The organism is Halomonas sp. MMSF_3323 (genome assembly GCF_030733595.1).
GTDB lineage: Bacteria > Pseudomonadota > Gammaproteobacteria > Pseudomonadales > Halomonadaceae > Halomonas > Halomonas litopenaei.
This window is the reverse complement of record NZ_JASHIT010000008.1, coordinates 1-57,671: the sequence shown is the minus strand read 5'-3', so window position 1 is coordinate 57,671 and position 57,671 is coordinate 1. Positions and strand designations below refer to the sequence as shown.

At 64.8% G+C, this 57,671-nt stretch carries 46 protein-coding genes (1 of these 46 running past the window's edge); 25 read left to right on the top strand and 21 right to left on the bottom strand.

What is annotated here, in order from left to right; translation table 11 throughout:
• The 3 genes from scpB to RBB39_RS05525 form a co-directional block, all read right to left on the bottom strand.
• Positions 1–201, bottom strand: partial view of an SMC-Scp complex subunit ScpB gene (gene scpB, locus RBB39_RS05535; RefSeq protein ID WP_306168892.1) — the start only. Its footprint begins 879 nt before the window's first position; 201 of the gene's 1,080 nt are visible here — the first part of the coding sequence; the start codon lies at positions 199–201; its stop codon lies off the left edge, out of view.
• Positions 198–1,277: a ScpA family protein gene (locus tag RBB39_RS05530; RefSeq protein WP_306168921.1), complete on the bottom strand. Its 1,080-nt coding sequence runs from the start codon at positions 1,275–1,277 to the stop codon at positions 198–200. The genes scpB and RBB39_RS05530 overlap by 4 nt, the downstream gene beginning before the upstream one ends.
• Positions 1,278–1,536: 259 nt before the next feature.
• On the bottom strand, positions 1,537–3,378 hold the full coding sequence (locus RBB39_RS05525; protein WP_306168891.1) for a DEAD/DEAH box helicase: 1,842 nt from the start codon (positions 3,376–3,378) through the stop codon (positions 1,537–1,539).
• A 229-nt stretch (positions 3,379–3,607) separates the two neighbouring features.
• Between RBB39_RS05525 and RBB39_RS05520 the strand changes: the two genes are divergently transcribed.
• Positions 3,608–4,729, top strand: a complete 1,122-nt coding sequence (locus RBB39_RS05520) for an efflux RND transporter periplasmic adaptor subunit (protein ID WP_213229929.1) — start codon at positions 3,608–3,610, stop codon at positions 4,727–4,729.
• A gap of 3 nt (positions 4,730–4,732) precedes the next feature.
• Positions 4,733–7,804, top strand: coding sequence for an efflux RND transporter permease subunit (locus tag RBB39_RS05515; protein WP_306168890.1), 3,072 nt, complete (start codon positions 4,733–4,735; stop codon positions 7,802–7,804).
• A 90-nt stretch (positions 7,805–7,894) separates the two neighbouring features.
• Here the strand turns inward: RBB39_RS05515 and RBB39_RS05510 are convergent, their stop codons facing one another.
• Entirely contained in the window at positions 7,895–8,698 is an 804-nt protein-coding gene (locus RBB39_RS05510; protein ID WP_306168889.1) for a crotonase/enoyl-CoA hydratase family protein, read from the bottom strand.
• 172 nt (positions 8,699–8,870) lie between these two features.
• The gene (gene purL / locus RBB39_RS05505) at positions 8,871–12,788 is read right to left on the bottom strand and encodes a phosphoribosylformylglycinamidine synthase (protein WP_306168888.1); all 3,918 of its coding nucleotides are present in this window, start codon (positions 12,786–12,788) and stop codon (positions 8,871–8,873) included.
• Positions 12,789–12,928: 140 nt separating this feature from the next.
• On the opposite strand from purL, the gene mltF reads away from it, so the two are divergent.
• The 4 genes from mltF to RBB39_RS05485 all read left to right on the top strand — a co-directional run bounded on the left by mltF (position 12,929) and on the right by RBB39_RS05485 (position 20,824).
• On the top strand, positions 12,929–14,404 hold the full coding sequence (gene mltF, locus RBB39_RS05500; protein WP_045991989.1) for a membrane-bound lytic murein transglycosylase MltF: 1,476 nt from the start codon (positions 12,929–12,931) through the stop codon (positions 14,402–14,404).
• Positions 14,405–14,418: 14 nt separating this feature from the next.
• The gene (locus RBB39_RS05495) at positions 14,419–16,389 is read left to right on the top strand and encodes a diguanylate cyclase (protein ID WP_306168887.1); all 1,971 of its coding nucleotides are present in this window, start codon (positions 14,419–14,421) and stop codon (positions 16,387–16,389) included.
• Positions 16,390–16,624: 235 nt separating this feature from the next.
• Positions 16,625–18,649 (top strand): diguanylate cyclase, encoded by a 2,025-nt coding sequence (locus tag RBB39_RS05490; RefSeq protein WP_306168886.1) that lies wholly within the window; start codon positions 16,625–16,627, stop codon positions 18,647–18,649.
• Positions 18,650–18,769: 120 nt separating this feature from the next.
• The gene (locus tag RBB39_RS05485) at positions 18,770–20,824 is read left to right on the top strand and encodes a GGDEF domain-containing protein (RefSeq protein ID WP_306168885.1); all 2,055 of its coding nucleotides are present in this window, start codon (positions 18,770–18,772) and stop codon (positions 20,822–20,824) included.
• 86 nt (positions 20,825–20,910) lie between these two features.
• Here the strand turns inward: RBB39_RS05485 and tadA are convergent, their stop codons facing one another.
• Entirely contained in the window at positions 20,911–21,363 is a 453-nt protein-coding gene (gene tadA, locus RBB39_RS05480) for a tRNA adenosine(34) deaminase TadA (RefSeq protein ID WP_045991988.1), read from the bottom strand.
• 122 nt (positions 21,364–21,485) lie between these two features.
• On the opposite strand from tadA, the gene RBB39_RS05475 reads away from it, so the two are divergent.
• Positions 21,486–22,301, top strand: coding sequence for an acyl-CoA thioesterase II (locus RBB39_RS05475; protein ID WP_108132364.1), 816 nt, complete (start codon positions 21,486–21,488; stop codon positions 22,299–22,301).
• 160 nt (positions 22,302–22,461) lie between these two features.
• On the opposite strand, the gene RBB39_RS05470 is transcribed toward RBB39_RS05475, so the two are convergent.
• The gene (locus tag RBB39_RS05470) at positions 22,462–22,746 is read right to left on the bottom strand and encodes a DNA-binding protein (protein ID WP_306168884.1); all 285 of its coding nucleotides are present in this window, start codon (positions 22,744–22,746) and stop codon (positions 22,462–22,464) included.
• Between the two features lie 345 nt (positions 22,747–23,091).
• Between RBB39_RS05470 and RBB39_RS05465 the strand changes: the two genes are divergently transcribed.
• The 4 genes from RBB39_RS05465 to RBB39_RS22735 all read left to right on the top strand — a co-directional run bounded on the left by RBB39_RS05465 (position 23,092) and on the right by RBB39_RS22735 (position 24,470).
• Positions 23,092–23,325 (top strand): hypothetical protein, encoded by a 234-nt coding sequence (locus RBB39_RS05465; protein WP_306168883.1) that lies wholly within the window; start codon positions 23,092–23,094, stop codon positions 23,323–23,325.
• Positions 23,326–23,651: 326 nt separating this feature from the next.
• Entirely contained in the window at positions 23,652–23,948 is a 297-nt protein-coding gene (locus RBB39_RS05460) for a type II toxin-antitoxin system RelB/DinJ family antitoxin (protein WP_045991985.1), read from the top strand.
• Positions 23,935–24,210: a type II toxin-antitoxin system RelE/ParE family toxin gene (locus RBB39_RS05455; protein ID WP_306168882.1), complete on the top strand. Its 276-nt coding sequence runs from the start codon at positions 23,935–23,937 to the stop codon at positions 24,208–24,210. The genes RBB39_RS05460 and RBB39_RS05455 overlap by 14 nt, the downstream gene beginning before the upstream one ends.
• Positions 24,211–24,266: 56 nt before the next feature.
• Positions 24,267–24,470, top strand: a complete 204-nt coding sequence (locus tag RBB39_RS22735; RefSeq protein WP_371931859.1) for a Rha family transcriptional regulator — start codon at positions 24,267–24,269, stop codon at positions 24,468–24,470.
• Positions 24,471–24,583: 113 nt separating this feature from the next.
• Here RBB39_RS22735 and RBB39_RS05450 read toward each other — a convergent pair whose 3' ends face one another.
• The 3 genes from RBB39_RS05450 to thpD all read right to left on the bottom strand — a co-directional run bounded on the left by RBB39_RS05450 (position 24,584) and on the right by thpD (position 26,302).
• Positions 24,584–24,937 (bottom strand): DUF488 domain-containing protein, encoded by a 354-nt coding sequence (locus RBB39_RS05450; RefSeq protein ID WP_306168881.1) that lies wholly within the window; start codon positions 24,935–24,937, stop codon positions 24,584–24,586.
• A 142-nt stretch (positions 24,938–25,079) separates the two neighbouring features.
• Positions 25,080–25,289, bottom strand: a complete 210-nt coding sequence (locus tag RBB39_RS05445; protein ID WP_306168880.1) for a hypothetical protein — start codon at positions 25,287–25,289, stop codon at positions 25,080–25,082.
• Positions 25,290–25,378: 89 nt separating this feature from the next.
• A complete protein-coding gene (gene thpD / locus RBB39_RS05440; protein WP_108449962.1) occupies positions 25,379–26,302 on the bottom strand; it encodes an ectoine hydroxylase in 924 nt (307 codons plus the stop codon).
• Between the two features lie 178 nt (positions 26,303–26,480).
• Here thpD and RBB39_RS05435 point away from each other — a divergent pair, with 178 nt between their 5' ends.
• From RBB39_RS05435 to RBB39_RS05400, 8 genes are all read left to right on the top strand, one after another.
• Positions 26,481–27,227: a Crp/Fnr family transcriptional regulator gene (locus RBB39_RS05435; RefSeq protein ID WP_045991981.1), complete on the top strand. Its 747-nt coding sequence runs from the start codon at positions 26,481–26,483 to the stop codon at positions 27,225–27,227.
• Positions 27,228–27,489: 262 nt separating this feature from the next.
• A complete protein-coding gene (locus RBB39_RS05430) occupies positions 27,490–28,191 on the top strand; it encodes a GntR family transcriptional regulator (protein WP_124803372.1) in 702 nt (233 codons plus the stop codon).
• A 73-nt stretch (positions 28,192–28,264) separates the two neighbouring features.
• Positions 28,265–29,473, top strand: coding sequence for a CaiB/BaiF CoA-transferase family protein (locus tag RBB39_RS05425; protein ID WP_045991075.1), 1,209 nt, complete (start codon positions 28,265–28,267; stop codon positions 29,471–29,473).
• Positions 29,474–29,525: 52 nt separating this feature from the next.
• Positions 29,526–30,818, top strand: coding sequence for a TRAP transporter large permease (locus tag RBB39_RS05420; RefSeq protein WP_045991076.1), 1,293 nt, complete (start codon positions 29,526–29,528; stop codon positions 30,816–30,818).
• Positions 30,819–30,886: 68 nt separating this feature from the next.
• Positions 30,887–31,933, top strand: coding sequence for a TRAP transporter substrate-binding protein (locus RBB39_RS05415; RefSeq protein WP_045991077.1), 1,047 nt, complete (start codon positions 30,887–30,889; stop codon positions 31,931–31,933).
• A gap of 7 nt (positions 31,934–31,940) precedes the next feature.
• The gene (locus RBB39_RS05410; RefSeq protein ID WP_108132356.1) at positions 31,941–32,489 is read left to right on the top strand and encodes a TRAP transporter small permease; all 549 of its coding nucleotides are present in this window, start codon (positions 31,941–31,943) and stop codon (positions 32,487–32,489) included.
• Positions 32,490–32,508: 19 nt separating this feature from the next.
• Positions 32,509–33,456: a hydroxymethylglutaryl-CoA lyase gene (locus RBB39_RS05405; protein WP_306168879.1), complete on the top strand. Its 948-nt coding sequence runs from the start codon at positions 32,509–32,511 to the stop codon at positions 33,454–33,456.
• Entirely contained in the window at positions 33,453–34,694 is a 1,242-nt protein-coding gene (locus tag RBB39_RS05400) for an MFS transporter (protein WP_222570051.1), read from the top strand. Before RBB39_RS05405 ends, RBB39_RS05400 begins: the two co-directional genes overlap by 4 nt.
• 112 nt (positions 34,695–34,806) lie before the next feature.
• Here the strand turns inward: RBB39_RS05400 and RBB39_RS05395 are convergent, their stop codons facing one another.
• The 4 genes from RBB39_RS05395 to RBB39_RS05380 all read right to left on the bottom strand — a co-directional run bounded on the left by RBB39_RS05395 (position 34,807) and on the right by RBB39_RS05380 (position 42,095).
• Positions 34,807–35,745, bottom strand: a complete 939-nt coding sequence (locus RBB39_RS05395; protein ID WP_052704205.1) for a CorA family divalent cation transporter — start codon at positions 35,743–35,745, stop codon at positions 34,807–34,809.
• Between the two features lie 43 nt (positions 35,746–35,788).
• Positions 35,789–38,818 carry an EAL domain-containing protein gene (locus RBB39_RS05390; RefSeq protein WP_306168878.1) on the bottom strand — a complete coding sequence of 1,010 codons (3,030 nt, stop codon included), beginning with the start codon at positions 38,816–38,818 and terminating at the stop codon, positions 35,789–35,791.
• A 181-nt stretch (positions 38,819–38,999) separates the two neighbouring features.
• Entirely contained in the window at positions 39,000–40,838 is a 1,839-nt protein-coding gene (locus RBB39_RS05385; protein ID WP_306168877.1) for an ABC transporter ATP-binding protein, read from the bottom strand.
• Between the two features lie 69 nt (positions 40,839–40,907).
• Positions 40,908–42,095 carry a Xaa-Pro peptidase family protein gene (locus tag RBB39_RS05380; RefSeq protein ID WP_213231571.1) on the bottom strand — a complete coding sequence of 396 codons (1,188 nt, stop codon included), beginning with the start codon at positions 42,093–42,095 and terminating at the stop codon, positions 40,908–40,910.
• A gap of 156 nt (positions 42,096–42,251) precedes the next feature.
• On the opposite strand from RBB39_RS05380, the gene RBB39_RS05375 reads away from it, so the two are divergent.
• Positions 42,252–42,971, top strand: coding sequence for a YebC/PmpR family DNA-binding transcriptional regulator (locus RBB39_RS05375; RefSeq protein WP_108132350.1), 720 nt, complete (start codon positions 42,252–42,254; stop codon positions 42,969–42,971).
• A gap of 191 nt (positions 42,972–43,162) precedes the next feature.
• A complete protein-coding gene (locus tag RBB39_RS05370) occupies positions 43,163–44,263 on the top strand; it encodes a GGDEF domain-containing protein (RefSeq protein WP_287164288.1) in 1,101 nt (366 codons plus the stop codon).
• Positions 44,264–44,356: 93 nt separating this feature from the next.
• Here the strand turns inward: RBB39_RS05370 and RBB39_RS05365 are convergent, their stop codons facing one another.
• Positions 44,357–45,148 (bottom strand): META domain-containing protein, encoded by a 792-nt coding sequence (locus RBB39_RS05365; RefSeq protein ID WP_162197818.1) that lies wholly within the window; start codon positions 45,146–45,148, stop codon positions 44,357–44,359.
• 149 nt (positions 45,149–45,297) lie between these two features.
• Complete coding sequence (locus RBB39_RS05360; protein ID WP_045991085.1) at positions 45,298–47,019, bottom strand: GGDEF domain-containing protein; 1,722 nt, start codon at positions 47,017–47,019, stop codon at positions 45,298–45,300.
• Positions 47,020–47,216: 197 nt separating this feature from the next.
• Between RBB39_RS05360 and RBB39_RS05355 the strand changes: the two genes are divergently transcribed.
• Positions 47,217–47,591 carry a hypothetical protein gene (locus RBB39_RS05355; RefSeq protein ID WP_342586421.1) on the top strand — a complete coding sequence of 125 codons (375 nt, stop codon included), beginning with the start codon at positions 47,217–47,219 and terminating at the stop codon, positions 47,589–47,591.
• 144 nt (positions 47,592–47,735) lie between these two features.
• Here RBB39_RS05355 and guaA read toward each other — a convergent pair whose 3' ends face one another.
• The 5 genes from guaA to RBB39_RS05330 form a co-directional block, all read right to left on the bottom strand.
• Entirely contained in the window at positions 47,736–49,313 is a 1,578-nt protein-coding gene (gene guaA, locus RBB39_RS05350) for a glutamine-hydrolyzing GMP synthase (RefSeq protein ID WP_045991086.1), read from the bottom strand.
• A 166-nt stretch (positions 49,314–49,479) separates the two neighbouring features.
• The gene (gene guaB / locus RBB39_RS05345; protein WP_045991087.1) at positions 49,480–50,949 is read right to left on the bottom strand and encodes an IMP dehydrogenase; all 1,470 of its coding nucleotides are present in this window, start codon (positions 50,947–50,949) and stop codon (positions 49,480–49,482) included.
• 126 nt (positions 50,950–51,075) lie between these two features.
• Positions 51,076–52,293 (bottom strand): ABC transporter substrate-binding protein, encoded by a 1,218-nt coding sequence (locus tag RBB39_RS05340; protein ID WP_071211077.1) that lies wholly within the window; start codon positions 52,291–52,293, stop codon positions 51,076–51,078.
• Entirely contained in the window at positions 52,293–53,738 is a 1,446-nt protein-coding gene (locus tag RBB39_RS05335; RefSeq protein ID WP_306168876.1) for a sensor histidine kinase, read from the bottom strand. The genes RBB39_RS05340 and RBB39_RS05335 overlap by 1 nt, the downstream gene beginning before the upstream one ends.
• The gene (locus RBB39_RS05330; protein WP_045991089.1) at positions 53,735–54,403 is read right to left on the bottom strand and encodes a response regulator; all 669 of its coding nucleotides are present in this window, start codon (positions 54,401–54,403) and stop codon (positions 53,735–53,737) included. The genes RBB39_RS05335 and RBB39_RS05330 overlap by 4 nt, the downstream gene beginning before the upstream one ends.
• A 124-nt stretch (positions 54,404–54,527) precedes the next feature.
• Here RBB39_RS05330 and RBB39_RS05325 point away from each other — a divergent pair, with 124 nt between their 5' ends.
• The 3 genes from RBB39_RS05325 (at position 54,528) to RBB39_RS05315 (ending at position 57,534) form a co-directional block, all read left to right on the top strand.
• Entirely contained in the window at positions 54,528–55,502 is a 975-nt protein-coding gene (locus tag RBB39_RS05325) for a tripartite tricarboxylate transporter substrate binding protein (protein ID WP_052704208.1), read from the top strand.
• Positions 55,499–55,933: a tripartite tricarboxylate transporter TctB family protein gene (locus RBB39_RS05320; protein ID WP_045991090.1), complete on the top strand. Its 435-nt coding sequence runs from the start codon at positions 55,499–55,501 to the stop codon at positions 55,931–55,933. Before RBB39_RS05325 ends, RBB39_RS05320 begins: the two co-directional genes overlap by 4 nt.
• Positions 55,934–56,028: 95 nt before the next feature.
• Positions 56,029–57,534, top strand: a complete 1,506-nt coding sequence (locus RBB39_RS05315; protein ID WP_045991091.1) for a tripartite tricarboxylate transporter permease — start codon at positions 56,029–56,031, stop codon at positions 57,532–57,534.
• Positions 57,535–57,671: the final 137 nt, after the last annotated feature.

Here is a 57,671-nt window from a genome sequence, read left to right as displayed (position 1 = left end):
GGCGGTCTCGATCAGCTCCATGGCGCCTCTGAGGTGACGCTCGGACAATCGCTCCAGCGCTTCCTTGAGCGCCCGTCGCGGCGGGCGCTCGTGTTCATCGAACAGCTGTTCGAGGCGGTCCAGCGCCAGCGGTTGGCCGGCGGCCAGCAGCGCCGCCTCGACGATGTCGTCCAACGCATCGGGCGTCTCCATCACGCTCATGCGGGCTCATCTCCCTGTGTCTTGTCAACCGACTGACCGATACGCCTATCCGGTTCACCGGTATCATCGAAGGCGCTGTCGTCGCCCGCCTCGTCGTCAACAGCGCTGTCCTCGGCGGCACTATCATCCAAGGCATCATCCAAGGCATCACCGAAGGTATCGCCGAAGGTTTCGTCGTCGAAGGTTTCGTCGTCGAAGGCGCTCTCGCCCTCGTCCTCGAGCCCTTCGTACGGATCTTCGTCGCCGTCCTCGGCCAACCGCGCCCTGACGTGGATCGGGGACATCGGCGCATTCTGGACGATCTCGATCATCGCCTCCTTGGCCAGTTCCAGGATCGCCATGAAGGTCACCACCACCCCTGCCCTGCCCTCATCAAGCGAGAACAACGCCTCGAAGGGGGTGTAGTGCTCGTGAGTCAGGCGCTCCATGATCGCCAGCATGCGCTCCCGGGTCGACAGTACTTCACTTTCGATCTGGTGGGCCTGGTTGAGTTCGGCCCGGCGCAGAATGCCGGCCAGTGCGCCAAGCAATTCATCGAGCTCGACGTCCGGGTGGATGACCCGGGCCTCCACCGGGGGCAGCGCCGCCCGGGCAGGAAACCAGTCACGTCCAACCCGGGGCAACTCCGCCAGGGCCTCGGCGGCGAGCTTGAGCCGCTCGTACTCCTGCAGGCGGCGAATCAGCTCGGCGCGGGGGTCTTCGTCCTCGTCACCGTCCTCGCTCCTGGGCGGGCGCGGCAGCAGGGTGCGCGACTTGATCTCGGCCAGCATCGCCGCCATCAGCAGGTACTCGCCGGCCAGTTCGATTTCCATGGCCTTCATCAGTTCCACGTACTCGATGTACTGGTGGGTGATGGCGGCCACATTGATCGACAGGATATCCAGATTCTGCCGGCGAATCAGATAGAGCAGCAGGTCAAGCGGTCCCTCGAAGGTCTCGAGAAAGACCCTGAGAGCCTCCGGGGGAATGTACAGATCCTCGGGCAGCTCGGTGATCGGCTCATCGAACAGGCGTCCCAGCACCTGGGCGTGGGCTTCGACCTCGGCGTGAGGGGCAGCACCGGCCTGGGCCTGCAAATCGCCCTCGGTGTCAGGCCGAGTCGCTGCACCTTCCTCGTCAGTCCCACCCTGGGGTTGTTGTGTCGTCGGCGAGTCGCTCACGCGTGGGGGACCTGGGTTGCCATGGTAGTGGTTACGATGAACAAGGGAGGATGCGGCCGCTTGGACCGAGGCGCCACCAATCCCCCAGTCTATCAAGCTCCGCGCGATCTGGCTAAATCAGCGAGGCCCGGTCGGTGCTTCAGTCGGCACTTCAGGCGGCACTTCAGGCGGCGCTTCAGTCGGCGCTGTCGGCGGTGCGATAGCGGCCGCGATAGTCGAACAGCTTTTCACGCACCTGCCAGTGACGCCCCACCTTGCGCCCGACCACGAAATCCGGGGCCCTGAGCCTTTGCTGCTCGCGACATACCTGATCGGGTGACGTCGGCGACCAGGGCACACCGGGCGCCCGGGCGTGATCACGCAGAAACACCGCCTCGAAGGCCCGCCGCTGGGCGGGCGTCTCCAGTGCGAACCACTCGGCCAGGGTGGCGCCATCCTCATCATGGTAGGTGACCTTGAGCCGCGGCAGCCCCCGCCCATTGACGGTGGGCTCGAGCAGCATGCCGCTGACCCGCAGTACCCTGGCGTCCTTGAGCTTCAAGGCCTCGCGCAGCTTGTCATCGGCGTCCACCAGCAGCGTCTGGCACCCATGGCAGCGTCGGGCGGCGATATCGTTCTCGGCGCCGCAGTCACCGCAGGTCTTGAAGCGAAAACGAAAGTCGCACTGGCGCGCCCCTGGCTCGGCGGCGGCCAGCGCCCTGCCTTCGGCGTCGACCAGGCCCTGGCAGCGACGGCCGAAGTGTTCGATCACCAGCTCGCCGTCGCGCTTGCCCCAGAACAGGTTGGCGTGGCCACACAGCGGACAGGGCACCTGCACCGGCTCGCTGTCGCTGTCCGGCCGCGGACTGCCCACCTCCGGCGCATACAGGTCCCAGGGATTGCCGGCGTAGTCGAGGATCAGACAGTCGCGCTTGCCGGGCGAGAGCCTGAGCCCTCGCCCGACGATCTGCTGGTACAGGCCGACGGACTCGGTGGGCCTGAGGATCGCGATCAGGTCCACATGGGGCGCATCGAAGCCGGTGGTCAGCACCGAGACGTTGACCAGGTACTTGAGCCGTTTCGCCTTGAAGTCCTCGATCAGCCGGGTGCGCTCGTCACTGTCGGTATCGCCAGTGATCAGTGCCGAGGCTTGTGCCGGGAGATAGCCGAGGATCTCCTCGGCGTGGGCCACGCTTGCCGCAAACAGCATGACACCCTCACGCTCCCGCGCCCGCTCGATCACCTCGGCGATGATGCCTGGCGTGGCCCGGTGCCCGGCCACCACGCGATTGAGCTCTTCCTCGCGATATAGCCCGCCGGTTCCCGGCGCCAGTTGCGAGAAGTCGTAGCGGGCCACCGCCGCATCCACCTTGAGCGGGCTTGCCAGGTAGCCCTGGCGCACCATCAGCCGCAGCGGCTGCTCGAACACGCAGTCGCCAAAGAAGCTGTCCGCGTCACCGCGCACCATGCCGTGGTGGTGGCGGTGGTAGATGAAGCCCTGGCCCAGCCGATAGGGGGTCGCGGTCAATCCCAGTACCTTGAGCGAAGGATTGCGAGAACGCAGATGGTCGATGACCCGCCGATAGGAGGAGTCCGCGTCCAGCGATACCCGGTGGCACTCGTCGATCACCAGCAGGGTGAAGGGGCCGTGGGCGTTCTGCTCGTCGCTCACCGCGTCCAGGTGGCGGACCACCGACTGCACCGAGCCGAACACCACCTGGCGGGCGCTCTCCTTGCGCCCGAGTCCGGCGCTGAAGATGTCCGCCTCGAGGCCGTAGGCCAGGTACTTGGCATGATTCTGCTCGACCAGCTCACGCACGTGGGCCAGCACCAGCACCCGCCCTCGGGCCAGGCGGGCCAGTTCGGCGATGACCAGCGACTTGCCGCTGCCGGTGGGCAACACCACCACCGCGGGCTCATCGGACTGACGAAAGTGACCAATGACGCGTTTCACCGCATCACGCTGATAGGGCCGCAGCTCTGGCCTGACGGAGGCGGGAGGCGACGATGGCGGGAGCCGGGACTCGGTCTGGGGCATGACGACGCCTTTCCTCTGCAGGGTTCGGCAAACATTGATCCACGACACATCAGCGTGTACTCGGCGCCAGTAGCATAGGCGCCTGCGCGTCGAACCGACGCACTCTACGCCAAGCGCTCGATGCTCCACAACAGGGCCTGCCCCTCCCCCACCCTCCGGGCAGCCCTGAGGCACCGGCCTCGGCGAGTCACGCCGCACGTCAAGCGGCTCCGTCTTCAAGGACTCAGCCATGTCGCTTCGCCAACTCTGTCAGATGGCCTCCCTGCTCGTCTTTGCCGGTCTGCCCCTGCTGCAGGGCTGCTCCGAGGGAGATCCGCCCCTGGCCAAGCAGGTCACCCGCCCGGTCAAGCTGCTCACCCTGGACGAGATGGGCAATCGGTCCCTGACTCGCTACCCCGGTGTGGTCGAGGCCTCCGAACGCACCGACCTGGCCTTTCGCATCGGCGGGGAACTCAAGGAGTTGAACGTCCAGGCCGGCCAGGCGGTCACCAGTGGCGAGCGTATCGCCCTGCTCGACGACCGCGACGCCCGCAACGCCTTGTCCAACGCCCAGTCAAGCTACGACCTGGCGCTGGCGACCTACCGCCGCATGCAGATATCGCTGGAAAAAGGCGCCATCAGCCGCGCCGCCTTCGATGAAGCCCGGGCGGCCTTCCTGTCGGCCCAGGCCCAGTTCGACCTGGCCAAGGACCAGCTCGGCTACACCGAGCTGAAGGCGCCCTTCGACGGCGTCATCGCCAGCGTGCCGGTGGACAACTTCCAGGTGGTGGCCCCCCAGCAGACCATCGCGGTGCTGCAGCAGCCCGGCAATATCGACGTGACCTTCGACCTGCCCGAACAGCAGATCCGCCAGCTCGATCTGGAACGCGTGCGTGCCGCCCTCGAGAAGGCCGACAGCGTCGCCTGGGTGCGCTTCGGCGATGACGAGCGTCGTTTCCCCGCGCGCTACAAGGAGCACGATACCCGCGCCTCCAGCGGCACCCTCAGCTACACCGTCACCCTGACCCTGCCGACGCCGGACGACGTCTACGTGCTGGCCGGCATGAGCGCCGTGGTATCGATGGACCTCAACGCCCTGACCGGCGAAAGCGACGGCCTGTGGCGGGTGCCGCTGGGCACCGTGGTCACGCTGGAGGACGACCCCGAGGCCACGGTGGTGTGGCGCTATATCGCCGACGACGAAGCCTCGGGCAAGGTGGAAGCGGTACCGGTACAGGTCCGCACCGCCAGCGACGACGGCATCTTCATCGCCGGCGACCTGGCGGCCGGCGACCGACTGGTCGGCGCCGGCGCCCATCTGATGCGCCAAGGTCTTCGCGTCACCGCCTGGACCCAGGAAGAGGGGCTCTAGGTCATGGTCGGCTATTTTCTGCGCAACAAGACCATCAGCTGGATGGTCACGATCCTGTTGTCGGTGGGCGGTATCGTCTCCTTTCTCGGCCTGGGGCAGCTGGAGTTTCCCGACTTCACCATCCGCATGGCGCTGGTCAGCACCGCCTACCCCGGCGCCAACCCGCAGCAGGTCGAGGAAGAGGTGACACTGCGCCTGGAAAAGGCGATCCAGGAGATTCCCAACCTCAAGCGGGTCAGCTCGGTGAACAGCGCCGGGCTCTCCCAGATCACCGTGGAGCTCGACACCGACGTCCAGGGCACTGCCCTGCCCCAGTACTGGGACCTGCTTCGGCGCAAGATCGGCGACGCCCAGGCGGGCCTGCCCCCCGGCACCTCGGAGTCGCTGGTGGTGGACGACTTCAGCGACGTCTACGGTCTACTGTTCAATCTATCCGGCGATGACTACAGCCTCTACGACCTGAAGAATCAGGCCGACTTCCTGCAGCGCGAACTGCGCCTGATCGAGGGCGTCAAGAAGGTGGTGATCGCCGGCGATCGCCCGGAGCAGGTGACCATCTCGCTCAACCGCGAGCGCATGCAGGCTCTGAACATTCCCCCGGATGCACTGATCGGCCTGCTCAACGCCCAGAACGCGGTAGCCGACGCCGGCAGCGTGCGTCGACACGGCAAGATCATCTCGCTGCAGCCCAGCGGTGAATTCAGAAGCGTCGAGGCGCTGGAGGACCTGATCGTCGGTCGCCCCGGCGCCAACCCGGTGCACCTGGGCGACATCGCCACGGTGACGCGCGCGCTCACCGACCGTCCCGGTCAGCTCTACCATGCCGACGGCAAGCCGGCGATCTCGCTTGGCCTGTCGTTCGTGTCCGGGGTCAACGTGGTCAAGGTCGGCGAGGCGGTGGACGCCCGCCTGGCCGAACTGGAATCCCGCCTGCCGCTGGGCATGCAGCTGACCCCGGTCTACCACCAGCCCCAGGTGGTCAAGGAGGCGGTGTCCGGCTTTGTCATCAACCTGATGGAGTCGGTGGGCATCGTCATCGTGGTGCTGCTGGTGTTCATGGGCCTGCGCTCCGGCCTTCTGATGGGGCTGATCCTGTCGATCACCATCCTCGGCACGCTGATGCTGATGGCCGCCCACGGCCTGCAGTTGCAGAAGGTCTCGCTGGGGGCCCTGATCATTGCCCTGGGCATGCTGGTGGACAACGCCATCGTGGTCACCGAAGGCATGCTGATCGGCCTTGGCAAGGGCAAGAGCAAGCTCGAGGCAGCCAAGGAGGTGGCCGGCCAGAACTGGCTGCCGCTGCTCGGCGCCACCGCCATCGCCATCACCGCCTTCGCCCCCATCGGCCTGTCACCGGACGCCACCGGCGAACTGGTGGGCTCACTGTTCTGGGTGCTGTTCTATTCGCTGCTGCTGAGCTGGATCACCGCCCTGACGCTGACCCCCTTCTTCTTCGACATCTTCTTCAAGGACCGGGTGATCGGTGACGGCGACAGTCACGAGGATCCCTACAAGGGAGTGATTTTCCAGCTGTTCGGCTGGCTGGTCGACAAGGGCATTCGCTTTCGCTGGCTGACCATCGCGGTCTGCGTGGGCCTGCTGGTCGGCGCCTTCGCGCTGTCCTCCAACATCAAGAACGCCTTCTTCCCGGATTCCACCACACCGCTGTTCTTCGTCGATGTGTGGATGCCTGAGGGCACCGATATTCTCGAGAGCGAGCGGGTGGCCTCGCGCCTGGAGGCACAGGTGGCGACGATGGACCAGGTCACCCACGTGACCAGCGTGATCGGCGGCGGCGCCCAGCGCTTCACCCTGACCTACTCGCCCGAGGACCGCTATCCGAGCTACAGCCAGCTGATTGTCGAGACCGAGGATCTCGACAGCCGGGCCAGGCGCATGGCCGAGATCATCACCCTGCTGCGCGATGACTACCCCGAGGTGCAGTACAAGGTCCAGGCGCTGCAGGTCGGCCCTTCGGCCAAGGCCAGCCTGGAGGCGCGCCTGTACGGCCCGGACCCGGATACCCTGCGCAAGCTCGCCACCGAGGTCAGCGAGGTGTTCCGCGCCGATCCCTTCGTCGACAGTATCCGCCTGTCCTGGGGAAATCGGGTCGAGGAGCTGACGCCTGAGTTTCTCGAGCAGCAGGCGCGGCGCGTCGGCGTCACCCGCCAGGCGCTGCACCAGGCGTTGCTGATCCACAACGACGGCCAGATGGCCGGCGTCTACCGCGAGGGCTCCGACCTGATCCCCATCGTGCTGCGCGATGAACGGCAAGAGCGCTACGGCCTCAACGACATCGCCAGCCTCAACGTCTGGAGCGCCGAGCAGCAGACCTACATCAGCGCCGGCAGTGTGCTGGGGCCGCTCGAGACCCAGCTGCATGATCCGCTGATCAAGCGTCGCGACCGTCAGCGCATGCTGGCGGTCTACGCCGAGCCGCTACCGCTGTCCGGCGAGACGGCGGCCAACATCCTTGCGCGGCTCAAGCCCCGGATCGAGGCCATCGATCTCCCCGAGGGCTACCACCTGGGCTGGGGCGGCGAGGACGAGACCTCGCGTGACGCCAAGAAGGCGCTGTTCAAGTTGTTGCCGCTGGGCATCCTCGGCATGTTCATCCTGACCATGCTGCTGTTCGGCAACCTGCGCCAGTCGCTGGCGATCTGGGCCATCGTGCCCTTGACCGTGATCGGTATCGTCGGCGGTCTTCTGACCTTCAACGCCCCCTTCACCTTCATGGCGCTGCTCGGCACCCTGAGCCTGGTCGGCATGGTGCTCAAGAACGCCATCGTGCTGGTCGAGGAGATCAAGATCCAGATGCCGCTGTACGAGGCGCCCTTCGATGCGGTGATGGCCGCCGCCATCAGCCGGGTACGGCCGGTATCCATGGCGGCGATCACCACCATGCTGGGCATGATCCCGCTGTTCGGCGACGCCTTCTTCGCCTCCATGGCGGTGGTCATCGTGTTCGGTCTGGGTGCGGCCACCTTGCTGACCCTGGTGATCCTGCCGGTGATCTACGCCACCCTGTTCCGCATCCATCCTCCGTCGCCAGTCGAGGGGCCTACCGGAACCTGACCCCTATCGGAAGGTGACTGCAAGACAAGGCCCTCGCGGGCGATACCCGCGAGGGCCTTGTCGTTGGCTTGCGGCATAGGCCGCCGGCGCTCAATCGAACCGCGGTGGGTGCCCGTCCAGGCGTGCCCGGGTCGCTTCTCGCTGCTCGCGCCCGGCCAGCAGGTTGCGCTGCAGTTCGGCTTCCATGGCCAAGCGTCCGCGCTCATCCAGGCGCGGCGCCTCTCGCCACAGCCGACGCGCCGCGGCCACCGCCTTGGGCGAGCGCCGGGCCATGGACACGGCGAGCTCCAGCGCCGCCTCGCGCGGGTCCTCGTCCAGCCGCGAGGCCAGCCCCAGCACCATGGCCTCGTCGCCGGCCAGATGGCGGCCGGTCAGCATCAGATCCTGAATCACGTCCTGACGCAGCGCGGCGGCGGTGACGCTGACCGCCATATCCGACATCAGCCCCCACTCGATCTCCGGCAGCGCCAGCGTCGCCTCCGGGTGGACGATACGCAGATCGGCACCCAGCGCCATCTGCAGGCCGGCGCCAAAGACGTGACCATGCAGCGCCGCTACCACCGGCGCCCCCAGGTCACGCCAGCCAAGCGCCAGGCGCTGGGCCGGATTGACCCCACTGGCGTCCGGCGTCAGCAGCCAGGCCACGCGCTCGGGGCTTGCCACCACCGAGGCCACGTCCAGTCCCGAGCAGAAGCTCTCGCCCTCGCCGGTAAGCACCACCGCGCGCAGGCCCACCCGTTCGCCCAGCCAGCGCTGGACCTCGAGCAGGGCGTCGATCATCGGCGGATCCATGGCGTTGTGGCGATCTGGCCGCTCGAGATGTACCCGTGCCACATGGTCGATCAGGGAGACGCTCAAGCGGTCATGAAAACTGCGCTGGGTGGATGAGGACATGGAAGCTCCGTCGATAAGGTGGCCGGTCAGGTGATCGATAAAGGGGCGAAACTGTGCAAGCGGGAACTTCAACTTGGCACCTGACGCCGCTCGATACAACACCTGACGTTGTCCCGGATACGACAACGCCGCCCGCAGGCGGCGTTGTCGTGGGTCAGGAGGGACTGGAGGATCAGCCCAGCCACACCCGGGCATTGCGGAACAGCCTGAGCCAGGCGCCGTCCTGGCTCCACTCGGCCGGCCGCCAGGAGTTGGTGACGGCACGCACCACCCGCTCCGGGTGGGGCATCATGATCGTCACCCGGCCATCCGGCGTGGTCAGGCCGGTGATACCGGAGGGCGAGCCGTTGGGGTTGGCCGGGTAGCGGGTGGTGCACTGGCCGTGGTTGTCGATATAGCGCAGGGCCACCTGGCCCGAGCCCTGCATGCTGCGCAGGTGGGCGCTATCGCGAAACTCGGCGCGGCCCTCGCCATGGGCCACGGCGATGGGCAGGCGCGAGCCTTCCATGCCGGCCAGCAGGATCGACGGGGTCTTCTCCACCTGCACCATGGCCACTCGGGCCTCGAACTGCTCGGACTCGTTACGCACGAAGCGCGGCCAGTTCTCGGCGCCGGGGATCAGCTCCTTGAGCTGGGACAACATCTGGCAGCCGTTGCACACGCCGAGGGCGAAGCTGTCGTCGCGCGCGAAGAAGTCGGCGAACTGCTCGCGGGCGCGGGGGTTGAACAGCACCGACTTGGCCCAGCCACCACCGGCGCCGAGCACGTCGCCGTAGGAGAAGCCACCACAGGCGGCCAGCCCCTTGAATTCGTCGAGACCGACACGTCCCTCGAGCAGGTCGCTCATGTGCACGTCGACCGCCTCGAAGCCGGCCTTGTCGAAGGCCCAGGCCATCTCCAGGTGACCATTGACGCCCTGCTCGCGCAGGATGGCGGCACGCGGACGTGCGCTGTTGACGAAGGGCGCGCTGATGTCCTCGTCGACGTCGAAGGTCGGGCTGGCACTCAGGCCCGGGTCACGGGTGTCGAGCAGGTTGTCGAACTCGTTCTTGGCGCACTCGGGGTTGTCGCGCAGAGCCTGCAGGCGGTAGCTGGTCTCGCTCCAGGTGCGCTGGGTCAGCTGCCGGGTGGTCTCCAGCAACGGCTCCTCGAACAGGGTCACGCGGATCTGGTCGTCGTAGCGCGGACGGGCGATGACGCCGCAGGTCTCGATACCGGCGGCGGCGAACTGGGCCAGCACCTCTTCGGTGTGCTCACGGCTGACCTGGATGACCGCCCCCAACTCCTCGCTGAACAGCGCGTCCACCGCCTCGGCGGCCTCGTCGATCAACCAGTCGAGCTTGATCTCGAGCCCGGCGCGGCCGGCGAAGGCCATCTCCAGCAGGGTGACGATCAGGCCACCGTCGCTGCGGTCGTGGTAGGCCAGCAGTCGACCGTCGGCGTTGAGCCCCTGGATGACGCTGAAGAAGGCCTTGAGGTCCTCGGCGTCGTCCAGGTCCGGGCAGTCGTTGCCGACCTGGCCGTAGACCTGGGCCAGGGCGGAGCCGCCCAGACGATTCTTGCCGGCGCCCAGGTCGATCAGCAGCAGGTCGCTCTCGTCCTGGTCGAGGCGAATCTGCGGGGTCAGCGTCTTCATGGCGTCGGTGACCGGAGCGAAGCCGGTGATCGCAAGGGTCAGCGGCGAGGTCACCGCCTTCTGCTCACCGTCCTGCTCCCAGGCGGTGCGCATGGACATGGAGTCCTTGCCCACCGGCACCGCGATGCCCAGCGCCGGGCACAGCTCCATGCCGACGGCGTGCACGGCGTCATACAGCGCCTGGTTCTCGCCTTCATGGTCCGCCGCGCTCATCCAGTTGGCCGACATCTTGATGTCGCCAAGCTGGGCGATCGGGGCAGCGGCCAGGTTGGTGATCGACTCGGCCACCGCCAGGCGTGCGCTGGCGGCGGGGTCGATCAGCGCCACCGGCGACCGCTCGCCCATGGCCATGGCCTCACCGGCGTGGGTATCGAAGCTTGCCGTGGTCACCGCCACGTCGGCCACCGGCACCTGCCAGGGACCGACCATCTGGTCACGCGCGACCTGGCCGGTGATCGAGCGGTCGCCAATGGTGATCAGGAAGCTCTTGGAGGCCACGGTGGGCAGACGCAGCACGCGATCCAGCGCCTCGCGCAGGTCCAGGTTGTCGAGCATCACACCGGGCAGTTCCAGCGGGGCACGCTCGAATTCACGCTGCATCTTGGGTGGCTTGCCGAACAGCACGCTCATCGGCAGGTCCACCGGGCGGGTGTCGAAGTGGCCGTCCACCACCGCCAGGTGGTGTTCTGCGGTGGCCTCGCCGACCACCGCGTAAGGGCAGCGTTCGCGCCGGCACAGGGCGTCGAAGGTCTCGAGATCCGCAGGTGCCACCGCCAGCACGTAGCGCTCCTGGGCCTCGTTGCACCAGATCTCCAGCGGGCTCATGCCGGGCTCGGCGTTGGGCACCTCGCGCAGGCTGAACAGACCACCACGATCGCCGTCCTTGACCAGTTCCGGCAAGGCGTTGGACAGACCACCGGCGCCTACGTCGTGGATAAAGCAGATGGGGTTGTCGTCACCCAGCGCCCAGCAGCGGTCGATGACCTCCTGGGCACGCCGCTCGATCTCGGGGTTGTCGCGCTGAACAGAAGCGAAGTCGAGATCGAAGCTCGACGAGCCGGAGGCCATCGACGACGCTGCGCCGCCGCCGAGCCCGATCAACATCGCCGGGCCACCCATCACGATCAGCTTGCCGCCCACCGGGATCTCGCCCTTGGCCACGTGCTGTTCGCGGATGTTGCCGTAGCCGCCGGCGATCATGATCGGCTTGTGGTAGCCGCGACGCTCGATGCCGCTGGCACCGAGAGCGTCCTGCTCGTAGGTGCGGAAATAGCCGGTGAGGTTGGGACGGCCAAATTCGTTGTTGAAGGCGGCGCCGCCGATGGGGCCCTCGAGCATGATCTCCAGGGCGTTGACGATGCGCTCGGGCTTGCCGTAGTCGAACGCCTCCCAGGGCTGCACGAACTCGGGGATACGCAGGTTGGACACGGTAAAGCCGGTCAGCCCCGCCTTGGGCTTGCCGCCGATGCCGGTGGCGCCTTCGTCGCGGATCTCGCCGCCGGCACCGGTGGCCGCACCGGGATGAGGCGCGATGGCGGTCGGGTGGTTGTGGGTCTCGACCTTGGTCAGGATGTGGATCGGCTCCACTTCCCCGCCGTAGCTGGCGCGCTCACCGTCACGACCGGTCAGCGGGGTGGCGAAGAAGCGACGCGCCTCGCTGCCCTTGATCACCGCAGCGTTGTCGCTGTAGGCCGACAGGATGCCGTCCGGCGAGGCCTCGAAGGTGTTCTTGATCATCTTGAACAGCGAGTGGCTCTGGGCCTCGCCGTCGATGACCCAGTCGGCGTTGAAGATCTTGTGGCGGCAGTGCTCGGAGTTGGCCTGGGCGAACATCATCAGCTCGACGTCGCTGGGGTTGCGGCCCAGCTCGACAAACGCCTCGACCAGGTAGTCGATCTCGTCCTCGGCCAGGGCGAGTCCCAGCTCGCGATTGGCGACCTCAAGCGCAGTACGGCCACCCTCGAGCACGCCCACCTGGCCCAGCGGCGCCGGCTCATGGTGGGCGAACAGGGTGGCGGCGTCGGAGCTGTCTCGCAGCACCGTCTCGGTCATGCGGTCATGCAGGCCGGCGACGATGGCGTCGAAGTGGGCTTCCTTCAGCGTACCGCGCACCTTGATGCGATAGAGGATGCCGCGCTCCAGGCGGTTGATCTGGGTCAAACCGCAGTTGTGGGCAATGTCGGTAGCCTTGGATGACCAGGGAGACTGGGTGCCGATACGTGGCACCACCAGCAACGCAAGCCCCTCCACATCGCTATCCTGCTGTGCCGGCCCGTAGTCGAGCAGGCGCTCGAGCAGGCTCAGTTCGGTGGCATCGAGCTCCCGCTCCAGATCGGCAAAGTGCACATACTCGGCGTGCAGCGCCTCGATCTCGGGGACGGACACACGCAGTTGAGCCAGCAGCTTGGCGTGACGGAAGGTGGACAGGGCGGGCGCTCCGCGCAGTTCGAGCATATCCAGGAGCCTCTGAAGATCAGCGATAAAAGAAGGGGGCCGCGGCGGGCGAGACGGCATATGATACTGGAAACCGACGGGTGCGAGAAATCGATGCGGATGACAGCGCCCCGTGGGCTGGGTAAGGTGGGCGCTCCACCATGAGCGATTTTGCCCCGATGAAGGACGGTTTCCGTCATGCGCGGCGCCTGCGCATCCTTGCCGCCAGTGGCCTGGGCCTGCTGTGGGCGCTCTGGCCAACACCGCCCGGCCCCTCCTCAAGCGCTGCCCTGGAGCGAGTACTGGCACGTGATTTCATCACCGTGCACACCCGCAATACCCCCTTTACCTACTACGAGGGGCGCCAGGGACCTACCGGCTTCGAGTACGAACTGATGCGTCGCTTCGCCGACCGCCTCGGGGTCAGCCTGAACCTGAGCGATGACCACCATGTGCAGAGCGTGCTCGACGCGGTGCGCCACCAGGGCGACCTCGGCGCGGCCGCCCTGCCGCTGGATCCGCTGGCGGAAGGCCTGGTGTTTTCGCGCCCGATCCTGTCGATGCAGCCGATGGTGGTGTATCGCCGAGGACTGCAGCCGCCCAAGGCGCTCGATGACCTCAAGGACTGGAACATCGGCATCGCCAAGGGCACCGGCATCAGCCGCGTCATGCACGAATTGCAGCGCGAGCACCCTCGCCTCAGCTGGAAGGAAGCGGAAGACCTGGAGATCGCCTCGCTGCTCAGGCGCATCGAGGATGGCGAGCTGGACGCCGCGGTGGTGTACGCCCACCAGTTCCGCCTCAATCGTCTGTTCTTCCCCGAAGTGGAAGACGGCTTCGACATCGGCGAGCCGGTGACCATGGCCTGGGCCTTCTCCGGGAAAGACGGTCTGGCGCTGATCGAACGCGCCAATACGTTCTTCGACGAGCTTCGCGCAGACGGTGAACTCGACCGCCTCACCGCCCGCTACTTCGGTCATGACGACTATCTCGAGTACGTCGGCGCCCGGGTCTTCATCAACCACGTCAACAAGCGCCTGCCCCGCTTCGATGCCCTGTTTCGAGAGGCCGCCCGCGCGCAACACTTCGACTGGAAGCTGCTGGCGGCGGTGGGTTATCAAGAGTCCCACTGGGACCCGGAGGCAACGTCGCCCACCGGGGTGCGTGGGCTGATGATGCTGACCAACGCCACCGCCGAGGAAGTCGGAGTATCGAACCGGCTGGACCCGGCCCAGAGCATCGAGGGCGGCGCACGCTATCTGCGCAGCGTCGAACAGCGATTGCCCGAGTCGATCACCGGGGAGGACCGCCTCTACATGGCACTCGCGGCCTACAACGTGGGCCTCGGCCATCTGTATGACGCCCGTGATATCGCCCGCATGCGGGGTGGCAACCCGGATCTGTGGCGTGATGTGCGTGAGGCGCTGCCCCTGTTGCAGGAAAGCCAGTGGCACAGCAAGACACGCCACGGCTACGCAAGGGGTGGCGAACCGGTCATCTATGTGCAGAATATTCGCCGCTATCTCGAGATCCTCGACTACGTCGATCGCAGCCAGCAGCAGTTCCACCAGCTGAATGCCCGCCTGCCCGATCAAGCCGACGCCGAGATCTTCGAACTCGTGCCCCCCATGCCCTAGGACACCTTGCCTTCATGTCTCGAATTGCCCTGTCCATGACGCTGCTGGTCATCCTGCTGGCCACGGCGGGACTGATCGTCGACCCCTCGATGATCCAGGATCAGAGCCACAGCGCCAGCTGGACCCTGCTGCTGCTGACCGGCATCGGCCAGGCGATGTGGTACTGGCGTGGGGTGAGGATGTCGGTCGTGTGTCTGTTGCCGGTGCTGGCGATCCTGCTGCTGGGCCTGGCCAGCTACCTGCTGCCCGAAGCCCTGATCTCTTACGTCACGCTCGACCAATGGGCATCGTGGCTACCCGGGGTCCAGGGCCTCGACGATCTTCGACCGCCCTTGATGGAGCTGCTCATCCTGCTGGCGCTGACTGGCGGGCTGCTGGGACGCACCCGGGCGAGCCTGGCCGCCCCGCTGCTGCAGGCGCTGGCGGCGCTGTTACTGGTCACCGAAGCGCTGCTGGTGATCACCGACGAGATCCGCTCGCCGCAGAACCTGGCAGGCACCCCCGCCAGCATGCTGTTGCTGGCGCTGTTGCTGGTCGCCCAGTTCGTCGGCGTGGTCTCGGGGTGGCGCCACACCCGGATCAGCATCCTGCGCAGCCTGATTCCCTCGCTCGCCCTGGTGCTGGTCAGTCTGTTCGTCTGGAACCAGCAACGTGTGTACGTGGACCAGCAGCTTCAAGACGAGCTGCAGGGCGAATCGGATCGTCTGGCGACTCAGCTTGGCGCCGAGATAACGGCCCACCTGGAGGCAGTGAGACGTTTCGCCAGCTTCTGGAGCCTGCTGGAAGAGGCCCCCAGCGCCGAAGAGTGGGAGCGCCAGGCCGCCTTTTACCACCAGGACTTCAGCTACTTTCTCAACATCGCCTATATCGAAGCCGACGGTACCATCCGCCTTGTCCACCCACGCGATGACAGCAACCGGGCGATCATCGGCATCAATGCACTAGACGTGGACCGCCCCTACGTCGACGCACTGGCGAAGGCACTTTCCGACAACCAGGAGGGCCACACCGGCGTCGTGCCACTGCTGCAGGGGATGCCCGGCATGATCTACTACCTGCCGATCACCTCCCCCGACCAGCAGCGCGTCACCGGCGCTGCGGCCATGGTGCTCAGCCTCCCGGTGCTGGCCGACAAGCTCTACGCCGAGACCCTGCTGGACCGTGAGCATATCCGCATGCGCTTTGCCGTGGACGGTGACACCATCCGCGACTGGCCGACCAGCGAGTCGCCAGGCCCATGGACCACGCTTAGCCTGCTTGCCCTTGACGAACAAGAGCTGACCGTCGCCTTGAACGCCTCCACCGGCTACTTGCTGGGTCTGCGTTCGCGCCAGCCGGTGGCCAGTCTCAGCATCGGGCTGCTGCTGGCTTACCTGCTGTACATGGTGGTATTCGGCCACCACCGCATGTCGGTACAACACTCGTCGATGTACCGCTCCAACGAGGAGCTGCGCCGAGAGGTCCGCCATCGTACCGAACTGCAGCGTGAGGTGGAGTGGCTTGCCGGCCACGACGAGCTGACGCTGCTGCCCAATCGCCGCCTGTTCATGTCGACGTTGCGAGAACAGCAGGAGTGCCGCCCGCTGAGCGTTCTTCTGTGTGACATCGATCACTTCAAGAGCATCAATGACCAGCTCGGCCACCAGGCGGGGGACGAGGCGCTTCGTCGCTTCGCCCGAGTGGGACGCCTGGCGATGCCCGAAGGGGTGGTGCTGGCCCGTTACGGCGGCGAGGAATTCGTGGCCCTGCTGACCGGGGTGGCCGCGGACGAGGCCGTCGAGATCGCCGAATCCCTGCGCCAGAGCGTGATGAACTGCGGCGTTGAGCATGCCGATGGGCGCCCCATGACGGTAAGCATCGGCATCGCCAGCCACGGCGCCGGCGACCTGATCGCCGAAGACCTGCTCCACCGCGCGGATCTGGCGCTTTATCGGGCCAAGCGGCAGGGGCGCAATCGTATCGAGGTTTGTGGATCACCTGCCTGAGCGCGGCCTTGCGCGGATCTGGCACGCGGCCTCAACACCAGGCGCCAACCAGACACCCACCCGCCCCCTCGATGTCCTTGATCTACATCAGGAAAGGCATGGTTCCGCGCCCACTTGGCCGCATTTTCCAGCACAATCCCCCGAACGTCTATTCTTCTCGCTGATCGGTTCGGCGAGATATTTCGCTGACCACAACGTCCAACAACCGCCAGCTCCTCGCCTGGAAAGTGGGTACATGCTACGTCTCAGAATCCCGCTGACGCTGTTGTCCCTGGCACTGTACATTGCGGGGCTCTGCGCCAGCCTCGCCGGCTATACCGCCTCGACCACCTTGCCCACCCTGGTACTGGGCGGCTTGATCGGTCTTGCTCAACTGGCCTGGTACCGCCAGCGGCTGGGCTTGAGTCTGACGCTGGTGGTGGCGGTGTTGGCCGCTCTGCTGATCGGCGTGGCCGGCGATATCCTGCCCCAGGGCTGGCTGTCTCTGGCGACTTTCGATCCACCGGCGCCGCTCGATACTGGCCACCCACGCCTTTCCTGGCAGTGGCCGGGGTTGGCCGACAGCCTGCTGCTGGCGTGCCTGGCCTTGAGTCTTGCCCTGCGCACCCGTGCCAGCCTGGGCACCCCCTTGCTCCACGCCATCGCCGTCCTCCTGTGGGGGAGTCTGGCCTACCAGGTGGCGGCGCCCGAGACACTGCCGCCGCTGGCGCCACCCGCAGGTCCCTGGGCGCTGGCGGGCAGCGGGCTGCTATTGCTGACCCAGTTCCTGGCGGTGGTGACCGGCTGGCGCCATAACCAGGCGAGCCTGTTGCGCGCCCTGGGCCCCGGTCTTCTGATTGCCACGGCAACGGTTCTGCTGTGGTGCCAGCAGGACAGCGAGGCCAATCGACAGCTATTCGAACGTGCCCAGCGGGAGACCGATCGCCTGTCGGCAACGATGACAGACCGCATCGACGACACCCTTCGAGCCATGCATCGCTTCCATCTGGTCTGGGAGATCGATCAACGCCTGCCCTCGGCATCGATGTGGCGCCACGAAGCCCAGAGCTTTATGAACGACTTCCCGGAACTGCCCCTGCTGGCCCTGATCGATCCCTCCGGACGGGTCCAGCACCTCTATCCCGACGACAACTGGCACCAGGCCTACCCGGGCATGCGCTTGCTGGATGGAGCCCTCGACCAGCCACTGATGGAAGTGCTGCAGCAGAGCTTTCACCAGCGCGACGCGGTGTCATCGGATATCCTGCCACTGCCCGATGGGGGCTGGGGCATCATCCACTTTCTGCCGATCCACACGGTTGATGGTGGGCGGCTGCTGGGTTCGGTCGCCATGGTCTTCAGCCTCGACGCCTTAGCTTCCAATCTCCTGCCCGCGCTCGCCGATATACCGGACGCCATGACGCTGACATTGAAAGACGGCGACAGCACCCTATGGCGGGTACCGACGTCAGCGTCGAATTCGCCCTGGAGGCTCGTCAGCGACGTTCGTCTGCTGTCCCATACCCTGCACCTGGAGCTCAGCCCCAACCGCCGTTTGCTGGAGCACCTGAAGCTGCACTATCCGAGTTCAACGCTGTGCACCGGCCTGATCATGGCTCTGCTGCTCTACCTGCTGTTGTTCAGCCGCCATCGGCAGCGCCAGCAGCACCGCCAGATTGCCGATACCAATCTCGAACTACGCCGAGAAATGCGGCGTCGTTCGCGCCTGCAGAAAAACATCGAATGGCTGGCAGGACACGACGACCTCACGGGCCTGGCCAATCGACGCACCTTTCTCGCCAGCCTGCCGACGGACGCCGGACAGAGCCCTCTCAGTCTGCTGTTATGTGACCTCGACCATTTCAAGCGCATCAACGACCAACAAGGCCATCAAGCCGGAGACCAGGCGCTCAAGCGCTTCGCCGCCTGCGCGCAGAAACTGCTTCCACAGGGTGGCGTGCTGGCCCGCTACGGCGGCGAGGAATTCGTGGTCTATCTGCCACAGGGCGATATCGCCTGGGTACATGCCTGGGCAGAACACCTGAGGCGAGAGGTGCAGGCCTGCGGCGTACAACACGAAGACGGCAGTCCCATGACGGTATGTATCGGCCTGATCACCCAGACCGACGGCCCCGTTGTGCCGAGGGACTTGCTGCATCGAGCGGATATGGCGCTGTATCGTGCCAAGCGGCTGGGCCGCAATCGGGTGGAGATCGCCGAGGCGAAGCCCGCTGCTGAGCCCAGCGAGGCCACAGAGCCCAACGGTCTGTTGCACTCCTGACTCAGGTCAACCCCACTGGCGCGAGGCGGCGCACTTCTTCCTGAGTCTCGATCAGCGCCTGGGTAAGCTGGTCGTAGCGCGGCCAGTCAGGCCGCGAGCCGCCAGGGTTGGAACGCCTGAATGTGGTACACCTCGACACCCGTTGTTCGTCACTACCGGCTATTGAGCCAAGGGCTGACCCTGCTCGCCCTGGTGCTGGCAGTCGCCTCCCTCACCGTGCTCGATACTCGGGTAGCCTCTCTGCCGGCGAATCAGACGACCCTGGCGCTGGCCCTTATCGTCGCCATCGGTCAATGGCGATGGACACGCAAGGGGGTCTTCACCAGTGCCCTGGTGCTATGGCCACTGTGTCTGTGCCTGGTCACTCTGCTATTCGGCACCTGTGCACCGGAAGACTGGCTGTCACTGGAGCGCCTGTCCGAACCCTTCCGTTGGCTGACAACACCTTCGACGCTGCTGGACTGGCGCCCGCCGCTGGTCGAACTGGTCGTGCTGACGCTGCTGACCCTGGGGATACTGGCGCGCACGCGCTCGAGCCTGGGCGTCCCCTTGCTCCACATGTCCTGCTTGCTGCTGTTGCTGCTGGACCAGACACCACTGCATCACTGGCTGCCTTCAGCGGCACTGCTGCACGCCCACTCGCTCACCGTCACCGCCGTCCTCGGCCTGTTGCTGGCCGGCCAGTGGGTGGGCGTGGTAAGCGGCTGGCGTCCCACCCGCGACAGCCTCAGGCGTGGGCTTTGGCCTTCGACACTTCTGGTCGTGATGACCCTGGCACTTTGGCAGTACCTGGAGATTCAGGCCGATGGCGAACTGCAATATCTAGGACAGCGCGAAGGCCGTGCCATGGAGGAACGCCTGGCTGGCGAATTCAATGACTTTCGACACTCCCTGCAACATTTGCAGGTTTTCCTCGAACAATCGCCGCTCCCGCCCTCTACCGAACGCTGGCAGCACCTGACGCGACCTCTTCGCGACCACTTTCCCTACCTTGCGACGCTGCGCTACGTCGAAGTGACCGGCGGCAATGTGCGAAGCCCCGCGACCACAGTCGTCCCCAGGTCCACTGATATGCCTCAACCTGCCGCGGTGCTCCCCCCGGCGGCCCAGATCACTACCCTCGCCATCGACGCTCCTGCACCGACGATGAAGATCACGCTCTCGCTACCGATTCGCCGTCCCGGTGGAAAGCCGCTCGGGCACTTGGCAGCGACCTTGTCACTATCAGCCATGGCCGAGAATATGTATACGCATCCCCCCTCGGGGGCGGGGAGCCTGCAGGTCCGACTTACCTACCACAACCGTCTGATCAAGGAATGGCCCATGGAGGGGCATCCGGCCCCGTGGACAGTATCTGTTCCCCTCGACGCCATTCCCCTGCATCGACCCGACAATAAGGCGGTGACAGTCGACACAGCCTATCTACCGCTCGAGCTGACCTTGCGCCCCGATACCCGATTGCTGACGCGCCTGCGCAGCCGTCTTCCGGCTGTCACCCTGATGCTGGGTCTGCTGTTCAGCCAGTTCCTCTATCTGACATTGTTCAGCCAGCACCAGATGGCCTCCCAGCATCGTGCGCTTGCACGCTCCAACGGAGACCTTCGCCGCGAGGTCCGCACTCGCCATCGCCTGCAGCAGCAACTCAGCTGGCTCGCCGACCACGACGAACTCACCGGTCTGCCGAACCGACGTCACCTTCAGGCCACCGCCCAGACCTGGCGGGCGCGCTTGCCCCTTAGCGTTATTCTTGTCGACATCGACCACTTCAAGCGCATCAACGACTGCCTCGGCCATGCCGAAGGCGACAGAGTGCTCAAGGCGGTAGGTCGACTTGCACAGGAGACCCTGGGGGATGACGGCCTGCTGGGGCGCTACGGCGGGGAAGAGTTTCTGGTGATCATTCCCGAAGGACGGCTAGCCGAAGCCAGCGCTGTGGCCGAGCGTCTGCGGCGTGCCGTCCGACAGGCACCGCTGGCTCATCACGACGGCACGCCACTGACCATCAGCCTGGGGGTGGCATGCCAGGACCAGGCACCGCTAGATCTGGCACGCCTGATACAGCAGGCGGACCAGGCGCTCTATACAGCGAAGCACCAGGGACGCGACCGGGTCGAGCTTTTCGTGGATACCGTCGACGGCGCATCGGACCTGGACACACCGCCCTTCACCACCTGAGCAAGGCTCGAAACCTGTAACGGGAGTCTTGAGCAACCCGTCGGCACCGCCGACGTTGCCTCAGTGCTTTGCGCTGCGGCAAAGGCTCATCGGCGCTCGGCAAAAAACGTCTTGAGCAGGCGAGAGGCTCGGCTCGCCAGCACCCCACCTTCGACCTCCACCTGGTGGAAGTGCCAGGGCTGGGCGAACAGGTTGGCTCGGGACTCGACCATGCCGGAACGAGGCTCCGCGGCACCGTAGACCAGACGCCGGATCCTGGCGTGGATGATGGCCCCGGAGCACATCATGCAGGGTTCCAGCGTCACGTACAGCGTGCAGCCCTCGAGCCGATAGTTCGACAGGCTCACCCCGGCGTCCCTGAGCGCCTGAACCTCGGCATGGGCGCTGGGATCATGGCTCGCCACGGGGCCGTTGGCGCCGCGACCGATGATCTCTCCGGCCGCGTCCACCACCACCGCACCGACCGGCACCTCTCCTGCCTGGGCCGCCCGCTCCGCCAGTTCCAGCGCTCGATGCATGTAAAATTCGTCACTGCGCAAGGTGTTGCACTCCCGTACACTGAGCCCAGGCAAATGCTGAACCATTGTCGCGGGCACGGCAATCGCCACCGTGTCACCGCCATCGACTAGCCGGGCTACCCCGGCGCAAGGAGGATACGCGAATGTCGGACGCCTTGAAGGGTCTGGTAGACCTGCTGGGCCTGGAAATGCTGGAAGAGAACCTGTTTCGTGGACGCAGCCAGGACCTGGGGCTTCCCCAGCTGTTCGGCGGCCAGGTACTGGGCCAGGCGCTGTCGGCGGCCACCCAGACCGTCGCGGCGGAGCGTCAGGTGCACTCGCTGCACGGCTACTTCCTGCGTCCCGGCGACGCCGCCATGCCGGTGGTCTATCAGGTCGACCGCGTTCGTGACGGTGGCAGCTTCACCACCCGCCGCATCACCGCGATCCAGAAGGGCCGTCCGATCTTCTTCTGCAGCGCTTCCTTCCATGGCCAGGAACACAGCCTGAGCCACCAGGCCAGCATGCCCGCCCTCGAAGCAACAGAGCCCGGCGACAGCGACGAGATCCTGCGCTTCCCCGGCCACCCGATCGAATTTCGCCATGTGGAAGACACCGCCGAGGACGGCGCGCCCGCGCGCAAGCGGTTGTGGTTCCGGCTCAATGGCGAGCTGCCCGATGACCCCGCTCTGCATCGCTACCTGCTCGCCTACAGCTCGGATTTCAACCTGCTGACCACCGCCCTGGTGCCCCATGGCATCCGTTTCGGCGACCCCAAGCTGCAGATCGCCAGCCTCGACCACTCGCTGTGGTTTCACCAGGACGTGGCCGTCAACGACTGGCTGCTGTACGACATGGACAGCCCCTGGGCCGGCGGCGCCAGAGGCCTGGCTCGTGGCAGCATCTACAATCGAAAAGGCGAACTGGTGGCCTCCAGCGCCCAGGAAGGCCTGACGCGTCTAAGGGAGCCCCGGGACTAGCGCACAGGGGGGGCGGTCAGGGCAGCGACAACTCCACCGGACGCGATTGTGACAGACCAGGTGAGATCGAAAAGGCGGTAGCAGGCCCGAGGGAACGGCACTTGACGTTGAACGAACCCGCTATCGCTTGTTGGCAACTTCAGGAGCCTGACCCGTCAGTTCATGAAAATGGATGCCGGTTGCCTTGATTACCGCAGTCATGGTGCTCATAGGTCGGGTTTCCCTTCGGCGAAAGCGCCCGGTACAAGCTCTCGCGTGACACTGCGGCACGCTCGGCCACAACCGTCATGCCGCCTCGTGCTTCCACCACATGGCGGAGCGCCATCAGGAAGGCAGTCTCTCCGCCTTCCTGATCCAGCTCATCGAAGGCCGTGCGCAAGTAATCAACCGCCATGTCGGGATCCTCGCACAACATCTCGATCACGGCGTCATCATGGCTTTTCATGTAAATCAGATAGTCACGAAGATTCAAACCTGAGTTGTAAATCAGTCTTTATGAATACGAATCCGGGCCTCTCTAGCACGTGCTCTCTCAGGTATACTCTATTGATCACAGAAAATCGTGAGTACGTGCGTTATGCATGAATGAACTAGGGCGAGCATCACCCTCACCCTGCTTGAAACATGCGGAATAAAGCCAACATGTAATCCACGCTCAAAACAAGCCTATGTAGCACAGAAGAACGTTGACGAACAAGACTTCTAGGTGGAAACGAGGAAGGAAGGTGTTTGATTTACAACGGGATGGGTTATCATCTTCTTGGTGATTTATTATAACAAGGTATCCTACATGCTCGAGATCGTCCACTCACAAATGTTTCCACTCTTCGTATTGACCATGGGTTTTTCTACTATCATGGGCCTTGGATTTTATTGTGCGAATAAGCTTAAGAAGCGATTGGAGAAAATGAAGCAGGAAGAGAAAAACAAGAGACTAGAAGAACAAGACAAAAATCTGGCGATGAAACTATGCCAAGGATGGGACGCCGAAAGTATTGATAGGAAGAGTGGTCAGAAGCTGTAGTCTCATACCCTAATTGATCACATATCACACTTGCATCTTGTCGATAAGGGGCGTTCAAGCTTAGCCGCACTCAGAATGCACCACACCCGCCCGTGCTTTCGCCCTGCCCGCTAACACGCTAAAACAAACCTCACCATGTCCAGCCTGGAGATCGCTGAACTGTTGGAGTCTCGTCATGAAGACTGATGAGCGGCTTGCTGGACGAGGTATCGCAGAAGGGTATCAAGAGCAAGCGCTGTATGAGTGCTGGCTTCGGGGAGGGTTGAGCTTGACTGCATCTCAATTGAGATACAAACTCAAAGATCCATATCCAGGAGGCAACGGCGATGGCCCGCACAACGATGCTGCATGTCCGAGTGGACGAAGATCTGAAGGCAGAAGCCACTGAAACTCTTGCGAAAATGGGTCTTACGGTGTCGGAGGCTGTACGGATTCTCCTGACACGGGTTAGCGCCGAAGGAGGGCTGCCAGCGGGACTCACCAGTGACCCCCAGGCGCATGATGCTTGGTTTCGCATGAAGGTACAGGAGGCGCTGGCTGATACACGCCAGGGCATCCCACACGATGATGCAATGCGCCATATCCAGGCCATTATAGAGAGCAAGCGCAATGGTGAAGATTGAGTGGTCAATCTTGGCGCTTGAAGACGCATCAGGGATTGTTGAATACATTTCTGAAGACAACCCTGATGCGGCTCTAAAACTCTTCCATCATATAAAGGACAAGGTAGATCGTCTCCCTGACCATCCAAAGCTGTATAAACCAGGTAGGGAGCCTGGAACACGCGAGATGGTTGTCACAGATAACTACATCGTTGTTTACCGAGAGTCTGAAGCATTGATTACCATCTTGCGGGTGCTGCATGCTGCGCAAAAATGGCCTTAGAATCGAAAAAGGAATAGTATTTAAACGCAGCAGTAAACTTTTAAACAAACCTCAGCATGTCCAGCCGAGAGATTGCAGAGCTGACGGGGAAGCGACACAACGATGTGATGCGGGACATCCCCAACATGTTTGATCAGCTTGATGCGGACTCAGCGCAGTTTTGCGCTCAGTACCGGGACAGCACCGGACGTTTCCTTCCGTGCTTCGCTCGACCGCTACCATACCGAAGTCCTCGTCACTGGCTGCGACGTGAAGCGTAGGCAGCCGTCATCAAGCGCTGCATGGACTTGGAAACTGGTGCAGCTAAAACCCGCAGCAGCGCTACTGGGCAAGATCAGTTCGAGGCCGTGATGCCCGGTGGTCCGCCCGAATGTCACCCGGTCAGCATGGCCAGATAGTCCTTGAGCACCACTGCGTTGTTGTGGGTCTCATCCTTCGAGGAAAACACCAGGGTGACCATGTGCTGCTGGCTGCGCTCGGCCAGGGGTCTGAGCGTTTCCCGCTGCGCCTTCAGCTCAGCCAGATAGCGCTGACAAAACTCGCCCCAGCCCAGTGCTTCGCTGTGAAAGGCCTTGCGCAGGTCATCACTGGGGGCGGCCTCCTTGATCCATTCATCGATACGCGCCTCGTCCTTGGCGATCCCCCGCGGCCAGAGCCTGTCCACCAGCACCCGATAGCCGTCATTGTCGGCGGGCTTATCGTAGGCCCGCTTGAGCTGAATCGTCATCGTGCCTCCACGTCCGAGAATGTGCTCCATCCTTAACAGACGCATGGCCCGGCCGTCACCCCGTGTGGCTTTGGCACTCGCAGCCGATACAGATGCCGATGCCGATGCCAATGAGACAATCAGACCAGGCGCCAGCACCCGACTATTCGAGGCGTTCGAGAATGGTGCAGGAGCAGTCCCGCTCCCCCACCTCGTCGATCAGTACCCGATAGCGCGGCAGACGTATGTCGTCACCGTCACCGTCGACCAGGGCCGAGGTATCGATGATCTCGGCGGTGTTACCCGAGGACAACTGGTCCTCGGCTACCATGACCAGATCACGGGCAATCAGCAGGGTGTCGCCAATGTGCATGGGGGCTTCCTCTTGATGGCTCTTTTCTCTTGATGGGGAGCGGCCACGCCCAAGGGCGAAGCCATCTACCGACATTGGCTGGCGCCTGATCATCCCAGTGCTGGCGTGCGCTCGCGCGCCGCCAGGTGCTCGGGCCGTGGGGACTTGGCGCCGAAGGGAGTGACCAGGCGGTTGTCGACGCTGTTGTAGACGAAGAACAGGTTGGAGCGCGGCCACGGTGACAGGTTGCTGTTGGACGCATGCAGCGCGTTGCAGTCGAACAGCAGAATCGACCCGGCCGGCCCCTTGGGTGCCTCGATGCCCTGCTGTTCGATGATCGGCCCCAGCTGCTCCCGGGTCGGTACACCGATGTGCTGCGCCTTGAGCGAGGTCTCCCAGTTCTGGTCCGGGGTGCGTCCCACGGTGGGGACAAACTGGCGATGGGACCCCGGCACCAGCATCAGCGGTCCGTTGAACTCGCCGTTGTCGGTGAGCATCAGCGAGACACTCAGCGCGCGCATGCCGGGCATGCCGTCTTCTGCGTGCCAGGTCTCGAAGTCCGAGTGCCAGTCGAAGCCACTGCCCTGGAAGCCGGCCTTGTCGTTGATCCGCGACTGGTGCACGTAGACACCGCCCCCGAGCAGCTGCTCGACGATCTTCAGAAGCCGCGGCGAGCGGGTCAGGCGATCGAAGCGCTCGGACAATTCGTGCATGCCGAACACCGAACGAATGGCGCCAGAGACAGGATCGGTGATGACCTTGTCGCTGCCGGTCAGCTCGGGATCGCGCTCCATGGCGCTTAGCTCATCGAAGAAGGGCTCAATGTCGTCGGCCTCGAAGAAGCTGTCGAACCAGAGAAAGCCACGTTCTTCGAATGCGGCCAGCTCCTGCTCGTCGAGCGGCCCGGCCTGGCGCTGCTCGGGCGTCGCATGGACGACCGGGCAATGGCGGGCGATATTGCCCATTGGCGCGTCGAGGCGTGTGGGATAGCCATCATCCGAACGGATCGACAGTTGGTTGGGTGCGTAAGTCATGACTCCGCCTCCGTAACGATTCCAGAATGGATCGCCGTGACCGGAGACGCTGTGCCTTGACCGACCTCGGCGATGGACCCCCATCCTGGGCCTGTATCTACCGCGCCGACATAACCTGAGTTAACGTAAACCCCTAATACGCATTCTCCATCGAGCCTGTCGTGCAAGGAGCCTTGCCGTGTCGAACCGGGACAGCTGCATCGTCAAGCATTTTCGCCACTATCACCCGCTCAGCGATGGCGATCGCCAGCTGCTGGGCGCGCTCGAGAAGTCACCGCTGGAGGTCAAGGCCGGCGATAGCCTTTGGGAGGAACGCGATCCTGCCCAGGACTTCTTCACCCTGAGCCAGGGCTGGGCCTTCTCCTACCGGCAGCTGGAAGACGGCGCGCGCCAGATCCTGGAGGTCTACCTCCCTGGCGACGTGATCGGGCTACGCGAATACGCCTTTCATCAGCGTCTTACCGGCGTCCAGATGATCGAGGACGGCACCATCTGCCGCTTCCCCCACGCCCGTCTGACCGACATCTTTCAACAGTCGACCACCCTGACCTCGATCCTCTTCGCCATGGCCAGCCGCCAGCAGGTGCTGCTGACCGAGCGCCTGGTCAATCTGTCGCGACGCAGCGCCAGACAGAAGCTGGCTCACTTCATCATGGAAATGTACGAGCGCCTGGCCAAGACCGCCGGCCGCCAGGAAGACCACAGCATCCGTCTGCCACTGTCCCAGGAAATGCTGGCCGACGTGCTGGGGCTGAGTCCTGTGCACGTCAGTCGCACCTTCAGCGCACTCGACGAGGAGGGCCTGCTGCACCGAAACCGTCATCGTCTGCTGCTGCCTGATCCGGCCGCCCTGGCCGATGCCGGCCAGTTCGACGAACGTTACCTGGCCGACAGCGTATTCGCGGCCAACGACGCGGTGGGCTAGGGCTTGTCTGAAAAGTGCCTGCGCTCGGTAATACGGCGTTAAAAATCGGATCAAAATGCTCATTTACACCCCGTAAACTGCGCTTTCTCACCGATTTTTGCCTTGTCTAACCTTCGCTCGTCGACTTTTCGGACAGCGCCTAGGACTGGTCCACCACCGGGGAATCACCGGCCGCTGCATGCAATTTCGACCAAAAGTCTAACTTCGCCCATCCATAAAGCCCTCTACTCTTACGATTGTATGCAATGTAAGAGATTTCCTCGTGACTCCGACCACCCCGCTCGAAGCCAGCGGTGCCCGCACGGCCACCGCCCAGGTCCATGAAGCCATCAAGCAACGCATCCTCGACGGCGTCTATCGACCGCTCGAATTCGTGCGTGAGGCGGCGGTTGCCCGGGAGCTCGAGGTCAGCCGTACCCCGGTCCGCGAGGCGCTGCGGGAGCTGGTCTCCGAGGGCTGGCTCGAGGCCATTCCCCATCAGGGCGCCAGGGTGGCCGAGTGGACCGAAAAGGACGCTCGTGAAGTGTTCGAACTGCGCCTGGTACTCGAACCCATGGCGGTCGGACTCGCCTGCCGACACATCGACGCTGACACCCTCGCCCATCTGGATGACCTGGCCTCGCGCATGGAGGCCCTGACCGAGAGCCCCCTCGATGGTGCGGGCCACAGCGAGCTGGCCTCGCTCAACCACGAGTTTCACCGCCTGTTGATCCAGGCCAGCGACAACCAGCGTCTGGCCCAGATCCTCGAGAGCGTGGTGCGTACCTCGATCATCCGACGTAATTTCGCCAGCTACGACCGCTCGGCGCTCAAGCGCAGCATGCAGCACCACCGCGAGATGCTGATCGCCATCGGCGCCGGCAACGCCGCCTGGGCGGAGAACGTGATGCGCGCCCATCTGCTGGCCGCGCGGGTACTGCACGTGACCGTCGACACCTCGACCGCGACCTCATCGCCCCCGTGATCCTCCCGACGCGGCCCTTTTTGCGTTTCACCCTTCATCTTCCACCCTCGACCTCTGACCACGGACCTCCAACATGAACGAGCTTATCGCCTCACTCCCGCTGGACGACCTCAAGGTGCTCGAACTCGGCCAGCTTATCGCCGGGCCCACCTGCGGCCAGGTACTGGCCGACTTCGGCGCCCAGGTGGTCAAGATCGAGCCACCGGGCAAGGGCGACGCCATGCGCCAATGGGGCCAGACCGACGAGAGCGGCGAACCGCTGTGGTGGAACGTGATCGCCCGCAACAAGCAGTCGCTGACCCTCGATCTGCGCAAGCCCGAGGGCCAGGACCTGCTGCGGCGACTGGCGGCCAAGGCCGATGTGCTGATCGAAAACTTCCGCCCCGGCACCATGGAGCGCTGGGGCCTGGACTACCAGAGCCTGTCGGCCGACAACCCGGGGCTGATCATGGTGCGGGTCACCGGCTTCGGCCAGGACGGTCCCTACGCGTCGCGTGCCGGTTTCGCGGCGGTGTGCGAAGCCATGGGCGGGCTGCGCTACATCAGCGGCTACCCAGACCGCCCCCCGGTCAGGGTGGGGATTTCGCTGGGCGACACCCTGGCCGGGGTCCAGGGCGCCATGGGCGCGTTGCTGGCGCTGCACCAGCGCGAGAAGACCGGGCGTGGCCAGGTGGTGGACAGTGCCATCTTCGAGGCGGTGATGGCGATGATGGAGAGCCTGATCCCCGACTACGCCCGGGCCGGCAAGATCCGTGAGCGCGCAGGCAGCTTCCTGCCCAAGATCGCGCCGTCCAACGCCTATCCCGCCAGGGACGGCCGGGACGTCATCATCGGCGCCAATCAGGACACCGTCTTCCGCCGGCTGTGCGAGGCCATGGGTCAGCCCACCCTGGCCGATCATCCGGACTATGCCGACCATCGCGCGCGAGGCGAGAACCAGCAGGCCATCGACGAGCTGATCGCCGCCTGGACCGCCCACCACGATGCCCAGCATATCGTCGACCTGCTGGCCGACGCCGGTGTCCCGGCGGGCCTGGTGTACACCGCCAAGGACATGCTCGAAGACGAACACATCAAGGAGCGCGGCTCCATCGTCGAGGTGCCGGACCGCCACGGCAAGCCGCTGCCGATGCAGAACGTCTTTCCGCGGCTGTCGCAGACGCCTGGCAAGGTACGCCAGGTCGGTCCGGCCCTGGGCGAACACACCGAGGCGGTGCTCGGCGACTGGCTGGAACTCGACCAGAACAGCATCGATGCCCTGCGCAAGGACAGCGTGATCTAGCACCGCCAACCAGCGACCACTCTGCCGACAACAACAACCTAGAGGCTCTTGCATGGAACCCCTACTCGTCCTGGCGCTGCTGATCGTATTGATCGCCGTCGGCCTGCCGATCTTTCTGTCCCTGGGGCTGGCCGGGCTCGCCGGCCTGTACATGGCCCGGGGCTCCATGGCGTTCTTCTTCGCGCCGTCGTCGCTGTTTGGCCAGCTCAATGCCTTCGAATTGATTGCCCTGCCGCTGTTCATATTGATGGGCAACCTGCTCGGTGCTACGCCGGTGGGCAGCAACCTGTTCCAGGCGGCGGTGAGGTGGCTGCACTGGCTCAGGGGTAGCCTGGCGATCTCCTCGGTGGGTGCCTCGGCGGTGTTCGGCGCGGTGTCCGGGGTGAGCCTGGCCGGCGTCGCCGCGGTCGGTTCGATCGCCGTACCGCAGATGCTCGAGCGCGGCTACAGCCGCTCGCTGGCCGCCGGTGCGGTGGTCAGCGCCGGCGCCCTGGCGATGCTGATCCCGCCCAGTGTGCCCTTCATCATCTATGGCGCCGTGGCCAGCGTATCGGTGGCCGACCTGTTCATCGGCGGTATCGTCCCCGGGGTGGTACTGGCCCTGGCGCTGTCGCTCTACATCTTTATCCGGGTGAGTCTGAAGCCCGAGGAAGCGCCCAGCGTCGAGCAACGCTTCAGCTGGCGCGAGCGCTTCGCCAGCCTTGCCCACATCTGGCACGCCGCCCTGCTGGTGCTGGTGGTGCTTGGCTCTATCTATTCTGGACTGGCCACCCCCAGCGAGGCCGCCGGCATCGGCGCCTTTGGCGCCTTCGTGATCGCCGCGCTGATCTTCCGCTGCCTGACGCTTGCCTCCTTCGGCCGCATCCTGGCCAGCACCGCACGAGTCAGCGGCGCCATCCTGCTGATCATCGGCTGCGCCAAGATCTTCGGCGACTACCTCAACATGGTGCGGGTGCCGCAGCTGCTGACCGAATCGCTGACCGCCTCGGGCCTGCCGGACTGGGCGATCCTGCTGGCGGTCATGCTGCTGCTGATCCTGCTCGGCATGATCGTCGATGCGGTCTCGCTGATCGTGGTCACCACGCCGGTGCTGCTGCCGCTGATCCAGGCCATGGGCTATGACCCCCTGTGGTTCGGCATCGTCATGGTGCTGAACCTGGAGATCGCGGTGATCACCCCGCCGGTAGGGCTAAACCTCTACGCGCTCAGGGGGGTCTGCCCGGAGCTGTCGGTGGAGGAGATCATCAAGAGCGCGCTGCCCTTCGTGGCGGTGCAGTTCCTGGTGCTGATGCTGTTCGTGTTCTTCCCCAGCATCAGCCTGTGGCTACCGAGCCTGATGCACTGAAGGGGCCCCGATTCACTCGCCCCGCTGGCCAGGGGCAACAACGACAATGACAAGACGGAGACATTCCCATGAACCTGACCCGCCGCCAACTGCTCAAGACCACCGCCTTCGCCACCGCAGGGGCCTCGCTGCTGGGCCCCCAGGCGCTGATGCCACGCCATGCCCGCGCCGCCACCACCTTCACCGGCGTGACCTACCTGCCACCGTCCTACAAGGCGCTGACCTACGGCTCCGCCGGCTTCGTCAACTACCTGCGCGACAACGGCGGCGACGTGCTTGAGGTCGATTTCTACGACTCGGGCCAGCTGCTCAAGGCCGACGAACAGCTTCCCGCGCTGCGCTCGCGTAATATCGACTTCATGTTCCACACCACCTCCTACATCACCCGCTCGCTGCCGATCCTCGGCATCACCGGGCTGCCCGGTGTCGTCGGCGAGCTGTACCGCCACCCCGAGCGGCTGCGTCAGGGCAGCCCGCTGTTCGACCTGATCAATGAGGAGCTGGCCAAGGAAAACCTCTACATGCTGACCTCCGGCGGCGGCATCCTCGAGCCCGAATACATCTGGAGCACCCAGGACAACGCGGTGCGCAGCCTCGAGGACATTCGCGGCAAGAAGGTCAGGGTGGTCAGCTTCGAGGCCACCTCGGCGCTGGAGGCCTACGACATCGGTGCGGTGCGCATTCCTTCGTCCGAGACCTACATGGCGCTGCAGCGCGGTACCGTGGACGCCGGCGTGTTCAATATCTCCACCATCATCGGGCGCAGCCTGCAGGAGCAGGTGGACGTGTGCTACCAGCTGCCGATCACCGGCTTCTCGGTGGCGCCCTTCATGCTGCGTGACCGCTGGGACAGCCTCGACGACGACAGCCGTGCGATCCTCGAAGATGCCGCCCGCTGGTACGACGAGAACTTCATCAGCCACTGCAACGACGATATCTATCCCAACGAGTACTGGCCTCAGGTGCGCGAGGAGAACGTCGAGATCATCGCCCCCAGCGACGAGGATCTGGCCGCCTTCAACGAGGCCACCCACAAGGTATGGGACCACTGGAAAGGCGAGGTCGGTGAGGAACTCGGCGAACGTGCCATCAAGCTCGCGCTGGGACAGGCCTGAGGTCGCCATGAAAGCGCACGCACAGAGGATCCCCCTCAAGGGCTGGGATGGCGTACTCGCCATCCTGCGCCTGGCCTCGATGGCGGTGCTGGTGTTCATGACGGTGTCGATCTGCTACGACACTGTCATGCGCTACGCCTTCTCCGCCCCCACCCACTGGAGCCTGGAGATCAACTCCTTCCTGCTGGTGTATCTGGCGGTGATGGGCGCCGCCGAGGCCCAACGCTTCGACGCCCATATCCGTATCACCTTCTTCAAGGACAAGCTTCCCGCCAAGGCGCGTCGCCTGCTGGAAGTGTTCACTGGTCTTGCCGGGATGACGTTCTGCGCGATCCTCGCCTGGCGCGGTTATCTGATGGCGGCCCAGGCCTTCGAGTACGGCGAACGGGTGTCCAGCGCCCTCGGCACCCCCATGGGCATCCCCTACGCGCTGCTGCCGATCGGCTTCACCGCACTCGGCCTTCAGTTTCTGATCGACACCCTGGCGAGCCTTTCCCGCGGCGCCCCACTGCCGCCGCCGGACGGCTCCGATCACATCGATGCCACCCACCCTTGAACCCGACGGAGACTCCCGCATGACCACCACGTCACCCGCCCCGATCGAACTGGTCGAGGTCGCCCCACGCGACGGCTTCCAGTCGATCGCCGATCCGCTGCCGACAGAGCGCAAGATCGAGGTCATCCAGGCGCTGCTCGACGCCGGCATCCGACGCATGGAGATCGGCTCCTTCGTCAGCCCCCGGGCGATTCCGCAGATGGCGGACACCGGCGAGCTGATCCGCGCCTTCGCCCATCGCCGCGATGTGAGATTCTCCGCGCTTGTTCCCAACCTCAAGGGAGCCGAGCTTGCGCTTGAACACGATGTCAGCGAGCTGGTCTACGTGGTCTCGGTGTCCGAGGCGCACAACCGCAACAATGTGCGCCAGTCGGTGGATGAATCGTTGGAGGCCTTCGCCCGTGTGGTCGAGGCGGTGCGCGCCAAGGGCAACACCGCCCTGCGCCTGGACCTTGGCACCAGCTTCGACTGCCCCTTCGACGGCAGGGTCGACTGGCGCCGGGTCGATGAGGTGCTCACTAAGGCGCTCGCCATCACCGGCGAGTTGCCGGTGGAAGTCGCCCTGTGCGACACCACCGGTCGCGCCACGCCCTTCCAGGTGGCGGACCACTTCACCGAGCTGAACGAGCGCCACCGATCCCCCGCCCTGTCCTGGGCGTTCCACGGCCATGACACCTTCGGCATGGGCGTGGCCAACGCCCTGTTCGCGGCCCGCCACGGTGCCACCGCACTCGACGCCGCCTGCGCCGGCCTCGGCGGTTGTCCCTTCGCTCCGGGGGCCACCGGCAACACCGCCAGTGAAGACCTGGTCTACGCCCTGCAGGGGGGCGGGATGGCAGGTGACATCGATCTTGGCGCGCTGCTGCACGCGGCCGACTTGATCGCGGCACTGCCCGGCGGCAAGACCGAAAGCCACCTGCGCCGGGTACCGCGTGAAGGCCTGGCCGGGGCAGACGCGGGGGCATGAACCAGCAGACGGCGCCCTCTACAGCTCCCTCTTCACCACCCTCTCCGCCTCCCCAGGTCGGTATCGCCCTGCTGGCAACGACCCTGGTGTTGGCCTTCTCGTCGCTGGTGGCGCTGTTTCCCTCGGCGATCGCGCCGACCCTGGCGGACTCGCTGGGAGTTTCCACCGCCACCGTGGGTATCCAGGTCAGCCTGATCTTCGGTGGCGCCATGCTGACCTCGCTGGTCGGTGGGCCGCTGACCCGACGCTATGGCCCCTGTCGCGTCAGCCAGCTGGCGCTGGGGCTGCTTGGCGGCGGCGCGGCGCTGCTGACCCTGCCGTCGCTGGCCACCTTCGCCCTGGCCTCGCTGATCGCCGGGCTCGGCTATGGCCTGACCAACCCCTCTGCGTCGCTTTTGCTGTTTCGGGTGACTCCGCGTCACCGCCAGGGCCTGGTGTTCTCGCTCAAGCAGACCGGGGTGCCCTTCGGTGGCGTGCTGGCGGGCCTTGTCGCCCCCGCCCTGGCGCTGGCCATCGGCTGGCAGGCGGCTCTGGGCTGCCTGTTCCTGGTCGCCGTCATCGGTATTCTGCTATTGCAGATTCAGCGCCATCACTGGGACCGCGAGCGCGACCCTCGCACTCCTTGGCTGACCACCCCCTTGGCCGGGCTCCAGGTGGTCTGGCAGCGCCCGGCGCTGCGCTACCTGGCCCTCTTGAGTCTCTGCTTTTCAGCCATCCAGCTATCGGTCTCGGCCTTCACCGTGGCGCTGCTGGTCGAGGATCTGGGCGTCGGCCTGGTCGTCGCCGGCGCCACCATGTCCGCGGTCCAGGTCTTCGGCATCATCGGCCGAGTGCTGTGGGGCCTTGTCGGCGATATCCTCGACGATCGCCTGATCACCCTGATGGGGCTGGCCTGCCTGAGCGCCGGTAGCGGCCTGGCCATCGCCACCATGGACGCCGACTGGCCGCGCTGGGCAATGGTCGCGGTGCTGTGCCTCATGAGCCTGTCGGCGCTTGGCTGGAACGGCGTGTTCATGGCCGAGATCACCCGTCTGGCCCCCGCCGAACGGGTGGCCGACGCCGCCGGCGGTTGCCTGGTGCTGACCTACAGCGGTGTGCTTGTCGGGCTACCCCTGCTGGGTGCGCTACATGGGCTGTTCGGCAGCTATACCGCCCTGTTCGGGCTGTTGGCGGGACTTGCCCTGGTGGGCCTTGGCTTTCTGCTGAAGGCGCGACGGGCCATCGCCGCTCCCGGCTAACCGTCGACGCGGTGTGACCAGCGTTCGGCGGCCAAGGGTCGTTGAAGCGGCTGGTTCAAGCGTCTGGCTCAAGAGGCTGGCTCAAGCGGCTGGCTCAAGTGGCTGACGGGGCCTAGATAAAACGCCAGCGCTTGAGCACCACCAGCTCCACCGCCACCAGCACCACCATGAAGGTGCAGAACAGGGCGAAGGACATGGGATTGTCGACGCCAGGCATGCCGCCGATATTCACGCCCAGCAGGCCAGTCAGAAAGCTGATCGGCAGGAAGATGCCGGAGATGATCGACAGCAGGTAGGTGTTGCGGTTGACCTTTTCGGTGTGCTGATGGGTCTGGTACTGCTGAACCATGCCTACATGCTCAAGATAGAAGTCCACCGACTCGTTGATTCGCTGGATGGTGTCGCGGGCATTGGCCAGATCGAATCGATCATCGGCAAGCAGCGGTGGCAGGCTGTCGATCATCGCTTCAATGGCGTAGCGCTGGGGCTTGAGGAAGCGACGCAGCTTGATCAACCGCTTGTTCAGCGACATCAGGACGGTGTTGTCGGCCTCAGGCTCTTCTTCCTGGGCGGCGATGGTGGCGTCGAAGGGCTCGACGAAATCCTCGATGCGCTCGTGGAGCTTCTCGATGATATCCACCACCACTGCTCCCAGATCGTCAGGCCCCTTGCCCTGCTCGAGCTCACGGCGTATGTCGGCGATGGCCCGGGAAGGCAGCTTGCGGGTGGAAATCAGCACCCCATCGTAATAGAGGATGCGGATACTGAGCATGTCGTCGGGCTGCTCGCCCTGGTTGAGGTTGACCCCACGCAGAATCAACAGGAAGTTGCCGTCGCCCAGGGTCTCGAAGCGCGGCCGGGTGTCCTCGGCCAGCACGCCGTCGATGGCGGATTCGGGGATTCCTGCCAGCTCGAGGCGCTCGCAGGTAGCTTCGGCATCCCGCTGAAAGTGGTACCAGGCGCCTGCCTGAAGCGGGCCAGGCGCTGGCTCGGGCAACTGGCGGACTTCCTGGCCAAACGACCAGGCGTCGATGAAAAAAGGCGCGGTCATGCAGGCTCCATCAGGTGTTCGTCAGGCGGGCCGCGCCCGCCGCTTACAAGGTCGAAAAATCAAGCTCGGACAGCGGCGCCGGCTGTCCGTACAGAAAGCCCTGGTAGCGGTGGCAACCGTGTCGATGAAGCCAGTCCCGCTGCTCCGCTGACTCCACTCCCTCGGCAATCACATCAAGCCCCAGGCTGCGCGCCAGAGCAATGGTGCTTGCCACGATGGCGGAGCTGGTGGCGTTGTCGAGCACGTCGCGAACGAAGGACTGGTCGATCTTCAGCTCGTCCAGCGGCAGACGCTTCAGATAGGCCAGCGACGAGTAGCCGGTGCCGAAGTCGTCCAGCGCGAAGGTCACGCCCAGTGCCTTGAGCCGCGTCATGGTGCGCTCGACCCCGTCGCGATCCGCCACGAACAGCGACTCGGTCACCTCAAGCTTGAGACGCCGGGCCGGCGCCCCGGTGCGCGCGAGGATATCACTGACCCGGGCAACGAAGCCGGGATCCTGAAACTGCCTGGGACTGACGTTGACCGACACGGTTCTGGTGGTGTCATCACCCTGCTGCACCCAATCCACCAGCGTAAGGCAGGCCTGCTCGATGACCCAGAGACCGAGTTCATGAATCAGTGGGCGCTCCTCGGCCAGCGGAATGAACTCGGACGGCGGAACGAGGCCCCTGTCGGGGTGTCGCCAGCGGATCAGCGCCTCGACCCCGGTAACACAATCAAGCTGGTCGACCTGCTTCTGGTAGACCAGATACAGCTCAGAGCGCGCCAGCGCGCCAAGCAGGTCTTCGTATAGCTGAGCACGCTGCTGCAACCGTCGCTGCATCCCCGGGTCGAAGAAGCAGACATCGCTGGCGGTCTGACTCTTGGCCTGGAACAAGGCCATGTCGGCCTGCTGCAACAACCGTTCGCGAGAGACCTCGTCGCGAAACGGACTGATACCGACGCGCGCATTCGGCGACACCGGACGTCCTTCGATCCAGACCGGCATATCCAGCGTGTTCAGCAGCTTGCGAGCAACGGTATCGGCCACGCGCACCGCGGTCTCGAGTTCCACGCCCACGCCTTCGAGGACCACCACGAACTCATCGGCGCTGAGACGTGCCAGAGTATCCTCCTCGCGCAATACCGACTCGAAGCGACGGGCGGCTTCTCTGAGCAGCTCGTCACCGCCGTGGTGGCCGAGGGTATCGTTGACCTGCTTGAAGTTATCGAAATCAATGAGCAGCAGTGCGCCGTAACAGCCATCCCGCTGACAACGTTCCAGTTTTTCGCCGAGTCGATCGAGCAGCAGGCGTCGATTGGCCAGGCCCGTCAGCGGGTCGAAGAAGGCAAGCTGATGAATTTCTTCCTCCGCCGCCTTGCGCTCGGTGATGTCGCTGAGCGTCGCCACGTAGTTGCGCAGCTGGCCCCGCTCGTCACGCACCGCGCTGATGGTCAGCCATTGAGGATAGATGTCTCCGCTCTTGCGACGATTCCAGATCTCGCCCTGCCAGGCACCGGTATCGCCGATCCGCTGCCATAGCTGTCGATAGAAGTGTTCGTCATGTCGCCCCGAGCGCAGGATGTCTGGGCGACTCCCCTGGACCTCGTCTTCGCGATAGCCGGTGATGTCGGTAAAGGTCCGATTGACCTTGAGAATGCGGCCATCGACATCGGTGATCATCATGCCCAGGTGGGTCTCGAAGGCTACCGCGGCAATGCTCATGTTGGCCTGATGCAACCGCTCCAGGGTGACATCACGCACTACCAGCAGGACACCGTCATGCTCCCCATCACCGCTGAGCAGCGGACTGATCAATGCACTGAAGTCACGGGGGCCGCCACCTACGGTCAGAGAATAATCAAACCGACGTACTTCACCGCTGGCCGCCACCTCGGCCAGCGCCTCGTCCAGACGTCTGGCGATGTCCGGCGGCAGAAAGGCGCGGTAGTGGCTGCCGACCAGGACCTCCGGCGGTGCCAGCAGCAAGGCTTCGTCTCCGGCATGGACAAAGGAGAAGTGGCCACCGCGATCCAGCACCAGTACCAGGTCCTGCATGGAACCGATCAACGCCTTCAAGCGAGCTTCACGGCGGTGGGCGGCCTGTTCGGCGCGCTGCCGTTCGACCACCTCCCCCTGCAACGCCAGCTGGGCACGCCCCTGCGCCAGCACGTGACGCAGCAACCATAATCCGAGCAGGGCCAGCAACGCCCCCAGCACTACCAGTGGCCACAGGCGCTGGCTCCAGCCCGACAGCAACGCCTCGTGACTGTAGCCCAGCACCAGCCACAGAGGCAGTTCGGCCACTCGCCTCGCCACGAACAACCGCTCCTGACCATCCAGCGGGGATTGCTGACGAAAGTGAAGCGTATCCGGCGCGTCCGCGGTCAGCGATCGACTTCCCGCCTGCGACACCAATTCTCCCGGCGCCAGCCCAGCCGCAGGCACGCGGACCACCAGCCGTGCCTCGCTGTCGACCAGGGCGATGCTTTCTCCCTGCATCAGGCCGAACCCCTTGATCGCTTCAGCCAAGGGCCCGGGGTCGATCGATGCCATGGCAACATGCATCTGAGTGGTCTCTGCCGTGCTCCGTTGCACCAGGGTCATGCGGTATTCGCCGGCAGACGGCGAATAGTGCAGAGACGAGACCAGGGTCTCTCCCCTCCTCAATCCGGCCAACTGTCGAAGAAACGCATCCTGGGGTAACCAACCCTCGAAAAAGCGAGCTTCTGCGCTTGTCGGGTCCGAGAGGATCGCCAGGTCTTCTACCAGGGGAAGGGACCTGGTTCGCTCCCTGAGCAAGGGTGCCATCGGCGGTCCATTGCCGGCAGGATTGATCATTTCATCGAGAGCCAGTAGCCCGGCAAGCGCGTGAGTCGCGACGTCAAAAGGCTCGGCCACCAGCGCCTCGACCACCTCCGCTCGCGCGTCGAGACGTTGCTCCACACGCTCCACCTCGGCCAGATACTGGCCCCTGAGAGTCCACACGATGCCGGCGACCAGCAGCATCAAGGCGGTCACATAGAGCGCAATGGCACGACGACGCCCCGAGTCGGACGCATTCGTCACAAAGGGGGATGGATCAACTGACACGGACACGTCGTCGTTTCGCCTCTAGAGCATTCATGTGGAAGGTGCGCATCCAGATTCCGTCGACTGTCTTGGGCATGGACGAGTGATCATAGCCAACCCTGCGCTACTTGCGCAGTACTTGCGCACCACTCGCGCATTAAACCGCCTAGTTTCTTGATCACACCAAGCTGACCATGGTCCATCATTCCCCCAGAAAACCTCCGACCTGACGGCGCCACAGGGAAGCATAGAGGCCATCCCGGGCCAGCAAAGATTCGTGCTCACCCATCTCGACGATGCGCCCCTTGTCGATGATTACCAGTCGATCGAGCATGGCGATGGTCGACAGACGATGGGCGATGGCGATGACGGTCTTGCCCTCCATCAGGGTATAGAGATGCTGCTGAATTGCCGCTTCCACCTCGGAGTCCAGCGCCGAGGTGGCCTCGTCGAGCACCAGGATCGGCGCATCCTTGAGCAACACCCGAGCGATGGCGATCCGCTGGCGCTGCCCCCCGGACAGGGTCACGCCGCGCTCTCCCACCTGGGCATCCAGGCCCCGACGCCCATGAGGATCGACCAGATCCTCGATAAACTCGTGAACATGCGCCTGGCGCACCGCCTGCCACAACCTTTCTTCGCTGCAGTCTCGGCAGCCGTAGGTCAGATTCTCGCGCAGCGATCGATGCAGCAGGGACGTATCCTGGGTCACCATACCGATCTGTCGACGCAGCGATGCCTGGGTGACCTCGGCGATATTCTGACCATCGATCATTATCTGCCCGGCCTGCAGATCATGAAAGCGCATCAGCAGCGACGCCAGGGTCGACTTGCCGGCGCCGGAGCGGCCGATGATGCCCACCTTTTCGCCCGGGGAAATGTGCAGATCGAAACCGTCGAACACCCTGGGGCCCGCCTGGCTTCCCCGGGCGTAGCCAAAGACCACGTCCTCGAAACGAATCTCGCCGTGCTGGACCCGCAGCGCAGGGGCCGCCGGCCGATCCTGCACTTCGGGGATACGCGACAGGGTGTTGATACCGTCCTGAACGGTGCCGACATTCTCGAACAGGCCAGCGACTTCCCACAGGATCCAGTCGGACATGGAGCGCACCCGCATGACCAGACCGATCGCCACCGCCGTTTCACCAAGGGACACCCAGCGGTGATACCAGGCCAGTACGACCAGTCCCGCCATACCCACCAGCAGCAGGGTATTGAGGGTCGCCAACGACACCGATAGCCAGGTGGCCAGGCGCATCTGCCGATGTACCGTTCCCATGAAGCCATCCATGGCTTCCCGGGCGTAGGCCCGCTCCGCCCCGGCATCGGCAAACAGCTTGATCGCCTGGATATTGCTGTAGCTGTCCACGACCCGCCCGGTCATCACCGCCCGCGCGTCCGCCTGGGCCATGGACACCCGGCGCAGCCGGGGGATAAAAACCCTCATCAATGCCAGGTAGCCCGCAAGCCATAGCACCAGAGGAGCCATCAACCAGGGCTCGGCGGCCCCCAGCACCACCAGCGCGCCGGTGAAATACACCAGCACATAGACCAGCATGTCGAGCACCTTGGTGACGGTCTCGCGCATGGCCAGCGCGGTCTGCATCACCTTCTGCGAGACGCGCCCGGCAAACTCGTCATGAAAGAACGACAGGCTCTGCTCGAGCATCAGCCGATGGGAGAGCCAGCGCCCGAGCATGGGGTAGTTGCCGAAGATTCCCTGGTGGGTGATCAACGACAGCAAAAACACCAGAAGTGGCAGTCCTGCCAGCACCGCCGCTCCCAGGCCGATCAAGCTGGTCAGGTGGGTGTCGACAAAGCCCTCACGGTCGGCTTCGGCCAGCCAGTCCACCAGTTCGCCCATGGCGGTGAAGAACACCACCTCGGCGATGGAGACCAGCGCCGTGACCACTGCCATGGCCGCCAACAGCCCGGTGAAGGGACGCGAGTAGTGGAGCACGAAGGGCCACAACCGGTCCGCGGGTACCGACTCGGGCTGGTCGGGATAGGGATCCACCAGCCTCTCGAAAAAACGCAGCATGTTCCGCTCTCGTATCGCATGACGCCAGCCGCTCATCATACCCTTGTGCCGTTCATGCGGCGTGTGCTGTCAGGGTCGGTGCACCAGTGCCATGTCGTGGTCGGTCAGGCGCATTGCGCCTCGATCGGTGACCCTCACCGTATTGCTTAGACCGATGCCGAAACCTCCCGGCAAGCGCAGACACAGTGGCAGGTGGAAGACCATGTTGCGGGCAAGCGGCGTGGTCTGCCCGGCGGCGAGAAAACCCGTGCCTTCCACCCAGCTCGGCGGAAACTGGGCACCGACCGCGTAGCCGTAAACCCCCGAATGGAAGAAGCGTTCGCGGTGTGGCGCCAGGATAGCATCGGCGAGCCGGGCGACGTCTTCGAAAGGTGTGCCCGGCGTCATGGCCTCGCACATGCGGGCCTCCATCTCGACACACAGGTCGGCGGCGAGGCGCATCTCGTCGCTGATCGGCCCGACCACCACCGTGCGCATGGTCGGCGCGGTGTAGCGCTGCCAGACGGCGCCAAACTCGAGGAACACCGCATCGCCCGAAGCGATGCCCCGGCGCTTGTGGTTGACGTGGATGATGCCACTGCGCGACCCGCTGGTGACGATCGGGGCCAGGCTGAAAAATTCGCTGCCGGCCTCGAGCATCACCTGGGCACCGACGGCGGCCACCTGGTTGTCGGTCACACCGGGCTCGACCACCTCGATGGCACGCGCAAGCCCAAGCGATGTCATCTTGGCGCTGCGCGTCAGGCAATCGAGTTCGGCGTCGCTCTTGACCAGTCTCAGGCTCGCCATCAGGCCACCGGCACGATCATGGAAGCGATCGCCACCGAGTCGCCCCTGCAGATGACGCATCAGGCCAAACCGTAGACCGCTACTGCTGCCATCGATGCCGATGTCGTGACTGTCCGCCAAGGCGTCAGCCAACGGATCGATCACCTCATCGAGGGCTTCCCAGCGATAGCCGACCACTTCATCGACCCTCGCCGTCACCACGGCGGGCCCGGTCTCGATGGACGCCACCTGCAGCAGCGTGCGCGAAGGGGTGACCACCAGGGCCGCGTGCACGGAGACTTCGAAGGTGTGATAGCCACACAGATAGAAGATGTCCGCCGCCTGGCACAGCAGCAGGGCGTCCAGCCCCTGTCGCTGCATGGCATTGCGAGCGCGTGCCAGCCGGCGATCGAACTCCTCGGCGGCAAACGGCAGTTCGCTTCCGGCGTGCTCTACCGCCAGGGCCTGGCGGTACTGATGGTGATCCATTGGCCGTCTCCTTGATCGATTCACCACAGTGTAGACAGTCAAGCCGGTTCGTCTTCCAGGCGATCCCGGGCAAGCCAAGGGGAAATAAGACTTCTCGCCGAGGGGCGGACTCTCGTAGAATTCCAGACTCGTGTAGACACGCCACAGGAATACGCAATGGGCAGGGCCTTCCAGAACCGCAAGGAATCCATGGCCAAGACGGCCGCCGCCAAGACCAAGGTCTACAGCAAGTACGGACGCGAGATCTACGTCTGCGCCAAGTCCGGAGGCGTCGATCCAAACGCCAATCTGTCGCTGCGCAGCCTTCTCGACCGCGCCAAGAAGGACCAGGTACCGGGTCATGTCATCGATCGGGCGCTGGAGAAGGCGTCGGGCGTCGGCGGCGAGGACTACTCGCTGGCACGCTATGAGGGCTTCGGTCCCGGCAACGCCATGGTGATCGTCGAATGTCTGACCGACAATCCCAACCGGACCTTCGGCGACGTTCGTGCCTGCTTCACCAAGACCAAGAGCAAGATCGGCACACCAGGCAGCGTCAGCCACATGTTCGACCATCTGGCGATCCTCGCCTACACCGGCGAGGATGAAGAAGCCGCGCTGGAAGCCTTGATGGAAGCCGACGTGGATGTCACCGACATCGAGAACGAAAACGGCCTGATCACCGTGTTTGCTCCGCCGACCGACTACGCCAAGGCGCGTCAGGCGCTGCGCGAATCCCTCGGTGCCGAGGAGTTCGAGATCGACGAGATCCAGTTCCTGCCCCAGGCCACCACGCCGGTGGAAGGGGATGACCTGGCCATGTTCGAAAAGCTGCTCGACATGCTCAACGACCTCGATGACGTCCAGAACGTTTACCACAGCGCTGAATTACCCTAGCGCATCGACGCCTTTCGACTGACGAAACTGCTACAGTTAAGTAGCATCGCAGTGCACGGCAGGGGCTCGTACCCAGGCATGAGCCCTGCCCTGACACTGCTTCCGGGCATGGGATTCGATAGAACTGCGAGGACTCTACCGTTCGTTGGAACGCTTCGACGACTACTTCCACCGAGAGCGAGTTTCCGTGCATGGCCCCATTTTCAACCCTGACCCAGGCAGCCGCACAACGCCCGGACAACATTCGACACCGCAATCTTCGCAAGCACCTGCTCACCCGCTGGGCCAGTCTGATGGGTGCGGCGGTGCACTTCCTTTTCATTCCACTGTTCTGGGTGCTCGATCACTCGCTGCTGGCACTGATCAACGTGATCAGCGTGGCCATGTGGCTTGGCGCCTATCTCGCCAATCAACATGGCGAGCAGGACCGCGCGGTCTACCTGATCACCACCGAGGCTTACTGCCACGCCATCATCGCCACCGTGATCCTGGGTACCTCCGCCGGCTTCCACTTCTACCTGCTGACACTGTCCTGCTGGGCGGCCGTCACCCACTCGGTCAAGTGGGTCGCGCTGGTGCTCGGTCTGATGGGGATGCTAGTCTTCCTGTTCCTGGAGTTCCCGCTGTCCCAGATGTTTCCGCTGGAAAGCGGCCCCGGCTTCCCGCTGATGCTGGCGACCCTGAACCTCTCCTGTGCGCTGTTCACCATGGTCGGTTTCGCCATGCTGGCGCGCCACGTCTACGAGACCCAGGAAGAAACGCTGACCAGCATGGCGACCCGTGATGCCCTCACCGGCCTGCACAACCGTCGTTTTGCCGGCGAATACCTGCGCCAGTTATCAGGCGACAGACAGGATGGCACCAACACGCCCTACAGCCTCGCGCTGATCGATATCGATCATTTCAAGCTGATCAACGACAAGCATGGGCACAAGGTCGGCGACCAGTGCCTGATCCAGATTTCCGATTTGCTGGTGCGCCACTTTCGCCGCTCGGATGTACTCTGCCGCTGGGGCGGCGAGGAATTCCTGCTGATCTTCCCCGGCGCCGACTTGAACGAGATCCTGCCGGTGCTCGAAGGTTTCCAGGAGCGCCTTCGCAGCCTGCCCATCATGCACAACGGCGACGTCATTTCCTTGACCGTCAGCGTCGGCGTGACCAGCCATACGCCCGGCATGCACTATGATCTGCTGATCAATCGCGCCGATCACCTGCTTTACCGAGCCAAGGCCGAAGGTCGGGACCGGATCATCAGCGATCAGACCGGGGAGCAGGTCCCTCCGCCGCTCTAGCCGGCAAGCGCCAAGCGACCACCCGAACAGCGACAGGTCATCGCTCCCACGCCAATCTAATGCCGCCCGTCAAAGCCTGCCTTGAGGCAGGACTCAGGTCAGGTGGACCACCTCGAATCGCGCCAGCACCTTGTCGTTTTCATCGAGCAGTTCAAGCTCATCGGCCAGCAGACGAAACGCTCTAGTGGCCCCCAGTGCCTCGACCAGCGCGCGCTCCTGGGCCATGACAGGCCCCTGGCAGGCCTTCCTGGTAGTGGCCAGCGGAGCCAGCGACAGCGCATCCCCCTCCCGCTGGTAACTTCCCATCAGGCGGTTGCACCCTCCGGATCCGGCCAGGCGACCCTCCTGGGTGTGCAGCACGATATGCGCAGAACCGTCGACAGCGACTTCTCCGTCGACTTGCACCAGCTTCCAGTAGCGCTCTTCCAGTGGCTCACGCAGCGGTTCGGGCAGCCGCGCCAGGCGGGCAGACGCGCCATCTGGCGTACGCGACGCCTGCGACACAAGATCGCCCCCCTGCGCGACTTGCCACCGCTGCGCCGCCTCAGGGGCGGGCTCGCCCAGCGACAGTTCGCCATCCGTCAACTGCCACTGACCCCGGTGGCGGCGGCGAGGTTGCTCGCCGGGTCCCAGATGCGTCTCCTTGAGCAGATATCGTCCCCCGTCATCGAGCGCCAGATCGAGACGTACCGCCTTGCAGTCATCACAGGACAGTTCACCACGAAAGCTCGCAGGAAGTGGCGCCAGGCTGGATGCCTCTGCCTGGAACGACTCGCTCGACCCGGTGCCACTCGACGACGCCCCGGTACAACCGGCCATCATCAGCAACAGCCAGGCCGTCCCCCACAGACGCGACTGGCGTAGAGTTCCTGGAGTCGGTTTCATGGTGCCCCCCTTGGTGTTGAAGAAACGATGCTGGCACACGGCTGTGACAACATGTGACGCATCTTGGACCGCCATCCTGCCAAGGGTTCCACGCCTGCGCATGTCGAAGATCAGGGAACCGGCCAGACGCCAGACTGCAGAAGGTACCTTCATGAGGTTGTCGAGGCGACGCCACCGGAGGCATTCAGCACCACCCGATCGCGGCCGGCGTACTTGCCTCGATACAGCGCCTGGTCGGCCCGCCGCAACAGGGCTGAGGCGCTCTCGCCCTCCAGTCGCTTGGCCACCCCCAGGGTACAGGTCAACAACACCTGCTCTCCGGTAAGCAGCGTCAATGGCGTCGTCGCCAGCCCCTTGCGAATGCGTTCGGCGATATCCAGCGCCTGATGCTCGTCGCGCTCCTTGAGAAGAATCACGAACTCTTCTCCCCCGTAACGACACACCGGATCGATGTCGCGCACGACCTCCTCGATCACCTTGCCCAGGTGCTGCAGCGCGCGATCGCCCTCGGCATGCCCCCAGCCATCGTTGAATCGCTTGAAGTTATCGATATCCAGCATGATCAACGACAGTGGTCGCCCGCTTACCTCGGCCTGGGCCACCGCAGCGGGCAAGGCTTCATCGAGATAGCGGCGATTGTGCACACCAGTAAGACCATCGAGATAGCTCATGCCGTGCAACCGCGCCTTCTCCTCCAGCAGCGTCTCTCGCTCGCGCTGCAACAGACTGATGCGATCGGCCAGGGCCAGCGACAAGAGGATGGCCTCCAGCGCGGAACCGATCTGGAAACCGTGCAGCGTCCAGAAGTTGTGGGGGGACAACCCATAGGTCACCAGCAGCAACAGGACCACGCCGACCACCAGCACCGACCACGCCATCAACAGCCATTGCGCGGGGCGAAAGCCACGCCACAAGCCACGCACCGACGACAGCAGAAAAGTCGTTAGCGTCAGCACCCCCAGCAGTGAATAGAACACCACGGTCAAGAAGCTCGGCAGCAGCCAGGCGATGGCGGCGGCCAGCGCCAGGAGCCAGCACAGCCACCGCATCAACGAGTCCACTCTCGGGTCCTGGCGCGCCGTCATCAGAAAACGCCGGCAGAACTGCAACCCGCAGATGCTGATCACCGACAGGGCCGTCAGCAGCAAGGCCTCGTTCAGGCGTGCCCCCATCTGCGGCAAATAAAGCAGCAGCAAGCCGTTCTGACACAAGAAGTAAGCGCCCGCTCCACTCAAGAACCCCAGATACCAGAGGTAGTTGGTATCGCGAAGACTGAACAGCAGAAGGCTGTTGTAGATCACCAGACCCGCAATCAAGCCGAAATAGAGCCCCTGCCCCAGCAACAAGTCACGCCAGTAACGGTGCAGATCGACGTCATCCAGTACCTGCACATTGAAGCGTATCGCCTGATCGGTCTCGACGCGCAACAGCAGTTCATTCGTTGCCGCAGGCAAGCGGAACTGAGGCAAGGCAGCAGCGAGCCCCGGATCATCGGCAAAATGCGTCTCCCTCGCGACGGGGCGACACCCAGAGTCGTCACAGACCCGCAACTCGACTCCCTGAACCAGCGGATTGGACAGCACCAGGCGCTGCCCGGGGAGAGCACCCACCACCCTCAGTCGCAGCCATACCGGATGCGCCTTGAGTCCCAGGCTGACCTGCTCATCGAGAGACTCTGCGGTAACCGTAGAAAGCGCTCCTTTCTCCGGTGGTTGCTGCCCCTGATGGTCGAGTACAAACAGCGACACATTGGGCTGTGGGCGTGAGGCCTCCCCCGCCAGCTCCCACGCCAGCAGCACCACCATCGCGGCCAACAAAAGCCAAAGCCGCCCCATGCCTCTGCCCGACTCACCTCCGCCGCCCCACTGCATCGCAGCACTCCTTGTCGCCCAGACTCAGTGTAGCCGCTTCCTTCCGGCATACCTTTCCTGCGGCACTGTGCCGCCAGCGAAGTTTCAACCCAGAGGAAGGATAGTGCCCAAATCCCCCCAGCAAGGACTCACTTACAAGAGACGACCCAACAGGGTTGAGGCAGCGCCCCCGAGGGAGGGAGTGGCAAGGACGTCACATGCGAGTATGCTGGGACCTGAACGTGATGAAAGAACAGGAGATCGCTCACTTCACCAGCAAGGAGGTTCACATGAAGGTCTACAAACCTCAGTGGCAATGTACCCTCAACGTGACCGAGGGCGCAGAGCAGACCGCAAGCTGGAAGAATCGCCTGGCCTGGCAGCTCAGGCAGATGGCAGACCGTCTCGAAGGAGGCCGCCGCACCCTGATTCTGGATGTGGATGTCCAGCCCTCCATCGCCAAGGACGATGTGGATCGTTGCCTGGGCAAGGGCTTTGCCCTTTCCCAGACCCTGATGACCGAGCTGGCCCAGCAGGCCGCCTGCGAGGACATCATGCGTGACGCCAAGGCAGAACTGTACGAGAGCGATTGAACGACAGAGTCCCAGACCGGCGCGGCTTGATGGTGCGCCAGGCCCGGGCCAATAGTCTGCACCTGAACGCACAACACCCGCCAGATGGCGGGTGTTGTGGTTTTCGAACATTGCACCGACGCCGTCAGGTCGTCGGATCAGGGATCATTCCCACTCGATCGTCGCCGGCGGCTTGGACGAGACGTCGTAGGTGACGCGGGAGACCCCGGACAGCTCGTTGATGATACGGTTGGAGACCTTCTCCAGCAGTTCGTAGGGCAGGTGGGCCCAGCGGGCGGTCATGAAGTCGATGGTCTCGACGGCACGCAGGGCGATGACCCATTCGTAGCGGCGGCCATCACCGACCACACCGACGGACTTGACCGGCAGGAACACCGCGAAGGCCTGGCTGGTCTTGTGGTACCAGCCGGAGTTGTGCAGCTCTTCGATGAAGATGGCGTCGGCCTCGCGCAGGATGTCGGCGTACTCCTTCTTGACCTCGCCGAGGATACGCACGCCCAGGCCCGGCCCCGGGAAGGGGTGACGGTAGACCATGTCGTAGGGCAGGCCGAGTTCCAGGCCGAGCTTGCGCACCTCGTCCTTGAACAGCTCACGCAGCGGCTCGACCAGCTTGAGCTTCATCGTCTCCGGCAGGCCACCGACGTTGTGGTGGGACTTGATCACGTGGGCCTTGCCGGTCTTGGCGGCGGCCGACTCGATCACGTCCGGGTAGATGGTGCCCTGGGCCAGGAAGTCCACACCCTCGATCTTGGCCGCTTCGCTGTCGAAGACGTCGATGAAGGTGTTGCCGATGATCTTGCGCTTGGCTTCGGGGTCGGCCTCACCTTCGAGCTTGCCGAGGAACAGCTCTTCGGCGTCGACGCGGATCACCCGCACGCCCATGTGCTGGGCGAAGGTCTCCATCACCTGATCGCCTTCGTTCTTGCGCAGCAGGCCGTTGTCGACGAACACGCAAGTCAGCTGATCGCCGATGGCCTTGTGCAACAGGGCCGCCACCACCGAGGAGTCGACCCCGCCTGACAGTCCCAGCAGCACGTGGCGGTCACCGACCTGGTCACGCACCCGGGCGATCTGGTCCTCGATGATCTTGGCCGGCGTCCAGTTGCGCTCGGCGCCACAGATCTCCAGCACGAAGTGCTCGAGGATGCGCTGACCCTGCAGGGTGTGGGTGACCTCGGGGTGGAACTGTACGCCGTAGAAGCGCTTTTCCTCCCAGGCCATGGCGGCGATCGGGCAGCTCGGGGTGGAGGCGGTGACGGTGAAGGTCTCCGGCACCTGGGCGACCTTGTCACCGTGACTCATCCACACGTCCAAAAGGCCGCGCCCGCTGTCCGGATCGACGTGATCCTTGATGTCCTTGAACAGCGCCGTCTCGGCGTCCAGGCGGATCTGGGCGTAGCCGAACTCGCGCTTGTTGGAGCCCTCGACCTTGCCACCCAGCTGCTCGGCCATGGTCTGCATGCCGTAGCAGATACCGAACACCGGCAGCCCCATCTCGAACACGCAGGCCGGCGCCCGCGGCGAGTCCAGCTCGGTCACCGACTCCGGGCCACCGGCCAGGATGATGCCGTTGGGGCGATACTCGCGGATCTCCTCCTCGGTGATGTCGAAGGCGCGAATCTCGGAGTAGACGCCGATCTCGCGAACCCGGCGAGCGATCAGCTGGGTGTACTGGGAGCCGAAGTCGAGGATCAGGATCTTGTGGGCGTGGATATCGGTCATGGGGACTTACCTTGCAGGCAGTGGGGCCGGTGGGCCGAGCAATCGAAAAGCGAAAAGCTGGAAGCGGCGGACCGCTTCCAGCTCAGGGTGACGAGGGGCGAGTCGCCCCGCGCGCCCTCTGGTGCAACGCGTCTGGTGCGATACGCCTGGCGCGTCACGTCAGCGCCTACCCTGCTCGATAGTTGGGCGCTTCCTTGGTGATCTGGACGTCGTGAACGTGGGACTCGTTGAAGCCGGCGCCGGTGATCTTGACGAACTCGGGCTTGGTGCGCATCTCGTCGATGCTGGCACAGCCGGTGTAGCCCATGGAGGCACGCAGGCCACCCATCAGCTGGTGCACGATGGCACCCATCACGCCCTTGTAGGGCACCCGGCCTTCGATGCCTTCCGGCACCAGCTTCTCGACGCCGTCGTCCTTGTCCTGGAAGTAGCGGTCGCTGGAGCCCTGGGTCTGGGACATGGCGCCCATGGAACCCATGCCACGGTAGGCCTTGTAGGTACGCCCCTGGAACAGCTCGACCTCGCCCGGCGCCTCCTCGGTGCCGGCCAGCAGGCCGCCGACCATGATGCAGCTGGCACCGGCAGCCACCGCCTTGGCGATGTCACCGGAGAAGCGCACGCCACCGTCGGCGATCAGCGGGATGTCGAACTCCTTGAGCGCCTCGGCCACGTTGGACACCGCGGTGATCTGCGGCACGCCGACACCGGCGACGATGCGGGTGGTGCAGATGGAGCCAGGACCGATGCCCACCTTGACCGCGTCGGCACCGGCCTCGGCCAGAGCCCGGGCGGCGTCGGCGGTGGCGATGTTGCCGCCGATGACCTGGATCTGCGGGAAGTGCTCCTTGACCCAGCGCACCCGCTCGATCACGCCACGGGAATGACCGTGGGCGGTATCGACGACGAGGGCGTCGACACCGGCTTCGGCCAACGCCTTGACCCGGTCAGGGGTTTCCGGACCGGTGCCCACGGCGGCGCCGACCAGCAGGCGGCCGTCGGCGTCCTTGGCGGCGCTGGGGAAGGTGCGCGCCTTCTCGATGTCCTGGAAGGTCACCAGGCCACGCAGGCGGAAGTCGCCGTCCACCACCAGCATCTTCTCGACCCGGTGCTCCTGCATCTTGCCCTTGATGACGTCCAGCGGGGTGCCTTCCGGCACGGTCACCAGGCGATCGCTCGGGGTCATGATGTCGGCGACGCTGTCGCCATGGTTGGGCTGGAAGCGCATGTCACGCTCGGTCACCAGGCCGACCAGGGTCTCGCCCTCGACCACCGGGAAGCCGGAGAAGCCGTGTTCCTTGGCCATCGCCAGCAGGTCCTGCAGCTTGGCCTTGGGTCCGACGGTGACGGGATCCTTGACGATGACGCTCTCGTGCTTCTTGACCTTGCGCACTTCCAGCGCCTGCTGAGCGATGCCCATGCTCTTGTGGATGATGCCGATGCCACCTTCCTGGGCCATGGCGATGGCCAGGCGGGCTTCGGTGACGGTATCCATGGCGGCGGAGGCGAGGGGAATATTGAGGAAGAGGTCGCGAGTCAGGCGGGTCCGGAGACTGACGTCCTTGGGGAGAACGTCGGAATAGCCGGGAACGAGCAATACGTCGTCAAACGTAAGTGCTTCTTGGGCCATACGTAGCATAATCGGCAACACCCACTGAGGCTTTAGAGGGAGGGAAGAAGTTAATCGCCCATTATAACGTTCCGCCCCGGCCTCCGGCAATGTGCCAGCTTGACACATCGATGCGCCTCGGTTGCCATCCGCCGTCTACTCCGGCGCCAGCGCCCCGCTACCCCGTTCGACCGCTTCATCCAGCGCCTGCTCGCCCTGAAAACGCGCTCGCCAGTGGTCGGTGAAGGCCTCCCGGCGGGCAGGATCGACGAAGGCCAGCAAGGTGGCGTTGGGCAGTATCGGGTAGAGCCGCTCCCCCACCTGGGTGCGCAGCCTGGCGGCGGTGTAGGGGCCGGTCACCCCCGGCAGCACGCTGAACAGTGGCGTCTGCCCCGCCAGCACCCGCTGGCCACGCTGACTCAGCAAAAACCTGACGAAGGTCTCGGCGGCCTCGACGTGGGGGGCATCGCGATGCACGAAGGCCATGCGCATCAGCACCAGCGAATAGTCCCTGGGCACCTGCACGATCACCTCGGGATGTTCCTGGGCGTAGACCATGGCGTAGGAACCCAGCAGGTTGTAGCCGAGCCAGTAGCGTCCCTGGCTGAGCCCTTCGAGCATGGCCCGGGTGGTCGTCTCGAGGCGAGTATCGACACGCCCCATGGCGCCGACCAGCTCCCAGAAGCGCGAGGAGTAGCGAGCATCCTGCTGGGCCAGGGTGTAGCCCACCCCGCTGGAAAGCGGCGAGTAGGTGGTCACCTTGCCCGTCAGCCAGCGGGCCTGGGTCGCCAGCAGCGCGTGCAGGTCGCCATGGGTCTGGGGCGGCAGCATATGCCGCGACAGATCCAGCCGATAGGCCATCACCACCGGCTCGAAGGTGAAGGCGAAGACCTCGTCGCGCCAGCGCGCCCACTCGGGCCAGCGCTCGATCTCCGGCCCGTTCAGGCGCCGCGCCAGTCCTTCATTGACCCGGGCCATCTGCCACGGCATCGCCGAGCTGATCACCACGTCAGGCGCCCTGCTCGTCCCTTCGCCCTCTACCCCGCCCCCAGCGAGATGTCCCACCACGCTGTCGTCCACCTCCCGGGTGGTGCGATCCTCAAAGCGCAGGGGAATCTGGGGATAGGCCTGGCGAAAGGCGTCCAGCAGCGGCGCCACCACGTCGAGATCCAGCGCCGCCGAGATCACCAGCGGATCTTCATCTGTGGGGGTGCGGCTGTCGCCGCTGTGACAGCCGCCCAGCAGCACGAGCATGAGCAGTAAAAGCGGCAGCCACGGCGACACCACCAGGGGCTGCCGCCGTGTGACCTGCATCGCACAGCGGGCCGGGAGACGTCCACAGGATCGAAGGCGTTGTCCGGGCTGCAGGGACATCAAGTACTCTCTCCTGGATTCACGCCGGCAGCAAAGGCACCGGTGACATCCTGTTCGTCCTTCGCCAGCGGCAGCCACAGCACCACCTCGAGTCCCTGCGGCGAGCGGTTGGCGAATTGCACGCGGGCGCCCATGCGCCGGGCGGTGGTATCGACGATGGCAAGACCCAGTCCAGAGCCCTCGGTGTCCTGGCGTCCACCCCGCTGAAACGGCTGTCCCAGCGTCGCCAGCGCCGCGTCGGCGACACCGGGGCCGTCATCGACGATCGACAACCGCGCCCAGTCGCCCTCGCGCGACAGATGCAGGGTGATCTCGCAACCTGTCGGCGTGTAGCGCAGGGCGTTGTCGATCAGGTTGCCCAGGGCTTCGCGCAGTGCCCAGTCCTCGACACACACCTTCAGCGGCTCGGCTGGCAGGCTGCCAAGCCCGAGGTCATGCTCCGCAGCCCGCTCCCGCGCCGCCCAGTCCAGGGCGACGTCGCGTACCAGCTCACCCAGGTCGAGCGCAGGCAGCGCCGTCTCCCGGTCGAGGTGGCGCAGTCGCGCCAGCGACAGCAATTGGCCGGCCAGTCGACTGGTGTCCTCGGCACGGGCGTGAACGCGCGTGAGCGCCTGGCGCCATTCATCCGGATCACTGCTGCGAAGGCCCAGCTCGCTGACGGTCTTGAGTCCCGCCAGCGGCGTCTTGAGCTGGTGGCTGGCGTCGGCGGTGAAGCGCAGAAGATCCTCGCGTCCCTGGCGCTGACGGGCGAACAGGTGGTCCAAGGCCTGGGCGAGCTCATGAAGCTCCTTGGGCACCCTGGCCGCCAGCGGACTGAAGTCATCGGCGCCGCGCCCACGAATCTGGCGGCGCAGGCGGCGCAGGGGAGACAGCGCCGCGCGCATGGTCAAGCCCATCAGCACCCCGGTCAGCAGCACCATGGCAATAAAGCGCGACAGCGAACGCTCGAACAGTGAGCGGGCCAGGGCTCGGCGCCCCTCGAGGGTATGCCCGACCCACACCTGCACCGGCAGCTGGGTGACCCAACCCGCCGAGGCCACCCGCTGGGCATGCAGACGCAGCTCTCCCAGCGTCGTGGTCAGGTCCCGCGACATGCCGCCTTCATCCAGCGCCTGCTGCCAGGCGACGGGGATGTCCACCGGCCAGTTACGCGACAGCGTCCTGCCGTCATCGTCCAGCACCGCGTAGAACACCCGCGCCTGGCTGTCGGTGGCGAGAATCTGCAGCGCCGCCGCCGGCACCACTACCTGGGGGATGCCGTCCTGCCAGCGCACCGCCTCGGCGATGGTCAGCGCCGCCGCCTGCAGCTGGGCGTCGAAGGCCCGCGCCGCCGCCCGCTGACTGCTGACCCAGGCCTCCACCATCAGCGCCAGCCCCAGCACCCCGACGGTGACCACCAGCCAGCCACCGAGCCGACGCTTGAGTGATCCCTCGACCTCGATCACCCGTCGTCCTCTTCCAGACGGTAGCCAAGTCCGCGAAAGGTGCGGATACGCAGACCTGCGCCCTTGAGCCGCTTGCGCAGCCGGCTGACGTAGACCTCCAGGGCGTTGGAGCCCACCTCGCCGAAGCCGAAAAGTCGCCCTTCCAGGGTCTCGCGAGGGGCGATGGCTCCAGCGTGCAGCAACAGGCTTTCGACCAGCAGCAATTCGCGATGGGGTAGCGCCATGGGCTCGCCGAACAGACTGGCGGCGCCACTGGCCGGATCGAAGGACAAGGGTCCCAGGCCAAGACGGTTGTCGGCACGCTGCTGGCTGCGCCTGAGCAGCGCGCGCACCCGCGCCTCAAGTTCGGCCAGTTCAAAGGGCTTGGCCAGGTAGTCATCGGCCCCCAGGTCGAGTCCCCTGACCCGGTCATCCAGGGCGTCCCGGGCGGTCAGGATGATCACCGGGGTGCGATCGCCCGCGTCACGCAACTCGGCCAGCAGTGACAGGCCGTCACCGTCGGGCAGGCCGATGTCCAGAAGCATCAGGTCGACCCCACCCTGGCGCAGCGCCGCCCTGGCATCACTGCAGCAGGCAAACACCTCCACAGTATTGCCAAGGGGGGTCAGGGCCTCGACCAGCGAGCGGCTGATGAGGGCATCATCTTCGACGACGAGAAGGCGCATGCGACTAATGTCTTATCCAGGCAGGGAGGGCATGACAGGTTGATGAAAGCTAGTCGGCCTAGCATCTCTCACGCTAAAGCACACCGGTTTCATCAACCCATAATAATAGTTGTCAGGAGTCCGCATGAAGAATATCACAGCTCTGCCCGCCGCCCTGTTGCTCGGCGCCAGCCTCAGCGTCGGCACCGCCCAGGCCGCCGACGAGGCCGAATGCATCGCCCCCGCCAAGCCCGGCGGTGGCTACGACCTGACCTGCCGGCTGGCCGCCAATGGCCTGCTCGAGACCGGACTGATCGAGGACCCGATGCTGGTCACCTACATGCCCGGCGGCATCGGTGCGGTGGCCTACAACCACGTCAATGGCGTGCGCACCGACGACCCCAACCTGATCGTCGCCGCCAGCACCGGTGCTGCGGTCAACTTGGCGCTGGGCAAGTTCGGCCAGTACGACGCCAGCGAAGTGCGCTGGGTCGGCGCCCTGGGGGTCGACTACGGCGCCATCGTGGTCAAGGCCGACGCGCCCTGGCAGACCCTGGATGAGCTGATGACGGCGCTGCAGGAAGACCCCACCCAGGTCGCCTTCGGCGCCGGTGGCAGCGTAGGCAGCCAGGACTGGATGAAGGCCGCGCTGACCGCCAAGGCCGCCGACGTCGACCCGCGCAGCCTGCGCTACGTGGCCTTCGAGGGTGGCGGTGAAGCCCTGGCCGCACTGCTCGGCAACCATATCCAGGTGTTCTCCGGTGACCTGTCGGAGCTCAAGTCCCAGCTCGAGAGCGGCGACATCCGCGTGCTGGCGGCGCTGTCCGAGGAGCGCATGGGCGGCCCCTATGCCGAGATTCCCACCGCCGCCGAACAGGGTTACGACGTCCAGTGGCCGATCTGGCGCGGCTACTACATGGGCCCCGAGGTCAGCGACGAGGCCTACCAGGCCTGGGTCGAGCGCCTCGAGAACCTGGCCGGCAACGAGACCTTCGCCGAGCTGCGCGAAGCCCGCGGCCTGTTCCCCATGGCACGCTTCGGTGACGACTTCGACGGCTACGTCAAGGATCAGGTCACCGGCTTCAAGGAGCTGGCCGCAGAAGTGGGTCTGACCCAATGAGTATCGCCGCCGACCGCTGTCTGGGTATCGCCCTGATGGGGTTGGCGGCGTTTACCGCCGTCAACGCCCTGTCCCTCGAGGTGCCCTTCAGCTACGACCCCGTTGGCCCCAAGGCCTTTCCGCTGGGGCTCTCCATCCTGCTGGGGCTGCTGTCGCTGGTGCTGGTGATACGTCCGGGTGAAAACGGCCACTGGCCCGACAAGCGCCTGGGATTGCGCCTGATCGGCGTGCTGGTGCTGCTGCTGGTCTACGCCGTGCTGTTCCCGCGCCTGGGCTTTTTGTTGAGCTCGATGCTGGTGATCGCCGCCCTGGCCTGGCTGTTCGAGGCCAGTCCGCTCAAGGCCGTGGCCACCGGTGTGTTGATGGCGCTGGGCGGCCAGTGGCTGTTCACCCATGGCCTTGGCATCGGCCTGCCCGGCCTGCCGTGGTAGCGCGAACCGCCGCCCTGAAGCCAGCTCCTGTAACAGCTCAGCTGCCAGCGCTGCCCCAGCCCTGACCGCCACCGATCCCTGATCAAGGTGTTCCCATGTTCGACTTTCTTATTGAAGGCTTCGGCGTCGCCCTGACGCCGCTCAATCTTGGCCTGGCCTTCCTCGGCGCGCTGCTGGGCACCCTGTTCGGCGCCCTGCCGGGCATCGGGCCAATCAACGGCATCGCCATCCTGATGCCGCTGGCCTACACCCTGGGCCTGCCCGCCGAATCCGCGCTGATCCTGCTGGCCGGCATCTACACCGGTGCCGAGTACGGCGGGCGCATGTCCAGCATCCTGCTCAATGTGCCCGGCGACGCCGGCGCGGTGATGACCACCCTCGATGGCCATCCGCTGGCCAAGCGTGGCCTGGCCGGTCCGGCGCTGGGCCTGTCGGCGGTGGCGTCGTTTGTCGGCGCCACCATCGCCATCATCGGCCTGACCCTGTTCGCCCCGCTGCTGGCCCGGGTGGCGGTGATGTTCGGCCCCGCCGAATTCTTCGCGCTGATGGTGTTCGCCTTCTCGTCGATGTCGGTGATGATGGGCAAGGACCCGATCAAGACCGCCATCGGCGCCGTGCTCGGCGTGCTGATCGGCACCGTCGGCGTCGACTCCGGCACCGGCGTGATGCGCTACACCTTCGGCATGCCGGAGCTCTATGACGGTATCGACTTCGTGGTGATGATCATCGGCCTGTTCGCCATCAGCGAGATCCTGCTGATGCTCGAGCACGCCCATCGCGACGACGTCGATGACACCCTGCCGCCGCTGGGCCGGGTGTTCGTCAGCCTCAAGGAAGTGATGGCCTGCAAGGGCACCATGCTGCGCTCCGGCGTGCTCGGCTTCATTATCGGCGTACTGCCCGGAACCGGCGCCTCGGTGGCCGGGGCGGTGTCCTACACCACCGAAAAGCGGCTGGTGGACAAGGACAACACCTTCGGCACCGGCGACATGCGTGGCCTGGCGGCGCCCGAAGCGGCCAACAACGCCTCCGCCGCAGGCTCCTTCGTACCGATGCTGACCCTGGGCATCCCCGGATCCGGCACCACCGCGGTGCTGCTCGGCGCGCTGATGCTCTACAACATCACCCCGGGTCCGATGATGTTCACCGACAACCCGGAGGTCGCCGGTGGCCTGATCGCCTCGTTGTACATCGGCAACCTGGTGTTGCTGGCGCTCAACCTGCCGCTGGCCGGGGTCTTCGCCAAGGTGCTGACCATCCCGCGCTGGGTGCTGGTGCCGGCCATCGCCGTGCTATCCTTCGTCGGGGTCTATCAGCTGCATTCCGACCTGACCGCCATCTATCTGATGCTCGTCATCGGTGTCTTCGGCTACCTGCTGCGCAAGCTCGGCTTCTCGCTGGCGCCGGTCATCCTCGGCTACGTGCTGGGCGGCCTGATGGAAGAGAACCTGCGTCGGGCGTTGGCGATCAGCGGTGGCGACACCGCCATCCTGTGGCAGTCCGGCATCTCGCTGTCGCTGTGGATCGCCGCCTCGGCGCTGCTGGTACTGCCCTGGCTGGTACCCAAGCTGCTCAAGCAACGGCCCTCGAGCCAGGCTTGATGCAACGGGCTTCAGGGCCATGCTCGAGTCGCCCCGGCAAAGGCCCTGGTATCGCTCTTATATGGCCCGCACGAAGCCCCTGCGTAGCCCTTGTGTAGCCCTTAATGTAGCCCTCGTGTAGTCCCTGCGCGGCGCCA

What these genes read in the sequence shown, in the direction of transcription:
- RBB39_RS05525 (WP_306168891.1), bottom strand. Translation starts at nt 3,378, where the DNA reads ATGCCCCAGACCGAGTCCCGGCTCCCGCCATCGTCGCCTCCCGCCTCC.
- RBB39_RS05520 (WP_213229929.1), top strand. Translation starts at nt 3,608, where the DNA reads ATGTCGCTTCGCCAACTCTGTCAGATGGCCTCCCTGCTCGTCTTTGCC.
- RBB39_RS05515 (WP_306168890.1), top strand. Translation starts at nt 4,733, where the DNA reads ATGGTCGGCTATTTTCTGCGCAACAAGACCATCAGCTGGATGGTCACG.
- RBB39_RS05510 (WP_306168889.1), bottom strand. Translation starts at nt 8,698, where the DNA reads ATGTCCTCATCCACCCAGCGCAGTTTTCATGACCGCTTGAGCGTCTCC.
- purL (WP_306168888.1), bottom strand. Translation starts at nt 12,788, where the DNA reads ATGCTCGAACTGCGCGGAGCGCCCGCCCTGTCCACCTTCCGTCACGCC.
- mltF (WP_045991989.1), top strand. Translation starts at nt 12,929, where the DNA reads ATGAGCGATTTTGCCCCGATGAAGGACGGTTTCCGTCATGCGCGGCGC.
- RBB39_RS05495 (WP_306168887.1), top strand. Translation starts at nt 14,419, where the DNA reads ATGTCTCGAATTGCCCTGTCCATGACGCTGCTGGTCATCCTGCTGGCC.
- RBB39_RS05490 (WP_306168886.1), top strand. Translation starts at nt 16,625, where the DNA reads ATGCTACGTCTCAGAATCCCGCTGACGCTGTTGTCCCTGGCACTGTAC.
- RBB39_RS05485 (WP_306168885.1), top strand. Translation starts at nt 18,770, where the DNA reads ATGTGGTACACCTCGACACCCGTTGTTCGTCACTACCGGCTATTGAGC.
- RBB39_RS05475 (WP_108132364.1), top strand. Translation starts at nt 21,486, where the DNA reads ATGTCGGACGCCTTGAAGGGTCTGGTAGACCTGCTGGGCCTGGAAATG.
- RBB39_RS05470 (WP_306168884.1), bottom strand. Translation starts at nt 22,746, where the DNA reads ATGAAAAGCCATGATGACGCCGTGATCGAGATGTTGTGCGAGGATCCC.
- RBB39_RS05465 (WP_306168883.1), top strand. Translation starts at nt 23,092, where the DNA reads ATGCTCGAGATCGTCCACTCACAAATGTTTCCACTCTTCGTATTGACC.
- RBB39_RS05460 (WP_045991985.1), top strand. Translation starts at nt 23,652, where the DNA reads ATGGCCCGCACAACGATGCTGCATGTCCGAGTGGACGAAGATCTGAAG.
- RBB39_RS05455 (WP_306168882.1), top strand. Translation starts at nt 23,935, where the DNA reads ATGGTGAAGATTGAGTGGTCAATCTTGGCGCTTGAAGACGCATCAGGG.
- RBB39_RS22735 (WP_371931859.1), top strand. Translation starts at nt 24,267, where the DNA reads ATGTCCAGCCGAGAGATTGCAGAGCTGACGGGGAAGCGACACAACGAT.
- RBB39_RS05450 (WP_306168881.1), bottom strand. Translation starts at nt 24,937, where the DNA reads ATGACGATTCAGCTCAAGCGGGCCTACGATAAGCCCGCCGACAATGAC.
- RBB39_RS05445 (WP_306168880.1), bottom strand. Translation starts at nt 25,289, where the DNA reads ATGCACATTGGCGACACCCTGCTGATTGCCCGTGATCTGGTCATGGTA.
- thpD (WP_108449962.1), bottom strand. Translation starts at nt 26,302, where the DNA reads ATGACTTACGCACCCAACCAACTGTCGATCCGTTCGGATGATGGCTAT.
- RBB39_RS05425 (WP_045991075.1), top strand. Translation starts at nt 28,265, where the DNA reads ATGAACGAGCTTATCGCCTCACTCCCGCTGGACGACCTCAAGGTGCTC.
- RBB39_RS05420 (WP_045991076.1), top strand. Translation starts at nt 29,526, where the DNA reads ATGGAACCCCTACTCGTCCTGGCGCTGCTGATCGTATTGATCGCCGTC.
- RBB39_RS05415 (WP_045991077.1), top strand. Translation starts at nt 30,887, where the DNA reads ATGAACCTGACCCGCCGCCAACTGCTCAAGACCACCGCCTTCGCCACC.
- RBB39_RS05410 (WP_108132356.1), top strand. Translation starts at nt 31,941, where the DNA reads ATGAAAGCGCACGCACAGAGGATCCCCCTCAAGGGCTGGGATGGCGTA.
- RBB39_RS05405 (WP_306168879.1), top strand. Translation starts at nt 32,509, where the DNA reads ATGACCACCACGTCACCCGCCCCGATCGAACTGGTCGAGGTCGCCCCA.
- RBB39_RS05400 (WP_222570051.1), top strand. Translation starts at nt 33,453, where the DNA reads ATGAACCAGCAGACGGCGCCCTCTACAGCTCCCTCTTCACCACCCTCT.
- RBB39_RS05395 (WP_052704205.1), bottom strand. Translation starts at nt 35,745, where the DNA reads ATGACCGCGCCTTTTTTCATCGACGCCTGGTCGTTTGGCCAGGAAGTC.
- RBB39_RS05385 (WP_306168877.1), bottom strand. Translation starts at nt 40,838, where the DNA reads ATGCTGCGTTTTTTCGAGAGGCTGGTGGATCCCTATCCCGACCAGCCC.
- RBB39_RS05380 (WP_213231571.1), bottom strand. Translation starts at nt 42,095, where the DNA reads ATGGATCACCATCAGTACCGCCAGGCCCTGGCGGTAGAGCACGCCGGA.
- RBB39_RS05375 (WP_108132350.1), top strand. Translation starts at nt 42,252, where the DNA reads ATGGGCAGGGCCTTCCAGAACCGCAAGGAATCCATGGCCAAGACGGCC.
- RBB39_RS05370 (WP_287164288.1), top strand. Translation starts at nt 43,163, where the DNA reads ATGGCCCCATTTTCAACCCTGACCCAGGCAGCCGCACAACGCCCGGAC.
- RBB39_RS05365 (WP_162197818.1), bottom strand. Translation starts at nt 45,148, where the DNA reads ATGAAACCGACTCCAGGAACTCTACGCCAGTCGCGTCTGTGGGGGACG.
- RBB39_RS05360 (WP_045991085.1), bottom strand. Translation starts at nt 47,019, where the DNA reads ATGCAGTGGGGCGGCGGAGGTGAGTCGGGCAGAGGCATGGGGCGGCTT.
- RBB39_RS05355 (WP_342586421.1), top strand. Translation starts at nt 47,217, where the DNA reads ATGCGAGTATGCTGGGACCTGAACGTGATGAAAGAACAGGAGATCGCT.
- guaA (WP_045991086.1), bottom strand. Translation starts at nt 49,313, where the DNA reads ATGACCGATATCCACGCCCACAAGATCCTGATCCTCGACTTCGGCTCC.
- guaB (WP_045991087.1), bottom strand. Translation starts at nt 50,949, where the DNA reads ATGCTACGTATGGCCCAAGAAGCACTTACGTTTGACGACGTATTGCTC.
- RBB39_RS05340 (WP_071211077.1), bottom strand. Translation starts at nt 52,293, where the DNA reads ATGTCCCTGCAGCCCGGACAACGCCTTCGATCCTGTGGACGTCTCCCG.
- RBB39_RS05330 (WP_045991089.1), bottom strand. Translation starts at nt 54,403, where the DNA reads ATGCGCCTTCTCGTCGTCGAAGATGATGCCCTCATCAGCCGCTCGCTG.
- RBB39_RS05325 (WP_052704208.1), top strand. Translation starts at nt 54,528, where the DNA reads ATGAAGAATATCACAGCTCTGCCCGCCGCCCTGTTGCTCGGCGCCAGC.
- RBB39_RS05320 (WP_045991090.1), top strand. Translation starts at nt 55,499, where the DNA reads ATGAGTATCGCCGCCGACCGCTGTCTGGGTATCGCCCTGATGGGGTTG.
- RBB39_RS05315 (WP_045991091.1), top strand. Translation starts at nt 56,029, where the DNA reads ATGTTCGACTTTCTTATTGAAGGCTTCGGCGTCGCCCTGACGCCGCTC.